This is a genomic window from Clostridium sp. AF23-6LB, assembly GCF_003461085.1.
Lineage (GTDB): Bacteria > Bacillota > Clostridia > Lachnospirales > Lachnospiraceae > Coprococcus > Coprococcus ammoniilyticus.
In genome coordinates, this window is sequence record NZ_QTWK01000004.1 from 179,310 (window position 1) to 236,980 (window position 57,671).

Genomic DNA, 57,671 nt, shown 5'->3' on the forward strand with positions numbered 1-57,671 from the left:
ATTATCTAATTATACAAAAAACTCTACAGCACTCGGTCACGGGGATGGTGCTTGTTATAAAATAACATTGCGAGATTTCGTTGTGAACTGCACATTGCCAGTAAATACGAGTGCTTGTCTGAGCCAAAGGCGAGTTAGCACAGGAGTATTTACGAATAGGGCAATGTCCAGAGAACAGAAATCGCAGCACGTTATTTATAACAAGCGCCATCCCCGTGACCGAATGCTGTAGAGTTTCAGAATTCTTTTCTATGAATCACACATCCGGTATCCGACCCCTAATTCATTCGTTATGTAATTCTCCTTACCGGGAACTGCACCGAACTTCTTTCGGATATTCGCCATATTTACCTGCAGCTTCTTCCGGCTTCCCGAATCATTATATCCCCAGATCTCGTTGATGATAAAACTGTAGGTCAGCATCTTACCTGCATGCTCGGATAACAACGCTACAATATTATATTCTGTCTGTGTCAGCTTCACTTCATTTCCGGCGATCGTAACCAGTCTTGCATCATAATTGATAACCAGCTCTCCAACCTCGAATCTTCCTCCCGGCCGCAATCCATCCTCTGCCCGATGCGTAGCGATACGGAGTGCTGAACGTACCCTTGCTACCAGTTCATTTGAACTGAATGGCTTGGTTACATAATCATTTGCGCCCTCATTGAGTGCCTCTACTTTATCCCTCTCATCAGAACGTGCCGATAAAACGATGATCGGTGTAAATGATGATTGCCGCACTTCCCTTAAAAATGTCATTCCATCCCGATCCGGCAATCCCAGATCCAGAATGACCAGATCAGGACGATGGGATGCAAACATCATCTGTCCCCCACGACAGGAATATGCGGAAACAGCCTGATATCCATTTGCTTCCATCAGCGCACTGATCAGATTATTAATATGTTCTTCGTCTTCAATTATCAATATCTTATATCTGTTATTAATCATTCTCTGTTTCCTCCATATCCAGTGTAAACCGCACAACAGCACCGCCATCCTGCAGATTCTCCGCAGAGATCTCACCACCATGTGCTTTTACGATCGTGGTACATACCGCCAACCCGATCCCTGCATTTTTCTTACTGCTGTCAAGTCCTGATTCACCATAAACCAGTTTCCCTGCAAATATATCCTTTACCTTATCAACCGGAATACCACATCCGTTGTCCCGGATCTCAAATACTGCAAAATGCCCACTCGTATATACACGAAGCCCAAGCTTATTCATGCCCTCTGCATGCTGAACTGCATTTTCTAACAGATTCAGGATCAACTGCTCGACTAAGATCGCATCCATCGGAATCATGATCAGTTCATCCGGAATGTCAATCTCAACATTCTGACCTTCATACCGTTTATTGAACTTAACCAGGACAGAATCTAACAGCTCATCCAGCGCAATCGGAATCTTAATGATCTTAACATTTTTTCCATCCAGTCTGGTAATCGATAACATGTTCTCAACCATTCGCGACAGCCATTGTGCATCCTGTTTGATTCCACGAAGCATACTTTTCTTCTGCTCCTCCGTAAATTCATTCTTGTCATCCAACATTGCAGAGCTTGCACCATAAATCGTTGTAAGCGGCGTCCGAAAATCATGGGATACGGATCGGAGCAGATTTGCCCGCATCTTCTCCTGCTCACTCTCTGCCTTTAACTGTTCCTGACTCTTCAACTTATTCGTAAATCCGCAGGTAATAACTGCAATAGCTATCATGATAACGGCAGAGATCATATTTTCCGGGATCGTAAAATTAATCTTAAAATACGGAAATGTAAATGCATAATTTACCGCCAGAATGCTGATGACAGATGCGACCGCACCATATAAGAAACCATCTGTGATAACGGATACCAGAAATACATCCAACAGAAAAATAGAGGGTATCAAAGTCTGATTTCCCCACTCCTTCTGCATAAACAGGGACAACAAAAATCCACATACCAATATCGCTGCTGTAATTAAAAAATTCTTTGTAAAATTCAGGAATCTGTTCATCATTTTCTCCGCTGTATCTTTTTGTAATCTGTTATAACAATCGTATCCATTTCAATCAATTCTGACAATCATTATTATATATTCATATTCTAAACTGTCACAACGTATATTGTAGCACGTTTTATGGTTAAGACATGGTAAAAGGCTAAAAAAAGAAGACCTGATACCTGCGTTTCTCGGTACAACTATCAGATCTTCCTTCATCCGTTCCAATGTATGCTTTTCATATTTTGCAACCATAATCTACTGCACTCATTCTGAGTTTCCACAATCTTGCAGCAAGGAGAGCTGATTGGGCTGAAAAATATATATCCTCTCTGACATAAATGCATATATTATGAACTTTCCCACTCAATAATATATCGGTTTTCGATATATCTATGAAGTTATTATATCAAAACATTTATCAGATACAATAAACCTGTCGTAATCTGCAATGTTTCCGTCGTAATCGACATATTTCTACAAATTCCGGATACGGTTCTCTGCTTATGCAGTCAGATACAGATGAGATTCTTTCCTGTTATTCCACTGGAATCCCTCATGCCGCTCCATAATAAACTGAATGATCTGCTTATTATTCCGTATCTCCTTTCTGTTGTCTGAATTCATCTCAATGCCCTTCATACGAAGTCCGATACCCTTAAGCACAACCTGAATATTTCCATCTGAGGATTCCGATGGTGCGATCTGAATCCGGAGTGTCCGGGGCAGTGACTCTGATACGGAATCCTGCTTATTCTCTCCCTGATCTTCATTCAACAAAATAACATTATGTACCATCCGCTCGATCAGATATCCCATGTCCAATTCTACATTTGTATCAGTCTGAATTTCTTCTGCTGCAACTTCCGGATGAATACCTACACCCTCACAGGCAGATGTAACATTATTTAATACCAGATTCAGGATTGAAAGATTTGTGTATTTTATGTACTCTTTCTGTTTTCCCGGTTTCAGATCTTCCTGTAACTGTCTGATCTGCTCCTGTTCCTTCCGGACATCTCCTGCCAGATCAAGTATATGCACATAATTATACAGATCATGCTTGATATCCCGCAGCCTGTTGTAATCCGCCAGAAGCTTCTCATAATCCTCTTTCTGCTGCTTCATCTTTGCTTCCAGAAAACGTATCATTTTTCTTTGATAGCTATTATATACGATCGTATACAGATGATAAGTAGCTATAAAAGCAGATGCCCAGATTCCCAGTGCTATAAACTGTGACATCAGATTAACCTCTTTTACCATAGTCACAAAATACACAACCAACATCATATATCCGGTTCCAACAGCCAGAATCCACACCATGCTTCTGACAAATGATTGTCTCCGGAACTTCCTGTATGGCATATATTTCCGCATAAACCAGACTTCAATGATCGTTCCTATGCCCTCACGCAAGGCTTCTACTCCAAGCCAGACAAGCAATGCTTTTGCACTGTATAATACCGGTGTATCATTATATGCATATCCAAACAGTTCCTCGATCACTGCTGACATCGTCACCGTAACAAGATCAAATGTCATAATACCCACCATAAATGATACCAAATTTATAACCATGCACTCTTTACGGTATAATACAACGCCTACAAGCATCATCACAAATCCCAAAATATAAATGATGGCACGAAGCCATGCAGGTGCATCTAGCTGTATACTTGTATTTATTAAAACGCGGAGGAAAAACATATTTAAAATATTCAAGCCCAGATAGATCCGGTCTCTTCTTCCACGATCCATTCCCATATAAGCACCCAGATAAATATTAAATTGTAATGCCGTGATCAGGGCTGCTCCGAGCACCTGCAGGAATGTCCATATGTTCATTTCTATCTTCTCTCTTTCTTTATACCGTCATCAATATGCGTATATATATTTTGACATTTTTCTTGTTTTATGGCAACCTTTTTATTATAATATTACCAGTTAAGCAAAATGTTTTCTACATTGAAATTACCAATTACAGGGGGGATACCATATATGAAACTCAAACTTCTAATATGTGATGATTCAGATCTACAATTAAAAGAAACAACCAGTTTTGCACATTCCTGTTTGGATGCTTCTGAATCCTTCACTTTCAGAATCGACTCCTACGAGCCAGAGAAATTAAAAAAATTGCTTGAGACCGATACGATTAATTATGATATTGCAATCTTAGATATCGAAATGGGGGACTTCAACGGTATCGATTTTGCTTCCGAGCTTAATCAATGCTGCCCACAGTGTGCAGTTATCTTCCTCACCAGCCATACCGACTATATATCTGAATCTTACGAAGTCCGTCACATATATTATGTTACAAAGGATTCCATACAACAATATCTGCCTAAGGCACTGGATAAAGCGATTCAGCTTGTAATTGAACGAAAAGCACGCTTTCTGGACGTTATCTCCAACCGAAAACGGTACACCCTTTCATGCGGAACGATCACTCATATTGAACGGCTCAGCCGCGAGATTATTATTTATACTGACGATGGGGAAGCCTATAAAGTGTACGAATCCCTTCAGGCTGTAAGCGAACGACTGCCGTCCTATTTCTCGCAATGCCATAGTTCTTTCATGGTCAATCTTGGATATGTAAAAAATTTATCCTCACAGGAAACCGAGCTGACCGGCGGCATCAAATTGCCTGTTGGCAGACGCTATGCCAAACCATTCAAAGCCGACTACCTCAAATATATCTCCGAACACGCTATGTTGTAAATTACAAACACACAAACCATGGCTGTTCTGTATGCCTTTTACAACATGATCGCTACTTCAAAGGCATCACCCTTGTCCGTGAACTCGACCGTTCCATCGTACCTGGCAACAATCTGCCTGATAATACGAACACCTCTGCCGTGGTTTTCTGCATCTGACTTCGTTGTATGGAACTGATTCTCCATAACGGCGATCTCCGTTCTTTTGGAATTTTTAACAGTGATAAAGAAGTTACTCCCACGATTCAATATCGATACATGTATGAATCTTTTATTTTCCCCATTTGCATCCTGCACCGGCACACACTCGGCTGCTTCGATCGCATTGTCTAACAGATTGGCAAACAGACGAATCTTATCGACATCCTCCATACGAATCTCCGGTAACCCGGTTGGAATATTATAAGTAAATGCAATCTGCTTCTTTCTTGCAAGATCCCGCTTATCTGAGACCGCACAGTCAAGGATTGTGTCATTTGTCACAATCATCTGCCTGATCTCCTCAATTTCCTTCTTCTTTTTTTCTATGTACTCTTCGGTGTCTTTCTGCTCCCGGATCATTTCATTGATCTCGTTTGAAATCTCATATATCTTTTTGCTGGTGTCTTCTATACTCTTCATATGCGTATATGAAGATTGGATACTTTCTACAAACTGTTGTCTTTTTTTCTTCAGATTTCTTGCTGAAATGATATTGTAGATCAGTGATCCTATAAGCACAATAACTACTGCTACTATGATCATCCAGTTTTTCTCGTTCATCTGTGGCATATTTATCCTCTGGTCAAACATATTTTTTCATATATTCTGTTATCTGAATTCTCCAAAAAGCACTATAAATTTTAGTATATCTATTATTTCTTTCCTGTCAATAATATTTTTATCTCTAGTTTTCTGTTTCAGATAACACCCAGACTGTGTTTTTCTCTTTCTATAAAAATTGTATAAACAGGTTGACTCTTTTTATTTTAAAGTTATAATAGTTCTAAAAAGAACTTAATTAGGAAATGAGGAATATCTATGATCCTACAATCACCATCCAATATTTTTGATATGACAAAAAGCCTGATGAAGCTTCAGGAAAAATATCTTGAAAGCATCCGGACAGACTATAAGCTTTCACGGATTGAAGTTATCATCATTACTTTTTTACACAATAATCCGGCACATGATACTGCCAGAGATATCGTAGCGTTTCGTATGCTGCAGCGTGGAAATGTATCCACAGCCATTGATTCTCTCGCCGACAAAGGCTATCTGACCAGACATCCGGATACAAATGATAAACGGATCATTCATCTGAAGCTCTCTGATAGATCAATTCCCGTTGTACATGCGATCGAGAAAAAGCAGGATGAACTGATCTCCTGCATCTTTGAAGGTTTTTCAGATGATGAAAAGAAGAATTTTGCATCCTATAACAAGCGTTTGTATGACAATGTGTTATCGCATTTAAAATAACATGATCACACCCTGTCACCTGAATACTTCGCAGTTCGGACAATACTATATTCAGGCAAGCTTATATCACAATTAACTTTTATACAATATAAAACATCAATCAAAGGAACGAGGAATATACATGAAGAAACAAAGACAAGCCTACAGCATGACTGATTCTCCAAACAACACATCAAAAGCTTCACCACCAACCGGCGGAGAATCCATATCGAAAAACGGAAGAAGCAACCAACCGAACCGGATTGCCCACAACGCAGGCTCATCCGACCGGGAATTTCTGGCAAAAGAACCGATCGGTAAATTATTGGCAAAGCTCGCACTTCCTACAGTCGCCGCACAGATGATCAATATGCTGTATAACATCGTTGATCGTATTTACATTGGTCATATTCCACAAAACGGTTCACTGGCACTTACCGGTGTCGGTGTCTGTATGCCCCTTATCATGATCATCTCCGCTTTCGCGGCTCTGGTCGGAAATGGCGGTGCTCCACGGGCTACCATCTATATGGGCAAAAATAAAAAAGACGATGCCGAGAAAATCCTCGGTAACTGTTTTACCATGCAGATCATCTTATCCGTTATACTGACTGCTGTTCTTCTGATCTGGAATCGCGATCTGCTTCTGGCATTCGGTGCAAGTAAGAATACCATTAACTATGCAACCTCATATATGAATATCTACGCAATCGGCACAATCTTTGTACAGCTCACTCTGGGTATGAATGCATTTATCACTGCACAGGGCTTCGCCAAAGAAGGTATGTTGTCCGTACTGATCGGTGCGATCGCGAATATCATCTTAGACCCGATCTTTATCTTTGCGCTTCATATGAGGGTAAAAGGTGCGGCTCTTGCAACGATCATTTCTCAGGGCTGTTCCTGCATCTGGGTCTTAAGCTTCCTCTTCGGCAAACGGACAACACTCCGTATCCGTGTGAAAAACCTCGGTTTGCAGGCCTCCTATATCCTGCCATGTCTGGCACTCGGTTCTGCTGTCTTTATCATGCAGGGAAGTGAAAGTATCATATCTGTGTGCTTCAACTCCTCCCTTCTGAAATATGGCGGAGATATGGCAGTCGGTGCTATGACGATCCTTACCAGCGTCATGCAGTTCGCCATGCTCCCACTTCAGGGACTTGGGCAGGGTGCTCAGCCGATCATCAGTTATAACTATGGTGCAAAAAATGCATCCCGAGTAAAGGATGCATTCAAACTTCTGCTAAAGGTCAGCCTGACATATTCTGTTTTATTATGGCTTTGCATTATGTGTTTCCCTCAGGTTTTTGCATCCATCTTTACCCCGGATACAGCCTTGATCGCATTTACCAAGGATGCACTTAGATACTACCTTGCGGTTATGTTCTTATTTGGAATCCAGATCTCCTGTCAGATGACATTCAATGCTCTCGGCAACGCTCCGGCATCCATCATCGTTGCGATCATGCGTAAATTCGTCCTGTTGATCCCATTGATCTTCATTATGCCGCATATCTACACCGCAGATAAGACAATGGCTGTCTACATGGCAGAACCGATCGCAGACCTGATCGCCGTAACCTTCACCGCCATCCTGTTCTTCTTCCAGTTCAGAAAGGCACTACGGGAGATTGAATAAATTAATTAATAATCCCATCCGGTCGTTTATATTTTTCATCGAGCTTTTTCATGCTTTAATTCAGGCAACACCGTGGCACACATTGTAAAGAAGCTGGCACATCCGCCGATCAGATTCGAGATTGGCTCTGCCCAGAATACACCATCCACTCCAAGATTTCCGATTTTCGGAAGCAGAATGGTAAGCGGCACTACGATAAACGCCTTCCGAAGCAGAGAAAAGAAGGTAGCCTTTTTCGCCTTTCCAAGCGCAAGGAACACACTCTGTCCGGTAAACTGCAATGCCATAAAACAAAATCCGAAGAAATATATATGTAATGCCGGAACCCCTTTTGCGATCAGTTCCGGTGAATGATTAAATATACGGATAAACGGCTCCGGGAACAATCTGAGAATGCCCCATGCCGCAAAAGTATAGGTTACGCATAATATAGTCAGGAAACGGATGGCTTTCCGTACCTTCTCATATGCCCCTTCTCCATAATTAAAGCTCATGACCGGAGATGCACCATTTGTAATACCCATAACCGGAAGTGTACAGATATCGCGCACGGAATTCAACACGGTCATAACGCCCACATAGATATCCCCACCATAGACCTGAAGTGTCGCATTACATACAACCTGTACCAGACTGTTTGTAAATGCCATGATAAAGCTGGATACTCCCAGACCGATGATCCGCAAAACCCGTTTCCACTGCAGCCACATACAGCTCCATTTCAAATGAAGCACTGCCCGTTTTCCGGTCAGGAATACAAGTACCCATACTGTCGAGCAAAACTGAGAAATGATCGTCGCAATAGCCGCTCCTCTTACTCCCAGATTTAAAACAAAGATAAATATAGGATCCAGTATTATATTTAAAACTGCTCCGATCAGAACCGATATCATCCCTGTATTTCCAAAGCCCTGACTGTTGATAAACGGATTCATTCCTACCGATACCATGACAAATACCGTTCCCAGCAGATAGATCTGAATATAGGAGCCTGCATATGGGAATGTATCATCACTTGCACCAAACAGATAAAGAATCGGCTTATAAAAGATCAGCCCGATAATCGTCAATACAATTCCTGTTCCGATCAATAACGTAAAAGCATTTCCCATCAGATGCTCTGCTTCTTCATCATTACCCTTACCGCGTTCCATGGAACAAAGCGGTGCACCTCCATTTCCATACAGATAGGTAAAGGCGGTGATCAGTGAAATGATCGGAAAGCACAGACCTACCCCTGTCAGTGCAGTTGTACCGACTTCCGGGATCCGTCCGATGTAGATCCTGTCAACCACGTTATATAAAAGATTAAGTAGCTGTGCCAGAATCATTGGTACAGCTACTTCTATAATATTTCTATATACATTTCCACTTGAGAAATCTGTCTGATGTGCCTGCAATACCGTCTTCCTCTTTCAAAATAACATACAATATGATCCGTTCTGTTCCGTCAATACTTTCAAAAGCATTCTCTGTCAGAAAATACTTTTCAGAACTGTCTTTTATATTATATTCTTTTTTGAAGTGAAGTCAAATAACACTTATCCTCTATGCGTGATAAAGGTTGACCGCCTTTTCGATCAGTGCCAGTTCCTCTGCTTCCATCTCGGTTGTTCTCTGCTTCTCAGCAGCCTTCAGATTACTGAGTATCTGTTCCGGCTTCGATGCACCGATCAAAACGGTTGTAACCTCCGGTTTGTTCAGCAGCCATGCAATCGCAAGCTCTGACAAGCTCATATTATAGCCTGCTGCAATATCATTTAACTCTGTCAGAAGCGGACGCATCGATACGACCTGATCCTCATGAAGGAACCGTCCGTCTCTTGCCACCCGACTGTCCTTTGGAATATTCTGCAGATATTTATCGGTTAACATACCCTGTGCCAGTGGAGAAAAGCAGATCAGTCCTCTTCCGGATGCATATGTCTGCTTCAGTAGTCCGTTCTTCTCAACTGTCCGATCCAGAATATTGTAACGATTCTGATTGATGATAAACGGACAATGCAGTTCGTCCAGAATCCGCTCTGCTTTCGCCATCGTCGGACCGTCATAATTCGACAGACCTACGTATAAAGCCTTACCGCTTCTTACGATCTGTGCAAGTGCTTCCATCGTTTCTTCTAATGGTGTGTTCGGATCCATGCGATGATGATAGAAGATATCTACATATGGAAGTCCCATTCTCTTTAAGCTCTGATCCAGACTCGCGATCAGGTATTTGCGGCTGCCCCAGTTGCCATAAGGACCTTCCCACATATCAAATCCTGCTTTTGTACTGATCACCATCTCGTCTCTGTAAGCACTCATTTCTTCCCGGAGGATTCTGCCGAAGTTTTCCTCTGCGCTTCCATATACCGGACCGTAATTATTTGCCAGATCAAAATGTGTGATTCCGTGATCAAATGCGGTAAAGCACATCTGTTTCATATTCTCATAATTATCTACACTACCGAAATTATGCCAGAGACCAAGTGCGATCGGAGGAAGCATCAGACCACTTTTACCGCAATGGCGGTAAAAATCCGTTCCTTCTGTCTCTGTATATCTGGTCTTTGAAGCTGTATATTCAGCCATATAAACTAACCCCTTTCTATCTTAAACAAACAGGCAATTGTATCTTCTCTATGCCCTGTATTCCGGCACGTTTACAATTGCCTGTCTGTTACTTATTTACTGAATATTTTCATTATGCACCATAGCCATCCGGATTCATGCTCTGCCATCTCCATGAATCTGCGCACATCTCGTCAATTCCGTATTCTGCTTCCCAGCCAAGTTCTTTCTTAGCAAGAGTTGCATCAGAATAACAGGTTGCGATATCACCTGCACGACGAGGCTTGATCTCATAAGGAATCTTCTTGCCGCATGCCTTCTCAAATGCCTTAACAACATCTAAAACGCTGTATCCTTTTCCTGTACCCAGATTGTAAATCTTTACACCCGGATTCTCTTTGATCTTATTGATCGCTTTTACATGACCCTTGGCAAGATCTACAACATGAATATAATCTCTGACACCTGTTCCGTCCGGTGTATCATAGTCATCACCGAATACACCAAGACAAGGAAGCTTTCCTACCGCTACCTGTGCTACATAAGGAAGCAGGTTGTTTGGAATACCCTTTGGATCTTCTCCGATCAGTCCGCTCTTATGTGCTCCGATTGGATTGAAGTAACGAAGCAGGATTACATTCCATTCCGGATCTGCTGTGTGGATATCTGTCAGGATCTGCTCAAGCATATGCTTGGTCCAGCCGTAAGGATTTGTGCAGACACCCTTTGGACATTCCTCTGTGATCGGAATAAATGCAGGATTGCCATATACGGTTGCAGATGATGAAAAGATAATGTTCTTGCATCCATTCTCGCGCATTGCCTTGCAAAGTGTTAATGTACCCGCAATGTTATTCTCATAATATTCGAGTGGCTTACGAACAGACTCACCAACTGCCTTTAAGCCTGCAAAATGAATTACTGTATCCGGCTTTTCTTTTGCAAAGATTTCATTCATTGCATCCAGATCACGGATATCCTTCTCATAAAATGTTACGTCTTTTCCTGTTATCTCTTTTATTCTTCCAATTACTTTCGGACTCGCATTATACAGATTGTCAACAACTACTACATCATATCCTGCTTCTAATAATTCAACGCAGGTATGACTTCCAATATAACCAGCACCACCTGTTACTAAGATCTTCATATCATAATCCTCCTGTAAAATAAATTCTTAACCTTCGGTTATCACAACATTTATCGGTACCGGATTCTCTGTTACGATAACCACTATCATCATTATACACGAGAATAAAAACTAATCAATAGTTTTTGCTAAATTTTTACTAAAAGTTAGTAAATTTTATTCTTTTTGTTTACTGCATGAATTCTACCGCATGCTTCCGCTTCCATATCGGCATCAGATTCCGCTGGCAGGTCGGATTCTTCCGCTGTTCAATCCCGATCGTATGAAAGAAGGTCTTCCAGAGTTCGGTATATTCATCCTTCAATAATTCCGTCTGTCGGAGCGTCTTCATTTCCTCATCGGACAACTCCCGCAAATACATCTTCTGAGCCTTTTCCTTCATATATCGGTTCTGTTCTGAAATCTCTCTTTCTCTATCTGCCTGCTGCCCTGAGTAATGTTTTCCCGGATGGATCACCGCATACTTCCGGTTATCATCAAGGATCATAAAATATTCATCCGGCATCCGGTCTGCAAAATGCTCTGCCACCTGATAGATCACATCATGCTTCGGTTCCAGATGACAGACATACACCTTATTATCGATCGAATTGAATCTGGCAAATTCCCGAAAATGATGAATTTCATTTCCAACTGCCCGCCGAATCTCCAGCATCCGGCTAACCGGAGGCTCTGCAAGCATCCCGATCACCCTTGGTCCTGCCTGAAATCCGATCCGCAAAAACCGGTAGATATCGTCCAGTACATCATCTTCCATCAGACAGGCATAATACACATCGATATATGCCTGCATCCCGATCTTATTTCGAACGGAACGCAGAACCTTTTCCGTCTTTTCTGCATCGGCATCCACATGGACATACTCGTCAAATAAAGTTGCCTGCACGATCGGCTCCGTCCGTAACTGCACCTTATCATGTCCGACCCGGAGTGCATAAACCCATGCATCATAGATGCAGGTCATCATATCTTCTAATTGATGTTTACAGGTAAATATCCTCATATTTACATTCTCCCATCTATATCCTCATCTATCTATAAAATCTATCCTGACAATATTTCTTCATACAATCGTCTATTCTTAAATAGGATTTTACATTTATCCACAAATCAATTCGGAACTCCAAATACTCCCTGAGCATCAAAAAAGGATAACTGCTTATATTCTTCTTCCTTATGCTCTACCTGCCAGTTTTCTTTTGCATACTCGCCTATCAGTTGTCTGGTAATATACTGCTCTTCGATCGGTATCTTATACATCATCCGTCCTCCACAGGTAATAAAATAATGCGCCCGTTTCAACACCACGCCCATCTTCTTCAGATGGTCAAATTCCAGATGTCCGTACCGTCTCGCCTTTACGATCCTGCCTGCTGATTTCGGTCCTATCCCCGGCACCCGGAGCAGCGTATCATAAGAAGCTGTCTGCACTTCGATCGGGAACTGTTCCAGATGCCGGATCGCCCAGTCGCATTTCGGATCCATCCGGACATTAAAATTCGGTCGCTCCTCCGACAACAATTCATCTGCCTGAAATCCGTAAAACCGCAGCAGCCAGTCTGCCTGATACAGTCGGTGTTCTCTCAGAAGCGGAACCGGAGTCGCAAGAGACGGAAGTGCCGAGTCCTCATTTACCGGAATATAGGCGGAATAAAAGACACGTTTCAGATCATAGTTCTGGTATAACTTCTGTGTCGTCTGAACCAACGTATAGTCGCTCTCATCGGATGCCCCAATGATCATCTGTGTACTCTGACCTGCCGGTGCAAATGCCCGTGGCTTCCATGTATCCTGAGTTGCCGGAGCAAAGGAAGCAGCTTTCTTCCAAAGAGAGCCGCCTCCATTACTCTGTGCTCCGGTCAGCCGTAACTGTTCTTTCCCGAATATACTTCCCGGCAGGTAACGATTCCCCAGACTGCGTTCCATTCTTGCATCTTTCCCTATCAGGGTTCTTGTCTCTGCGATCGTATCACGCACCTTCCCCATCGGAGTCATGATCGTCTGGAAACTCTTATTCGGAGCAAGCTTCTTTAGGCTCTCCGCAGTCGGCAGCTCCAGATTCACACTGATGCGGTCGGCCAGAAATCCGGCAGCCGCAAGTAGTTCATCCGGCGCACCCGGAATCGTCTTTACATGAATATATCCGTTGAACCTGTATTTTGTACGAAGGAGCTGTAAGGTTATACAGATCTGCTCCATCGTGTATGCCGGATCACGGATCACACCGGAGCTTAAGAACAGCCCTTCTATATAATTCCTTTTATAAAATTCGATCGTCAGTTCACAGATCTCCTCCGGCGTAAAAGTGGCACGCTTGACATCATTCGATACTCGGTTCACGCAATACTTGCAGTCATAAATACAATGATTCGTCATCAGAATCTTGAGCAGAGAGATACAGCGCCCGTCTGATGCAAAGCTGTGACAGATTCCGCAGGATCGTGCATTTCCGAGCATTTCTTCCTTTCCTTTTCGATCCACACCGCTGGATGTACATGCCACATCATACTTCGCCGCATCCGCCAGTATATGTAATTTTTCCTGTATAGTTTTATTTGCTTGTATTTCGAACATATGTTTATTATAAGAACTTACGTTCGATTTTTCAAGTGGAAATTTTTGTTTTTTACATACGAAAAAGGCTTCCTGAAAGGATCCATGTAGCTAAATCAAACCTGTTCACTCAAATATTTATATCAAAATGAACAAGAGTATCATCTATTATTCCGCAAGACGCTTCCGCTCTACCTTCGACGTAATGGTACATAAGGCTGCAAAATACGCAGCCTAAGTACCAACGCGAATAAACTGAGACCTTAACGAGGGGACCGAGTTTAGTTCGAAGTTACACAGAGGGGGCAGGCTTGCTTCATAATAATAATACTCTCGTCCATTTTGCTCAAAACAATACTTTGCAAACAGGTTTGATATATCTGCAATATTAACAGGAAGCCTTTTTCTGTCTTTGTAATAAACTACATGCATATTTCCACATTTAAAAATCAAACTGGTAATCGTTTCATATTGCGAAAATGTTACAGAATTATTACAATTCCATTGTACTCGATCGATACATTTATAAATTACAACAGGAGGATCTTATTATGTGTATGAATTGTAACTGTTCAGATCTTTGGAATATGATCTGCAAATATCTGGGTTTAGGCTGTTAAATTAAAAAAAGGCTTCCCACTAATGTATGGGCTTATATCTTTATGGAACAGACCTTTTTTCACGTCGGTCCTTAGTGAACTGCGATAAGCAGTGAACTTAGTACCGTTACGTGAAAAATAGAACGCAAGTGTTCTGTGAAATAAAGGATATAGCCCATGCATCAGTGGGAAGCCTTTTTATTATTAAATATTTTAATTATTTCTTCTTATTCTTCAAGTCTGTCACCAGAATCATTGCTGCGCCGACTACCATAACAATCGCACCGATCAGCAGGAAGATGGTTCCATAGCCAAGGCTATAGACTATATCGCCATTGGTATTATTCTTGATCTGAACCATTGTATTGACCAGATCGATCATGATCACAGCCAGAGTCAGGATCGCTGTAAGTAACGTCCATTTTCTTGCATTTTTAAATACCATTATAATACTTGTGATCAATGCAAAAAATATAACAAGGATTCCATCTCCACTCAGGAAATTGACGGATTCTGTTGTTCCATCCACAGTCGCCTGAACGAACGGCTGGAAGTTTGCCCATATCAGAAGCACCGCCATAAGTCCGATCAGAACTCTTCCGATCGCAACAGGTTTCGGTGTCTCCATCTTCTCATTTGCTACATTTGAAAACCGTTTGGAGATTCCTCCATAGGTCTTACTGTAATCCATAATGGATAAATCTTTCTCTCTGTGCTCTCCACTGCCGGAGGTTGTCTGCACAGAATCTTTCTCATTCTGTTCTGCCATAAAAAACTCCTTTAATTACTCCTCTGGGACAAGGCTACGATCGGGAAACGATTTACAACCTTTGTCATTGCTTCCTACTGCTCCCGGAAAATGATATTTCCTGTCGCTGCATCCATCTCGTCTACAATTGCAAGGGATTCCAGATGATATCCCAGATTCCGGATGATCTGTCCGCCGGTCTGGAAGCCTTTTTCGATTACGATACCGATTCCCGCAACATTTGCACCGGCTGATGTCACGATAGAGATCAGTCCCTGAAGGGCACAGCCATTTGCAAGGAAGTCATCAATGATCAGAACATTGTCGTCCGGATTCAAGAACTTCTTTGACACGATAACCTGATTCTTACATTTATGGGTAAAGGATTCTACCTCTGCCACATACACTTCGCCTTCTATATTGATGCTTTTTGATTTCTTCGCAAAGATAACAGGCACATCAAACTGTCGCGCTGCCACACATGCGATCCCGATTCCGGATGCCTCGATCGTGAGAATCTTATTGATCGGCGTTCCTTCAAAACGCTTCTTAAATTCTTCACCGATCTGGTCAAATAACCGGATGTCCATCTGGTGATTCAAAAAGCTGTCAACCTTTAATACATTTCCTTCTTTTACAATTCCGTCTTTTACAATTCTTTCTTCTAAGAAATTCAACTGTAGTTCCTCCTTGAGATTGCTTTCGTCCTTAACAAACAATTAGTACAATCATACATCATTTCTCGACGAGATTCTACTGGAAATGTATTTTTTATGATTCGAATTATTCACGCCTACCAGTCTGATCCCATTTTGCTGAGTGCTGATGCAATACTATCAATTCCAAGCACGATCAGATACAGTCCGATCAGATAACCGAATGCGACAACTGCCATAATCGGTTCTATCAGAAGCATAACTCCGATCACGATACCGATGATATTCAACAACAGGGATACAAGTCCGAAGCTGTTACCTGCAAAATACCGTACTGTGCTGATATGGGACAGTCTGGATATACTGTGCATAATGATCCAGAGTGCAAAGAGCCAGATTACTAACCGTTGTGTGGCTCCCGGACAGAGGATCAGCATCATACCAAGCAGGGTACTTAAGATGCCAGAGGTCAGGGATACTGTCGGTACAACTCCCATATGCCGCTCCATCTTTACATAGAATATAATATCTGCTATACCGCTGACTGCTGCCACGATTCCGTAACAGATGACAATACTGTTCAACATACTTTCAGGACGGATCATCGTAAAGATACCAAGTATAGTGAGTATGATTCCCAGTATCAGCTCCATCCAGCCAAATTCTGTTCGTTTCCTCATAATTCTCACCTCTTATCCTGTAAAATGCTCATAAATTCGTCTCCTGTAATCGTCTCTTTCTCATATAAAAAGGCTGCCAGTTCATCCAGCTTTTCCCGGTTCTCCTCTAAAATCTTACGCGCTTTTTCATGCTGAACCTTCACCAGTTCTACAACCTTGCGGTCAATCTCCCGCTGGGTTTCCGGTGAACAGGTAAGGGATGTATCCCCACCAAGATACTGATTATTTCTCGTCTCCATCGCAACCATATCAAAGTCATTATTCATGCCATACTGGGTGATCATCGCCCGTGCGATCTTCGTTGCCTGCTCGATATCATTCGATGCTCCGGTCGTAACCTCACCGAATATCACTTCCTCTGCTGCACGTCCACCGGTAAAGGTTGCAATCTTATTTTCCAGTTCTTCTTTTGTCAGCAGATATTTGTCTCCCTGTTCCACCTGCATGGTGTAGCCGAGCGCACCTGAGGTTCTCGGAATGATCGTGATCTTCTGTACCGGTGCCGAGTGCGACTGCATGGCCGCTACGAGCGCATGGCCGATCTCATGATAGGCAACCACATGCTTTTCTTTATCTGATAAAACAGCATTCTTCTTCTGATATCCTGCGATAACTACTTCTACGCTTTCTTCAAGATCTGCTTCTGTAACGATCGTTCTGCCTGCCCGTACTGTCCGAAGAGCTGCTTCATTTACGATATTTGCCAGCTCTGCACCGGAAGCTCCTGCTGCCATTCTTGCAATCGTATGGAAATCCACATCATCCGAAACCTTAATCTTTCTGGCATGTACCTGAAGGATTGCTTCCCTTCCTTTCAGATCCGGAAGTTCAACCGGAACTCTACGGTCGAATCGACCCGGACGGGTAAGTGCAGGATCAAGCGATTCCGGTCGGTTTGTTGCCGCCAGGATGATAACGCCGTTGTTTCCTTCAAAACCATCCATCTCAGTCAGGAGCTGGTTCAAGGTCTGTTCTCTTTCATCATTTCCTCCGATCTGTCCGTCACGCTTCTTACCGATCGCATCAATCTCATCGATAAATACGATACATGGTGCTTTTTCCTTTGCCTGCTTGAACAGATCTCTGACCTTGGAGGCACCCATACCTACAAACATTTCTACGAATTCCGAACCGGACATCGAGAAGAACGGTACATTGGACTCTCCCGCAACTGCTTTTGCAAGCATTGTTTTACCGGTTCCCGGAGGACCTACTAACAGGACACCTTTTGGCATCAAAGCACCGACATCCGTATATTTCGCAGGGTTGTGCAAATAATCAACGATTTCTGCCAGATTCTCTTTTGCTTCATCCTCTCCTGCGACATCCGAGAAACGGATACCGTTTGTTGACTGCACATATACCTTGGCATTGCTCTTGCCCATTCCAAAGGACATCGCATTCTTACCGCCCGCCTGTTCGATCAGCTTCTTACTGAAATACTGACCCAGTCCGATGAATATAATGATCGGAAGAAGGAATGTCAACAGGAAATGCCAGACCGGTGATACCGTCTCATCGACATTCTTTGAAAATACCGCTCCGGCATCGTATAACCGTTCCGTCAGTCCCGGATCATCCATAGCTCCGGTCTTATAGTATGTGTTCTTATCCTTGTCTGTGAAGATGATCTCAGAATCAGCCACCTCTACTTCACCATATTTTTCTCATTGATCATCTTCATAAATGTTCCGTAATCTACTTCCTTGACCTGTGTCTTCATCAGAAGCGGATAAATGAACATATTAAAAACCAGAAGAATAACCAGCACGATCCCATAATAGAAGATCAATGGCTTCTTGGGTGATTTTACTTCTTTCATATGTCTCCTCTCTTTCCGGCAGGTACCTGTAATTTCTACACATGTGTACTGCCTTTTCCTGTATTATTTCCAAGTTTCGCAAATTATCATAGCAATCATCGCTAACCTGTGTTGACACAGCTTTTGGTATTGCTTATGCAGGAAAAGCTATTAGCACTCGCTATATAAGAGTGCTAAGTTTCTTTTAGAACAATATAGCCAGAAAAAAAGGAAATGTCAATCTCTTTTATAAAGATTTCACACTTCCTTTACAGCTTTTTATTTTATATTATTTTGATACATCAATTATAAATTCCGGCGTTCCCATTGCTCCTGCACCCAGCTCATATTTATTAAAAAATACCACAACCTGATCCTTGTCATTGATATAAAACTGTGTATCTTCATTGATCAGATCTTCCAGATCTAAATCTTCCCATAGATAGAATTTCTTTTCGTCGTCCCAGGTATTGATCTGCTTCTGAACCTCATCGGCTATGATCTTCTTATAATTGCTGCCAAACCATTCTTTTAATGTAATATCCTTTCCTGTATCCAGATCGATGTTATAATAGAACATCTGGTAATAACCGGTTGCCCGGGTCTCATTTTCACTGATCACAAAGGATACATAATGTTCATCCAGACATTTGACCTCATAGTCAATAACGATATCATATGGGATAAAGTTCTTCGGATCTCCCCCGGTTAATATATAAGCGTTATACTCTTCTTCCGCACGCTTCTTACTTGCTTCCACTTCCTGGTTGATCATCTTTGCTATCTCACGATTCACACGCTTTTCCAGTTCGGAATTTCCGGTATTATTCAACTGCGGAACTTTCACATTTACATATTTGGCTTCATCCGCATATTCATATTCCCGGAAGGTAAATACCTGACACACAGGACCGATAAACGGCGTATCTGCTGCTGCCTTTGCAAACGTCGGAGATACATTCAGCAGAACCACAAATATCAAAAACATTGCAGCTACGGCCTCTCCTGCATAACGCAGTATATGTTTCTTCTGTCTCGTATATATATTAACAGGCTTCTGATCCGACATCCCTGTGCTCTCTGTCGTCAGTCCTTCTTCTATCGCATCCTGAACTATGGAATTCAATTGTTCCGGAATTTTTATATTTTCATATTCCTCTTTATTAAACTTCATCATAAACCTCCAAATCCAGCTTTAAGAGTTTCAAAGCCTTATACAACCTTGATTTTACTGTGTTGATATTATCTCCTGTAACCTCTGCGATCTTGTCAAATTGCATATCTTCAAAAAAACGCAAAAGAACGACTGTTTTCAATTTTGCCGGAAGCCGATCCATAGAATGATACAGATCGACATATTCCTCCTGCTTTCCCGTCCTGTCTGTACTGTCTTCAAGTGAATCATCCTCCTGCAGATAGACAACCTTTTTTTGCCTTCGCAAAGCCATCAGACATTCATTGATCAGTATACGATACGCCCATGTTTCAAAGTATTCCGGACTTTTTACCTGGCTCCGGTTCTGCAGTATCTTAACGACCGCATCATGAACCGCATCTAAAGCATCCTGTTCATTCTTCATATAGCCAAATGCCATCCGATAAAACTTCTCCTGATTATCCTCAATAAATCGTATCACCACAGTTGACCGGATTCCCGTATCTTGTGATTCCTGCTTTTTATAACCGGCACGTTCATTCTGATATTTCGTTTTTCTTAAAATACTACGCTCATTCACGTTCTGTTCCCTCTGTTAATATTTTTATTTATCCAGTGTATGTTCCTCCAGATATGTAAGCCATTTTTCACAATATTTCTTATTCAGATGAATTCCATCTGTGGCCGCATCATCCGGCAGAACTCCATCTGTTGATACCGCTTCCTGCACATTCACAAATGTAGCACCTTCATCCGCTGCAAGCTGCTCTAATCGTTTATTATATTCCGCGATCTTATCATTTCTGACATATCCACCGGAATCCGATACCGCTTTACTTACCGGAAGTACCGACTGAATAAATATCTTTGCAGATGGATTTTGTGCCTTAATATCATCAATGATCTGCTTGTAATCTGAGATAAATATATCATTACTGATCCAGCCTGTCTCATTGATTCCAAACATTAAATATACACGATTATATCTTGTTCTGGCAAGTGCCTCCATCACTGACCGGTCTTCATCGTCCTGATGGATTACTTTTGCGGTATATGCGCTTGCAACAGTTAATCCCTTGTGTACATATGCGGTTGTCTGTATACCGGTTTGTAACACGAAGCCTTCCGTTCTGGAATCTCCGACAAATACCGCATCCGAAAAATCATTTGATTTGTCATCGCTCTTTAAATCCATGTTTTTTACTGATCCTGTTGTAGTATCATCGCCCCTGCCTGTCAGCAATGTCTCTTTCACATTACCGGTTCCGGAACTCTCTGTCGTACTTACCTCTGTTGTCACAGGCTCCTGCGTTGATCCTTCTACAATCGGTCTGTCTTTCGCCATATGTATGAACCGAATACTGATGCAGAACGCAAACAGAAGCATTGCTGCTGCCGTTCCACGCATAAATATCTGCTGTCTTCTTCTCCTTCTCTTTCTCTTTTGCTGCATTAAGAACATCTTTCTTCTTTTTTGTAATCTGACTCTATTCCTATTCTGACGCATTATCCGTTCCTCCTTATCTATCTCAAAAGTATTTCTTACTTTGTTTTCTATTATTTAGATGTTTAAGGATGAGAAAAAGTTGATACAAATTTATATTTTTTGAAAAAATTTTGATTTGACGAAATTTTAATCTGAAGTTCCTTGCTTTATACAATAAGACTTTCCATAAAGCAAAAAAACATCCAATCGGTTAACGACATATTCATATCTGTTATCCGATTAGATGTTTTTTGTTTATCTGATATTTTTATTATGCTTCTTCCCTTGCTTCCGGATCAAAATGCTCCCTGACCAGCTTCACAACTACACCGGAAAGTAAGAATACTGCGATCAGGTTTGGTATCGCCATCAGACCATTGAAGGTCTCTGCAATACTCCAGAGTAATCCAAGATCTAAGGTTGCACCAACGATAGCAACCAGTGAATAAACAAACATAAACGGCTTATTTACCTTTGTTCCGAATAAAAACTCAATACACCTCGCACCATATAATCCCCAACCAATAATAGTTGAAAATGCGAAACAGCACATCGCTACAGCTGTAAAAAGTGATACCCAGTTGCCATATGTAGCAGTAAACCCACTGATCGTAAGCTCAGCGCCCGCTGCCTGTCCATATGTGATCGGCACTTCGCTGCAAAGTATAACCAGTGCAGTCAGGGTACAGATAACTATAGTATCTACGAATACTTCAAAGATTCCAAAGAATCCCTGTTTTACCGGCTTTCTTGTATCTGCACATGCATGTGCGATTGAACCTGTACCAAGCCCGGCCTCATTTGAAAAGATACCTCTTGATACACCCTTCTTCATGCTCATGAAAAAGCTTCCAACAACACCACCGGTTACTGACGCCGGTGAAAATGCGCCTTCCACAATCTCTTTAAATACTGCCGGCACATGATTGATATTTAAAATTACGACTCCAAGTGCAAGCACCACATAGAACAGCGCCATAAATGGTACCAGCTTCTCTGTTACCTGCCCGATTCTCTTAATCCCGCCAAGTAGGATCAATGCAAGCAGGACTGCAAGCACAATACCGATGACCAGATTTATGTTTGATACGGAATCCTTTGAAATAATTCCATAATTAAATAATGCAGAGTCGATCGCTGTCGTGATCGTGTTTACCTGTGTGGCATTTCCTGTACCGAACACTGTGATCACACCAAATGCCGCAAACAGATATGCAAGCCAGTGCCAGTGCTTCTTCAGACCATTCTTGATGTAATACATCGGTCCGCCGACAAATTCGCCCTTATCATTCTTCTCCCGGAAATGAACGGCGAGTGTTACTTCTGAAAACTTTGTACACATACCAAGAAGTGCGGATATCCACATCCAGAAGACGGCGCCCGGTCCACCGATAGCGATTGCTCCTGCAACACCTGCTATATTTCCTGTACCGACCGTAGCCGCAAGCGCGGTACACACCGCCTGAAACGGTGTCATGGCTCCATCGGCAGCCTGTTTCTTTCGAAACATTCGCCCGATCGTAACTTTCATCGCATATGGAAATTTCCGGATCTGCAGAAACCGGGTTCGGAAGCTTAACACCAGACCGACACCAATAATACAGATCATGGCAGGGACACCCCATATAAAGTTATTGACTACGTTGTTGATTGATTCAATTGTTTCTAACATATTTTACTACTAATTTCCTTTACTATAATCTGGCAAGTTTTTCGAATTCAGGTCGTACGCTCTTAAATATGTCCATACGTTTCGGTGAAAATATTCGAAACCTAAACCTCTTCACGTCCGGTTTTTGCACGAATAAGCATTAGAATTACAAATAACAGCACGATACAAACCGGAAGCGCAAGCCATGAAAGTGCGGCAAGCTTCGCAGCCTGAAGAATTCCGATCAGCAGATATCCAACCATACATACTGCAGCTACAACAATTGCATATGGAAGCTGTGTAGATACATGGTTTACATGCTCACAATGTCCTCCGGCAGATGCCATGATCGTTGTATCTGAGATTGGGGAGCAGTGGTCACCACATACCGCACCTGCAAGACAGGATGCGATAGAGATTACCATCATCTGTCCGGATGGGAATACGCCGATCACGATCGGGATCAGAATACTGAAGGTTCCCCATGACGTTCCGGTGGCAAATGCAAGTAAGGCTGCAACAATGAATATGATCATCGGCAGGAAGCCCTGCATGGAACCGGCAGAACTGGATACCAGATCAGCTACATATACCTTTGCGCCAAGGAGATTCGTCATACCGGAAAGTGTCCACGCCATTGTAAGGATCAGGATCGGTGCGATCATTGATTTGAAACCTTCCGGTATACATTCCGTAAATTCCCGGAAGGATAAGGTATCACGCAGCATGAAATAAATAAACGTAAATACCAGTGTAACAGCACCACCAAGCACCAGACCAACCGATGCGGATGAATTTGCGAATGCATCTACAAATGATGTTCCGCTGAAGAAACCGCCTGTATATACCATTGCAATGATACAGCTTATGATCAGCACAACAACCGGCAGGATCAGATCCAGCACATGTGCATTTTCTTTTAAAATTTCTTCTTCATTATCTTCATATGGTCTTCCCGGAGTTGTGAACAGATCCCCTGCTATCGCATTCATTTCATGTCTCTTCATCGGACCGAAATCAACACGAAGAATGGTTACTCCAAGTACCATGACTAACGTAAGAAGCGCATACAGATTATATGGAATTGTCTGGATAAATACTGCAAATCCGTTAATTCCAGCATCTTCCGGTACGGATGATGTAACAGCTGCAGCCCATGAACTGATCGGTGCTATGATACACACCGGTGCTGCTGTAGCATCAATAATATAAGATAATTTGGCTCTTGATACTTTATGACGATCTGTTACGGGACGAAGGACACTTCCTACAGTCAGACAATTAAAATAATCGTCTACAAAGATCAGGATTCCAAGAACCATAACGGATAATTGTGCACCAATCCTTGTCTTAATGTGTTTTGATGCCCATTTTCCAAATGCCGCAGAGCCTCCTGCTTTATTTAACAGGGATACCAGAATACCAAGCATAACAAGAAATACCAGAATACCCGTATTTCCTGAATCTGAAAGCTTCGCGATCATACCGCCATTTTCATTAAACAGCATGGTATTGATACCTAACTCCAGATTGAAATTCGAATATAATAATCCACCTGTGATAATACCTGCAAGCAATGAGGTATAAACTTCCTTTGTGATCAGTGCCAGACCGATCGCAATAACCGGTGGAAGCAGAGATAATATCGTTGCATATGTCTTACATTGATAATTCTCCGGATCTGCGATCTCCCCCGGTGTTTTACCGGTTACCACCATGAGTACGATTATGATCGCAATGAATATAAGCATCGCTATCTGTTTTCTTTTGATCTTCAATTTCTCTCCTCCAAAATTTTCTTTTGTTTTTTATGCCCTATGATAAGCATTCTGCTACATTCGTTTCCATAAAGGCACACTACTTTTCCAGTATAAAGTGCTATCCCTGAGAAATCAAGTTTTACCTGACATTTTAAAAGGGTATTTTCGGAATTTGTTCCAAAAATACCCTGGATTCTTATTTTATATCAGTATTGTACCTCTTATAAATCAATTACTTTTAGAAATCAACCTCTGAATCATAATAACAGCACTTTAAGAGTTTCTCCATCTCTTCCTGACTTGGCTGTCTTGGATTTGATCCTGTACATGCATCCAATATTGCATTTGCTGCGATCTCAGGCAACCGCTCTAAGAATACATTCTCAGGTACAAAGCCCTGCTCTGCCGGATAGCTGTCAGCACCATAATGTTTGATACAGTGTGGGATATTCAGATCATCGTTCATCTTACGCAGATAGTTGATCAGAAGTGTTACCTTCTCATCTAATGTATCACCGCCAAGTCCCATAAAGTCTGCGATCACTCCATATCTTTCTTTTGCAGTTTCATCCTTTGCATTAAATGCGATGACCTTCGGCAGATACATTGCATTTGCCGCACCGTGAATGATGTGTGCGCCATAATCCGCAAATGCTGCACCTGTTTTATGTGCCATAGAATGAACAATACCCAGAAGCGCATTTGAGAATGCCATACCTGCAAGGCACTGAGCGTTGTGCATTGCGTCACGTTTTTCCATGTCTCCGTTATAAGAACCAACCAGATCATTCTGGATCATCTTAATAGCATGTAATGCAAGCGGATCTGTGAAATCACAGTTTGCGGTTGATACATATGCCTCGATCGCATGTGTCATTGCATCCATACCGGTATGAGCAACTAACTTCTGCGGCATTGTCTCTGCCAGCTCAGGATCAACGATTGCTACATCCGGTGTGATCTCAAAATCAGCGATCGGGTATTTGATGCCCTTCTGATAATCCGTGATAATTGAAAAGGCCGTTACTTCAGTTGCAGTTCCTGAAGTAGATGAAATTGCACAGAAATGAGCTTTTTTACGAAGGGAAGGAATACCAAATACCTTACACATATCTTCAAATGTAATGTCCGGATATTCATATTTGATCCACATTGCCTTTGCCGCATCAATCGGAGAACCTCCGCCGATCGCTACGATCCAGTCCGGTTCAAACTCCAACATGGCAGCGGCACCCTTCATAACTGTTTCAACAGACGGATCCGGTTCAATGCCTTCAAATAACTGAACTTCCATTCCTGCCTCTTTCAGATTCTTTTCTACTTTATCCAGAAATCCAAAGCGTTTCATCGAGCCACCGCCAACACAGATCATCGCCCTTTTTCCTTTAAAAGTTTTTAATGCATCTAATGCATCCTTTCCATGATAAATATCTCTAGGTAACGTAAATCTTGCCATCTTTCCATCCTCCTATTACTCTATCTTATTGGTACGACTAAGGAGCCGCAAACGGCTCTTGCCTATAAAAAACAAAAAGTAGTGTACTACTACACTACTTTCTGATTATATCACAATTCTTTTCATTTCTCATTATATTTTTGTGAAATTTAAACAACTGTTTTTGTGAAAAATTAATTTTTCTAAACTTTTTATACAAAAAATGGCATTTTTCTAATGTTGAGCTACTTTCCTGCAAGAATCAGCTGAAGCAGGCTCTTATCCAACATTAATGCACGGTTCCAGGGATTCAGAATAATGCCCTCTATATCGTCCGTCATTAAAGCTGCTTCAAAGAGATGGCTGATATCTGCCATAAAGGTTGACATTACGGCTTCACCGCCCTTTATCTCCTCATCAAAGCTGGTAAATGCCATCCACCAGTACCGCTCATCCTCGGTCTGGATCGCCTGGATCTGCAAACTGCTCTCCGCACCCGCCGGTGGTATAACAGCAACAATGAACTGTCCATTTGCTCTCGCACGTCGTCTTATCACTGTAAGTGTATGTGCAAGCATTTCTTCTGTCGGTTCCTGCTGTAAAACAAGGATTGCTTCTTCGATTGTCTCATTTCCCTGTAAACCTTCATCTACAGGTATCTGATCTTCATATTTTTTCGTATCCATATACCGTCTGATCTCCCAAATATCTTCTCATATTTTATCTTGAAAATCTTCTTTATAACAGTCCCTGAATCAGAATGATCAGGATCAGAACAGGAAGTACAAACTGGAAATATGGTTTTAATTTTACGGACATTTTCACTCCGGAACCGGTATTTACTTCCTCAATATAATTATCAAAGCCCCAACCCCATTTCGTAACACAGAACAACAGATAGATCAGTGAACCGAGTGGGAGCAGAAGATTACTTACCAGGAAGTCCTCACTGTCTAATACATCCCTGCCACCGATCAGGTGCAAATCACTCCACACGTTGTATCCCAGAACACAAGGAAGACTTGCGATCAGTATGATGATACAGTTGATGAAAGCCGTTTTATTTCTGCTCCATCCAAACATATCCATCGCAAATGACATGATATTTTCAAATACGGCGATAACCGTAGAAAAGCTTGCAAATGTCATAAACAGAAAGAACAATGAACCCCAGATCCTGCCGCCTGCCATATTTACAAATACATTCGGCAGCGTTACAAATATCAGCTTTGGTCCTGCAGTGACCTCTACTCCATAGCTGAAGCATGCCGGAAAAATGATCAATCCTGACATAACAGCAACAAATGTATCCAGGGCACAGATTCGCACACCTTCGCCTGCCAGCGCATGATCCTTGCTCATATAACTTCCGAAGATCTCCATCGCAGCTACACCAAGACTCAGAGTGAAGAAGGCCTGATTCATAGCCGCGGAGATCACATTTCCGATACCGACTTTCTCAACCGTTGACAGATTTGGAATCAGGTAGAACCGTAAACCTTCACCGGCTCCTGATAAAGTAATGCTGTGAACTGCCAGTACCACGATCAGCACCAACAGTGCTGTCATCATAATCTTACTGATTCGTTCCAGACCATTCTGAAGCCCACGGCTGCATACGATAAATCCGACAATAACCGTCAGGATCATCCAGAAGCCCATCTGCTTCGGATCGGCAAGCAGATCCGAGAATACAGATCCGGTCGCATCCGCATCCATACCGGCCTTGAATTCGCCTGTGACAAATTTATAAAAATAAGATACCATCCAGCCGGATACGGTTGTGTAATACATCATCAGAACATAACAGCCAAGGATCGCAAACCATCCATGAATGTGCCATTTACTCTTTGGTTTTTCAAGCTCCTTATAGGCCAGAACTGCACTCTTTCTGCTGCCTCGTCCGACCGCAAGCTCCATCGTCAGAACCGGAAGCCCCATCGCCACAAGGAACAGCAGATAGAACAATACAAATATTCCTCCACCATTTTCTCCTACCACATATGGGAATCTCCATACATTTCCAATTCCAATCGCACATCCCGCACTTACTAATAAAAAGCCTAAACGGGATTTAAATGATTCTCGTTTCATATTTTCTACTTTTTCTCCTGTATTTCTTGCTTCTCTATGCCGATGCCTTAAGCATCCGATCTCGCATAAGAATTCTTCATCTGATTACTCAGTTCATATAAGACTTTGGAAAGCGTATTACCGGTCTCTTTCCGGAGGATATCTGCCATTTCCTGATTGGCCTGCTCTCGAAGCGCACTTCGTTTACCGACATCCGGTTCTTTTTCTATCTGCTCATCGTATCGGTTGATCACCTCATGCCCTTTCGCAAGCATGGTTTCCTGATACCGTTCGATATGAAACAGCGACTTGCTGTAAGATGCATCTGCCATCGCTGCGATCATCCGGCTGTTCCAGTAGAAATTATCGGTAGATACATCAGCGGTCGTGTTCGCCAGATATTCCGGTGTTGTGTCCACATTTGCATAAAATGGCACCATGACATTAAACGCATTTGAAGCAAATGCCACCCACTCGATCACACGGCTGTCCTCTGCTCCATATGGTCGCATCTGGATCGCAGACATGAAATCAGTCCGGTTAACGCCGATGGAACGATATGCACCTGCCATCTTCTTATCTCCATATGGAAGATATGGGTCATATGGTGTTCCCTGATAATGCGAGGACAACACATATTTGACATCCTCCATCGTCACCTTATACTCCGGAATCAGACTCCATGGAATGTCGTCCGATACCGGTGTGTAATCTGCATTTTCACCATCCCAGCGGTACGTCTTCGGATTCAGGTACCGCTCCATAAACCATGCTCTTGGCGTATTGTAGACATGATCCGAATCATCATGGCTGCCAAATATCTCTCTTGGATTAATGAATCTACCAAACGGCAGATCCGCATCTTCGTCCTTACGTTCTGTGCTTCTTCTAATAGTCAGATCCAGATGATTCTTCTCGATAAATTCCGCCAGATCTTTTGAGCACATATGTGCGTTCTGATCCGTTAATGCATCCTTCATATCAAATACATCCGTGCCGAACTGATTCGGCATCACAACATAGACATCATCCGGCACTTTCTTCGCGATCCAGTGATGTCCTCCGATCGTCTCCATCCACCAGATCTCATCCTGATCCTGGAATGCGATTCCATTCATCTCGTAGGTTCCGTACGTTTCAAGCAGATTTCCAAGACGTTCTACACCTGCTCTCGCACTTCTTATATATGGGAGTACCAGACAGACAATATCTTCTTCTCCGATTCCGCCCGATATTTCTTCGTTTCCGTTCTCTGCCGGCTGATACTCGACCAGAGGATCTGCACCGAGCACTCTCGGATTCGATGTAATGGTTTCGGTCGCTGTCATTGCAACATGGGCTGCATTTACACCGCTTGCCGCCCAGATGCCCTCACCATCGACTGCATTTGGCATCGAGGTATAGCGCATCGCTTCTTCCGGAAGCGGAATTTCCAGATGCGCCAGAACCGAATGGTAGATCTTTGGCTGTTCTTCCGGTTCTACGACTACAAATTTCTTCGGCATATAATGACCGGATCCTGAATCATCGTTTCTGGCAATGATCGTTGATCCATCATAGGATGCCTTCTTTCCAACTAATATCGTTGTACATGCCATCAGGCTTCACTCCTTTTTCAATCACAACTACTGTCTAAGTTTATTTTAACAGCTGCTCCTTTAACACCTTGATCACACCCTGATTGCGCATCGTATCTGCTACATGGGCTGCTACCTGCTTTACCTCATCTCTGGCACTTCCGATCGCATAGCTTTCCTTTGCACAGGCAAGCATACCAAGGTCATTGATATTATCACCAAATACCATAACTTCATCCGGTTTGATCTCATATTTATCAAGCAGAAACTGTAATGCACTTCCCTTGTTGATCGATGGTTCCGAACAGTCTACCCAGTAAACTCCGGCAGGTGCCAGTAGAATGGTATCCTTCCATTTGTCATAAAACCAGTCTTTTACGATCCGCTCTGCATCCTCCGGGTGAAATATCGAGATCTTCACGATATCATCATTAATATCGGTAAGATCCGGCACTGCCTTGATCTCATAGCGATATGCTTCCCGCATCCAGTTATACAGTCGTCCATCCTCGCTTCCAACATAGGCATAATCCCTTCCACAGAGCAACAGCTCTACATCCGGCAGCTTCTCTGCATCCTCCACGATCGCACGGATCAGGTCTTTCTCCATCGGACGTTTGAGCCATGTTTCGCCCTTGCTTCCTCTGACAAATCCGCCATTATCCGGGATATATAAGATCTGATCTGCAACCGGTGCAAATAACTTCTTAAGGCTCGCATACTGCCTGCCGCTTGCTGCTACAAAAGTTATATTCTTTTCTTTTAATGCCTTTATTACATCATAGATCTCAGGATTGATCTCAAATGTTCCGTCAGGAACAAGAGTTCCATCCACGTCACTTGCTACTAATTTTATCATTTTTACTTACGCTCCATTTTCATTTAACTAAAAACAGCCGTCCGGCAACATTCCTACAGGAAATCTCCTACAGGAACAAATGTCTCACGCCCTCCGCGTCAAAGGTCACCTGTGGTACATGATCTACCTCGATCTGGTAGAGTGCATTTGCTGCCAGATGCTCGGCTGCCTGCTCCAGATCACGGATACCGGAGGTATTCTTGAATTCTTCTATGACCGCATCCAGCCCATCCTCTGTAATGATACATTCATTCTCTTTCAGACCGATCCGCTTCAATACCTTTGGCAATGCAAATTTACTGAAAATGATCTTCTTTTCTTCAAAGGTATAATCCGGTATGTCGATAACCGCAAAACGTGACATCAATGGCGCACTGATATCTTCTTTATTATTTGCCGTTGCGATCGGATATACGCCAACGGTCGGGATCATACACTCCATATAGTTATCTGTAAATCCAAGATTATCAAGCAAAGTCAGAAGTACATCCGCAGGATTTCCATTTCCCTTTCCTGATGCAGCCTTATCAAGCTCATTGATAATAAATACCAGATTGGATTCTCCTGCGATCGAGAATGCTTCCATGATGATACCCGGCTTTGCATTTGCATAGATTCTGGAGCTTCCTGTAAGCTGCTCCGGATCATTGATCGAACTCATATCAAGGGTTGTCCATGGCAGTTTCAGAATACGGGCAACCGCATACGCGATCTGTGATTTTCCGGTACCGGCAGGTCCGACCAACAGAAGTCCATAAGCAGGAAGGGTATGAGTTCGGTTGATCTGGATAACCGTCTCCATGATCCTCTGCTTTACACGTTCCATTCCATATAATTCTTCATCCAGAATCCGTCTTGCTTCAACCGGATCGATCGCTTCAAAATAATTGCTCTTCCACTGAATATTCATCATGATCGAGAGTGCTCTCTGTGCATGACGACGCTCCTCCGGTGACACCTCATTTGATCTGGCAACAGCAAGATTTCTTCTCGCCCAGAGACGGATATTATCCGGCATCGTTCTGCCCGCACATGTCATAAAATCAGAAATGCTCTGAAGACTGGTCAGCTTCATATCGTCGCCTTCCTCGTCTGCATCGTCATCCTCCTCGACTTCCTCTGATGCTGTACTTGCAAGCAGTCGTTCGATCATAAACTGTAAAAATCCATCTGCCGCAGATAACTTGGTTCCGCCACCAAATGCTGTCTCTCGGATTCTGTATACTGCATATCCGTCTTCCAGATTTTTACCGGACAGACGTACACTGATATGATTTTCTCCCAGCCATTTGATCAGACTGACAAATCTGGAATCAATCTTTAAAATATCTGCTGAAAATGTCTCCCCATTTTCCTTGAATTCAAAAGCAGTACGCTTTGCCGGATTTGTAAAAACGCCCAGCGCATGATGGATCCACTGTCTCTCACTGTTATCTAACACCAGAATCGGTTCCTCCGGTGTCTTTTCCTTTGCATTTGACTGAAATGCCGTATAGGTACAAACCGTATCCTCATTCTTTACCGGTTTATCACTGAAATCAAAAACTGGCATATATAATTTCTCCTTTTATCATTTTTTCTATTCTTCTACACCCGCAAGTGCTGTAATCTTTGCTTTCGCCTATTAGTATGCATTTATTCTTATAAATGGCACCATTACAGGTCAATATCAAGTTCTACCGGACAATGATCGGAACCCAACACCTCTGTATGGATCTTTGCATCCACAAGTCTGGATTCCAGAACCTTTGAGGTCAAAAAATAGTCGATCCGCCATCCGGCATTCTTCTCTCTTGCCTTAAAACGGTAAGACCACCAGGAATAAATGCCTTCTGCGTCCGGATTAAAAAAACGAAACGTATCAACAAATCCACTGTCAAGCAGGGTACTGAATTTTTCTCTTTCCTCATCTGTAAATCCGGCGTTCTTACGATTGGTCTTTGGATTTTTCAGATCGATCTCTGTATGTGCCACATTCATATCCCCACATACTACCACCGGCTTTGTCTGTTCCAACTGCTTCAGATACTCTCTGAAATCATCCTCCCACTTCATACGATAGTCCAGTCTGGCAAGCTCATTCTGTGAATTTGGCGTATATACAGTAACCATATAAAAATTATCATATTCGAGTGTGATGACTCGTCCCTCATGGTCGTGTTCTTCTATACCGATTCCATATGCCACTGACAACGGCTCTTTCTTTGCGAAAATAGCAGTTCCGGAATATCCCTTTTTCTCTGCATAATTCCAATATTGATAATAACCCGGAAGCTCCAGTTGAAGCTGTCCTTCCTGCATTTTTGATTCCTGAATACAAAAAATATCTGCATCTGCCTCTTTAAAGAAATCCATAAAATTCTTTCCAACACATGCGCGAATTCCGTTCACATTCCACGATATCATCTTCATTGTAGTGCTTCCTCCTGTCTGATCTATATACATAAAAAGGCCATCCGCTACCTCCTGAAAGCTCCGCTCTGCCTACGCAATAGAAAAAAGAGTCATGGGTAATACGGCAAATGCCGCACTTATTTCTAAACGAATGGTCATATTTATTATACTACATATGGTTTATCCGTCAAATAGATTCATTGCATTGTCGGTATTTCAGATTACTATATCTATAACCGGTATCAGAATTTATCTGTTCATCGGAATCTCAATATCGAACTTTTCTATATCGATTATTGCATTTCCATCACAGAAAAACGAAATGCCATCTGCTGTCTGCGGCGTATAAATTGCTGTACTCATTGACAACGCTCCGTCATTCACAAACAGTTCTACCGAATTGCGGTCAAGAATAAACCGTAATGTTATCCGTTCTGCTTCCGATTCTACCTCTGCCCGCCTGATGCAGACTACATCCCGGTTCATTCCGGCAAAGGTCCGGTCAACTTCGATCTCCCATTTTCTTCTGTTATATGTAATTCTGGTATAATGCTCTGCATCTTTTGCTACATCAATATAAAACTCCTGAAATTCACCGGATTTTATTGTTACTGTCATATCCAGCGTTCTTCCCTTTATCCCATCAAAGTTCTGCCCGCCTTCTACCTTTTCATTCGAATAGGAAACCGGCCGAACCCGATATTGCTCCAGTTCTTTCACAGGTTTCTGGATGATCCTGCCATCTGACAGATATAATTCTCTTGGGATTGTCATCATGCCCTGCCACTCCTGTCCATCCGGGATAAATGAATTATGCCATGACTGCATCCATGCGATCAGGATTCTTCTTCCATCCGGAAGTTCTGTCGTCTGTGATGCATAAAAATCCAGACCTTTATCAAGTGTATGTGGCTGCCCCATTTGAAACTGCTTTTTTGCATGATCATATGTTCCAACAACATAGATCGCATTATTACCATTATGCAGTTCATTTCCCTGCGCCTGTACATCAGGTGGTGAAAACAACAGCACATCTTTTCCGTCCAACCTGAAATAATCCGGACATTCCCATACGCTTCCTAACCGTTCCATGTGCTCTGCAAATACGCCTTCATATTTCCAACAACCTGCTACTTTCTCAAAAGCTTCTGTCTCCTGTTCGGTAAGCTCTGTTTTTTCCAGATATTGATGTATTTCAGAATTTGAAAATAACGCGATCATTCCTTTATTCTGAGCATCCCGGCTGCAGGTCAGCATATAGTAAATACCATCTTCTTCCCATACCTTCGGATCTCTGAAATCAATATGGCTGAATCCCTCCGGCATCACCGCTCCTGTGAGAACAGGATTGTTCTTCAGCTTCTTATAACCTACACCATCTCCAACTGCCATACACTGATTCTGAAGATTGCAGCCACCATTCTTATCTTTACTGACTCCTGTATAAAACAACACATGTCCAAGATTTGTCATAACTGCCGAACCGGAAAAGCATCCTTCCTCATCGTATTCCATATCCGGTGCAAGTGCCGTCGGATACTGCTTCCAACTTATCATATCTTCACTTACCTGATGCCCCCAATGCATCGGTCCCCATACATTGCTATATGGATGATATTGATAAAACAAATGGATTTGTCCCTTATATACGGAAAATCCATTGGGATCATTCATCCAGCCGATCGGTGGTGTCACATGAAATAACGGTCTTTTATCAGCATCAACTTCATATTCTTTTTCATATTTTCTGGCTGCTTCTAATGTATGCATATTCTTTCTCCTTATCCAAGCTCCAAGGCTGTCTTTGCAATTGCCTCCGGGATACCCTTTTCCAGTTTACACGTCATCTCGTGCCACTGTTCGCCGCCCCACGAAGAAACCGACATGCCGTTATCCTCATATCCCATCTTCCGGTACATGGCAACCTTGGATTCCAGACAGGTAAGGATCAGTCGCTTTCGTCCATTCTGTCTTTCCCTGTTCTTATAACATTCCATCATCTCGGAAGCCAGCCCAATCCTGCGATATTCCGGCAAAACATCAACACCAAGGATCATTACATTTTCTCCGGCAGGATCATACAGATCTGCATTCTGAAAAAATTCATCACGCAAAACCGTTTCATTTGTAGACAAACCATTAATAAATCCGGCAATCTTACCTGTTGCTTTATTTACCGCAACCAGAAACATTTCCGGCACTTTCTCCACACGCAAATGCATCATCTCCGGAGTGCAGGCCTCATTCGGAGGAAAACAGATCCGTTCGATCTCTGCTGTTTGCTCTGCTTCATTCTTTTTAATATTTCGGAACTCAAATCTTACTAAATTTTCCTGTGTCACTGTTAAACTCCTTTTTGCTATTTGTTATGAACTCTGTATTATAGATAATATAGGAACTATTTTTTCAGGAGGTACTATTATGGGTATTAAAGACATTGATATAAACAAAGACGGGGTTACACTCGGCGATCATATTGAAAATATGAAAGAAAATCAATATATCTTTGGAATCTCCGCATCCTGCGGGATTCCATATTTTTTCCGGAAGACTTTCAGATCTTCTTTTCCACGGATCAACATGATATCTTCAAATATTCCGTTATGAATATCCTGAAAACCAGCGACCTGTTCACCGGTGCAGATGCTGCATTTGATGACCGGTCGTTTACTCTGACTGTCATATGATGCCTGCTCTTTCTTTTTTCGAAATAATCCCATATTAAACTTCCTTTACATTTCAATTTTTAATTCGCCAGTTGATATTCTTTTAACTGCTTCCGTCTCGCTCTATAGTCCGGGCAATACCGCGCTACCTCTGACCAGAATTCTTTGGAATGATTCATATGTCGTCTATGTGCCAGCTCATGCACTACCACATAGTCAAGTAATTCATCCGGCAGATAATATAACTGATAATTAAAATTCACATTTCCGGCACTGCTGCAGCTTCCCCATCTGGTCTTCTGGTTGCGGATCGTGATGCGCCCAACTGTCACCTGCATAACCGCACAATAATACTTTACCCGATCTGCTATCTTATCCTTGATCTTCTGAATCTCTGCATCTGATAACGCATCCACAGATGGAACCTTAATTTTCGTTCGTGCATCCGCACGCTTTTTTACCTGATCCACCTTCTTTAAGATCCAATCCTGTTGTTTCTCTATAAATGCTTTTAATTCCCGGTCAGATAATCTCGCCGGAATCCTTGCAAGTACCGTTCCATCCGGTCGCACCTCCAGGCCGAGACTTTTTCTCCCGGATCTTATAACCTGTACCCGGATATTTTCATTTGTCACTTTGTCATTCAGTATTATCTCTGTCAGCATATTTATAGCCGTCTATATTCCCATCCGATTATAGACAGTCTTCACCTCATGATTATAAATTTATTTCTTTATTACAGTGTCAACACACTGTACTCTTCCAGATTCCACACCTTTGTCACGATATCTGAATAGAACACCGGCTCATGGCAGACTAACAAAACCGAACCGTGATAGTCTTTCAATGCTCGCTTCAATTCGTCCTTTGCATCCACATCCAGATGGTTTGTCGGCTCATCGAGGATCAACAGATTCGTCTCCTGATTGATCAGTTTACACAGGCGTACCTTTGCCTGCTCTCCACCGCTTAATACCTTTACCTTACTCTCGATATGCTTGGTTGTCAGTCCACATTTGGCAAGTGCCGATCGCACCTCATACTGTGAAAATCCCGGAAATTCCTGCCAGATTTCTTCCAGACAGGTATTTTCTGTTCCGGCCATTTCCTGTTCAAAATAACCTTTATACAGATAATCACCCAGATGTACCGTACCGGATATCGGCTTGATGATTCCAAGCAAACTCTTAAGCAGCGTACTCTTTCCTATACCATTTGTACCAACGATCGCGATCTTTTCTCCACGCTCCATTCGCAGGTTGATCGGTTTGGAAAGTGGTGCCCGTTTGTCATACCCGATCACCAGATCCTCGGTTTCAAATAACATCTTGCCCGGTGTTCTCGCCTCTTTGAAATAAAATTCCGGCTTCGGGCGCTCCCTCGCAAGTTCTATCACATCCATCTTGTCCAGCTTCTTCTGTCTGGACATCGCCATATTTCTTGTGGCAACACGCGCTTTATTTCTGGCAACGAAATCCTTCAGCTCGCTGATCTCCTGCTGCTGTTTCCGGTAAGCAGCCTCCTGCTGTGCCTTTCTCGCCTCGTATACTTCCAAGAATTTGTCATAGTTGCCGACATAGCGGTTCAACTCCTGATTCTCCATATGATAGATGATATTTACGACATCATTTAAAAATGGAATATCATGACTGATCAGGATGAATGCGTTCTCATACTCCTGCAGATACCGTTTCAGCCATTCGATATGTTCTGCATCCAGATAGTTTGTCGGCTCATCAAGCAACAGAATCTCCGGCTTCTCAAGTAACAGCTTTGCAAGCAAAACCTTGGTACGCTGACCACCGCTCAGATCTGTTACGTCATGATCCAGTCCAAGTTCCAGAAGCCCCAGCGCTCTCGCTACCTGTTCCGTCTTGGCATCGATCATATAGAAATCATGATTTGTCAGAAGATCCTGCAGCGTGCCGACTTCCTCCATCATTTCCATGATCTCATCATCCGTTGCATCCGCCATGCTGTCATAAATCTGGTTGATCTTCTCCTCCATCTCAAACAGATAGGAAAATGCTGACTTCAGCACAGATTCGATCGTCATTCCCTTTTCCAGCACCGCATGCTGATCCAGATAGCCAACACGCACATGCTTGTTCCATTCCACCTTACCTTCATCCGGCGCAAGTGTTCCTGTCACAATATTCATAAAGGTACTTTTACCTTCACCATTTGCTCCAACCAGTCCGATATGTTCACCGGCAAGCAGCCGGAAAGATACATTATTGAAAATGGCTCTGTCTCCAAAACCATGTGTCAAATTTTCTACATTTAAAATCATTCGTCTTACCCTTTTCCGTTTATTTCGTGATAAGGTTACTATACCTTATGGATGGGATTCAGACAAGATAACTTTTTCCCATTCCTTCGATTTTCTTTTTCCCCCGCCTATGCTAGAATGTGATTGCAGATGGTATTCGTGTGTGCACTTATCTACTTCTATATTTGTGTATCCTTAACATTCCCAATCAGGGGACGCTTCCGCTCGTTTCGGTCTGCAGCGGTACTAAGATGCCACTTATGTGCCATCAAGTACCGGCGACCTCAAATGCCCCTGTATTGGCAAGTTAAGATACACAAATAACATATAGGTTACGAATGCATACACGAATATCATCTGCAAATACAGCAAGAGGTGATTTTTATGATTCAGATAGATTTGATCACCGGATTCTTAGGTTCCGGTAAAACTACTTTTATAAGGAAATATGCCAAATACTTGATCGATCAGGGCTTAAATATCGGCATTCTTGAAAACGATTTTGGTGCAGTGAATGTCGATGCCATGCTGTTACAGGATATCCTTGGTGATAACTGTACACTGGAAATGGTTGCCGGCGGTTGTGATGCTGACTGTCACCGCAGACGATTCAAAACCAAGCTGATCGCAATGGGAATGTGTGGTTATGACCGCGTTCTGGTAGAGCCATCCGGCATCTTCGATATGGATGAATTCTTCGATGTCCTGCACGAAGATCCGCTTGACCGTTGGTACACGATTGGAAATGTTATCACGATCATTGATGCCACACTGGAGCAGAATCTCTCCGAAGCTTCCCGTTATCTTCTGGCTTCTCAGGTGGCACAGGCCGGCACTGTTTTATACAGCCACTCACAAGAAGTCACACCGGAACAGTTAGCCTCTACCAAAGATTATGTAAAACAGTCATTTGACATTCTGCACTCTAAGTCCACACAAAAGCAGGTTGTTCTGGAAAAAGGCTGGAAAGATCTGACCGATGAGGACTATAAAGCAATCCTCTCATCCGGCTATCAGGATGCCAATTATACGAAACTCTGGTTTGATGACAAACAGACCTACGACAGTCTGTACTTCATGAATATGGATTTTACAGAGGATTTCTTAAAAGAAAGCTGCCAGAAAATCCTGCACGATCCAGCCTGTGGTAAGGTCTTCCGAATTAAAGGGTTTCAAAAACTCGCTGATGAAAACTGGATATCCATCAACGTCACCCACCAGAAGACCGAGATCAAACCGATCCCAAATGGACAGGCGATCCTGATCATCATAGGCGAAGGACTAAATCAGGAAGCTGTGGAAGGATATTGGGGAAAATCGAAGCCTTGAGTAAATTTTCTCTATATTTTCTCCCCTCTCTGTGGTATTCTCTTATAGGGCACTTCATTTTCTTAAGTGTCCACCGTATATTGATTAATTTACGAAGGAGAATTTCAAAAAATGAAACGCATTGGCTTCGACAATGACAAGTACCTGTCCATGCAGTCCGCACACATCAGGGAACGTATCGAACAATTTGGAGATAAACTATATCTGGAATTTGGCGGCAAATTATTTGACGACTATCATGCCTCCCGCGTACTTCCGGGATTTGCACCGGACAGCAAATTACAGATGCTCTTACAGCTTGCAGATCAGGCAGAAATGATCATCTCGATCAACGCCGCCGATATCGAGCGCAATAAGATCCGTCACGATCTGGGAATCACATACGATCAGGATGTTATCCGTCTGATCGATGTATATAAAAAGAAAGGGCTGTATGTCAGCAGCGTGGTTATCACACGATATGCCGGACAGCCATCTGCCGATATTTTCCAGAAGAAACTGGAAGCGATCGGCATCAAGGTCTACCATCACTATTCCATCGAGGGTTATCCGAATAACATTGACTATATCGTAAGTGATGAAGGCTATGGAAAAAATGATTATGTAGAGACAACCCGTCCGCTTGTCATTGTTACCGCACCGGGTCCGGGAAGCGGCAAGATGGCGACCTGTCTGTCACAGCTGTACCATGAGAACAAGCGTGGCATCAAGGCCGGCTATGCCAAATTTGAGACTTTTCCGATCTGGAATATCCCACTTAAGCATCCGGTCAATCTGGCTTATGAAGCCGCTACCGCAGACTTAAATGATGTCAACATGATCGATCCTTTCCATCTGGAAGCTTATGGTGAAACAACCGTCAACTACAACCGTGATATCGAGATCTATCCGGTTCTGGCTTCCATGTTCGAAGGAATCTATGGTTACTGTCCATACAAATCCCCGACCGATATGGGTGTAAATATGGCGGGAAACTGCATCATTGACGACGAAGCCTGCAGAGAAGCATCCAAGCAGGAAATTATCAGACGATATTACCAGTCTCTGAACCGTTTCGTCAAAGACGAAGCGACCAAAGACGAAGTATACAAACAGGAACTTATCATGAAGCAGGCAAAGATCACTGTCAATGATCGTGCTGTTGTTCCGGTTGCAAATAACCTTGCACAGGAAAATGGTTCCGCCGCCGCAGCCTTAGAACTGCCGGACGGAACGATCGTTACCGGTTCTACTTCCGATCTGCTCGGTCCTGCATCTGCCGTATTGTTAAATGCAATTAAGGTACTTGGAAACATTAATAAAAATACACATCTGATCTCACGTACCTTTATAGAACCGATTCAGCACTTAAAGACCGGATACCTTGGCAGCAAGAATCCGCGTCTTCATACCGACGAAGTTCTGATCGCATTATCCATGTGTGCTGTATCCGATTCAAATGCAAAGCATGCATTAGAACAGCTTCCAAAGCTGTCCGGCTGCCAGCTCCATGTATCATCGATCCTGTCCGCAGTCGACATGACAACCTTTAAGAAGCTCGGCATCGAACTTACAAACGAAGCCGTATACGAAGGTGCTGCTACACAGGAGAATGCATAAAGAATCATTAAAAAGCCAGATAAACACAATAATTAATGTTTATCTGGCTTTTTTATCCTATAACGCTCTTTTTATAACCGCATATTTAACAATATCCTGCATGTCCTGATAACTATCCAACACCATATCACGGACACCCCTACTTCTTCAGAAAATGCTCCCGGTTCGGGAATTCCTGTCGAAAGGCTTCAAGTGCTGCCTGTTGGAATACCGCAAACTCCTTATCCATATGAAGCATATGCGGTGTGGCAAATGCGATCGTGCTGACCTGATCTGCGATCTTCTTTGCTACACTTTCATCGGATAACTGCCCCATGCCAAATACAACAGAAGTAAATCCACGTCCGTTCTTGCTGACACCGATCAGCTTCAGGAAAGCATTTTTAATCTCATAAAATATCATTTCCTGCTTCTCGATATCCAGATTGTCATAGTTTCCGAGGAATAAACCTGTCAGGACTTCCGCAGCCTGCTTTCTTTTCTGTGCGCCAAGGCTCATGCCGCCACCTTCTGCGATATATTTCATCTGCATCAGATAGCCCACAAATGCATCATTCTTTGGTTTTCGTTTGCCATACCGGGCAATCCAGAGCTTCTCTCGAAATGCGTCCAATTCGTCCTTTGGATCTCCTGTATGTTCTTTTAGAAATGCCTGTCGTTTCTCAGCATCAATTTCATTATAAAAAGATTCAATCCATATATCCTGCATACCTGCAAACCTCCTGCTGCATAGCTATTTTTGCAAAAATTCATCCACATTATTAACATCGACCTTACGATACTGTGCCATATAATACCGTTCATCCTCAAGTCCTAATACTCTCACATCATTTCCACGGAACAAGGCTACTGCAATCAGTGCAATCTTTCTTGCCTGTGCTTCTCTGTCATTATAGACAGTTCCTTGCATAGTGCCCAGCCGAACAGCTTCCAGCGCATCATCTAATCCATCGATACCAAAGATGACCGGATAATCACTCTGCATATATCCGGCATTCTTATAAGCCTCGACTGCACCGAGTGCCATCTCATCATTATTGGAAATAAGCATTTCTATCTGATCCCCATATTGACTGATCAACCGGCTCATTCGGTTCTCTGCCTGTGCGCGGTTCCAGTCTGCAAACTGATAGGTCAGTTTCTCAAGCTTCACACCATTTTCAAGAATGGTCTTTACCGAACAGTCTGTCCGGCTGATCGCATCCTGATGTCCGGCTTCACCCTCTAAGAGTACATACTGGATCTTACCATCCTGATTGCGATCCACCTCCGGATGATTCTTTATATATTCCGCAGCAATCTCCCCCTGCATCTCGCCGGACTGTGCTGCATCACATCCGACATAATACAGCTTATCCCATTGCAGCAGATCCTCTCTTACCGGCTCTCTGTTAAAGAAAATCACCGGAATATTATTCTGTCTTGCGAGTCTTATAATATTTGACGGAGCAGTTCGATCGACCAGATTTACACAAAGCACATCGCATCCGGCATCGATCATTTCCTCCACCACTTCATCCTGCTCCTGCTGACTGTTATCTCCGCTTCTGACTGATACGATAACCTTCATATCACTTGCTTCTAATGCTTTCAGATCCTCCTTCAATATATCTGTCATTGCGTTGATAAACGGATCATCCGGCGTATACGTAACAACGCCGACCCGCAGAGTTCTGTCTTTCTGATTTTTCCTGCTGTCGCAGGATACCAGAGACACCATAACTGCCAATATGCATATACAGGCTATTATTTTTCTTATTTTCTTTCTATTCATACGAATATAAAAACCTTTCTGTCTCTTCCGAAAACAGGTCATCCTTATAGATTACCCGTATCGCTTCTTCATGACTTTTTAATGTATATAATGGTCGTCCAAGTTTCTTTGCGATCTCATTTACACTCTCATAACCGATGCTGTACCCATCCGGCACAACAAGGCATTTAATCTTGTTGTAATCAAGCAGGGCTATGGATTTCATGCTTGTACCTACCCCATATATTTCTGCCCCTTTATAATACCCATTTTCAGCATTTTCTCCGAGTGTATCGAGAGCTTCTGTATCCATAGCTGCTATATAATCAACCGCTTCCAGGGAATCCACCGCCTTACAGGTATCTTTACCGCTATTCTGATTATACGTCCAGGCAAACTCACAGTTATATCCTGCAAGTGCATCGGTAAGTCCCTTTACACGGCTGACACTTGCCTCAGTCTCTGCCCGTCCAACAATCACTCCGATCTTCTTGCCTCCCGACTTATCTGTATCATTTTTTATGATCTGCCTGCCGAGAGTATAGCCGATCTGATAGTTATCCGGCTTTATCGTTACAAATCCGGTCGATTCTGTGTCATCTGCCATATATGCATCCTCCGTTATCAGAACAAAGGTCTCTTTCTCCGCCTGCAAAGACGTAAGCATATCTTTTGTATCTGTTCCGGGAGCCGGACAGATGATAAATGCATCCACATCATTTTCAAGCTGTTCATCGATCAGCTCTTTTTCATCATCTACACTTACGATCTCATCTGTATTACAGATGATCAAATGAATATTATTTACCTGCGCAGACTGCTTCAGTCCATTAACCAGACCTTCCCATCTGGTATTACCGGAATCCGGAAGAATAACTGCCACACGTTTCTGTGGATTATCTTCCCGAAAGATCCGGTTGATAAATATACCGGCAATGGCAACCAGGATCAGCTCTGCTATGAGGAAAGTAATTCTATTTCTCTTCATCTGTCACTCTCCCCTTTCCATAATTTTGTGTTTCAAGCTGTTCCCGATTCTCCTCTGTATATGGAATAGCCGGTATGTGGATCACAATCCTTGTACCCTCGTCCGGCTCACTGTAAACCTCCAGACCATATTCATTTCCAAACATCAACTGAATTCTGGAATGAACATTGATCAGACCGACACCTGAACCATGTTTTGGTACTTTGTTATTATCTTTTAATATATTCTCTACAATGTCCTCATTCATTCCCATACCATTATCTTCTACGGAAATATATATATCGTCGTCCTTTTTCTCTCCCCGGATCGTGATTTTGCCGCCGTCATCCTCATCCATATTCCCTACACCATAATAAATGGCATTTTCAAGAATCGGCTGAACGATCAGCTTTACTGTACAGTACTCATTAATCTCTTCATCAATATCAAATTCGATCTGAAAACGCTCCTTATATCGAACTTTTTGAATATTCATATAACTTCTGCTATGTTGGATCTCATCCGATATTCTGATCACCGTTCTGCCCTTTGACAGACTGATACGGAGCAGCTTTGCAAGCTCGGAGATCATAAACACCGCATCCAGATTCTTCTTTGCTTCTACCATCCATGTGATGGATTCCAGAGTATTGTAAAGGAAATGCGGATTGATCTGGCTCTGCAACGCATCCATTTCACTCTTTCTTCGCTCCGTCTGTTCCCGTATGATCTCCTGCATCAAAGCTTCGATCTGTTCATAGGATTTCTGAACGGAATATCCCAGATGGCGGATTTCAGATGATCCACCGATGTAGATATCTGTCGGACCACCTGCCTCATATGCTTTTACTGATTCATTTAACTTCAGAATCGGCCTGGATATCTTCTTCGAAATAATACGGTTCACTCCTAAAAGCATCATCATAAGAATGATAACCGTTGTAATGATATAATACCGGAATCGGTTGATGCTCGCGATCTGTACACTTTCCGGTACTACACCGACCACCTTCCATCCGGTATAAGCAACACTGTTTACGATCACATTGCTTGTCCTGCCATTGACCGTAAGTTCATATGTTCCATCCTCATAGGTTGCTGCATCCCTGTATTCTTCTTTGAAATATCCTCTGTCCATATCGGTTCCGCGAGGATGATAGATCATCTGACCATCACGGCTGCACAGGTAATAATAGATTCCATTTGACGCATCGTTGATCCGTGCCAATGTATTCTCTATCACCGAATATTTCATATCGACCAGAAGGACACCACTTCCCGGCTGCTCACCATCGTTGATATCAACCGAACGGCTGAGAGATACAACCCAGTAATATCGATATGTGCCATCGACAAACAGATTCTGGATATGCGGTATAGAGAAATGAATATTCTCGATATCTGCCTCTGCATCCTGATACCAGTCCTGCTCCGACGGTTCCACAGCATCCTTCTGTACCGCGACCGGTTCTGCCGTAAGAAGATTTCCTTTATCATCATATAACGCCATACTCTGGATTTTATCGGCATTAATCTCATATAACAGACTGAACTGCCGGTTAAAATCCCGACTGGAAATATCATATTCCTGAATAATATTATAATTCACCGCATTCGTAATCTGACGCACATTTAACAGATCCGCATCCAGCTTTTCAACAGTATTTTCCACCATATTTTCCGTATTCGTGACCGCAGTCTGCTTAATTGCCATCTTAAAACGATTATACAACAGCAGACCCATGATAACGGTTGTGATAATCGTCAGGGCAGTAAGCACCGTCATAATGATCGACTGAATATCAAAACCTATAAATCTGCCGTGATAAAACCACCCCCGAAGACGTCCGATAATAGAACTTTCATTTTTCTTCTTTTTATTCTTTCTTATATCCTTCAACACGCTTCCCCTTATTTACCCTTTATTTTTTCAGATGCTCCGTTCTGTATTTGGATGGCGAAACCCCAAAACGCTTCTTAAATACATAACTGAAATAATTTGCATCAAGATAACCGACCCGCTCTGCAATCTGATAACTTTTCTCATTCGTTTCGAGAATCAGTTCTGCCGCATGATCCATCCGGTAATCGGTCAGATATGTTACAAATGCTTTTCCTGTCTCTTTTTTAAATACACTGGAAAAATAAGAATTCGATACTCCAAGTGCCGAGCACACGGTATCCAGGGAAAGATTCGGCTCCATATACCTGTCATGCACCAGATTCTGCGCATCTGTAACCATACGTCTCGATGTACTGTTTCTGGCATTTTTCAGCTCCTCACTGATGGCTTTTGCCGAATCGATCATCCACGCAGTTAATGTGCTTTCATCCATCTCCGGTACACGTTCGTATGGATTTCCGACATTACCGCAAAACTCATTAAAATCTATAAAATTATTAGCACAGAATCGATAAAATGCTCCCACCATCTCCATGATCGCAAGGTTATACTGGTTCACGGTCTGCGCATTATTATGAAGCTTCTCCACTTCCTTCCGCACCGACTGTTCAAGTGTCTCCGGTACTCCCAGATGAATAGCCTTGAACAGATCATGCATCTTTGTATCCTCCGGCTGGATCAGGATCTCCTGCTCCTTCGGTGCGATCTCACCAATATTGATCGCACGGCTCGTTCCATATAATACACGATAAGAAACTGCTTCTCTTGCTCCATCATAAGAAGAATTAACGCTGATCAGATTGTCACAGACTCTTCCGATTCCCGCAGTCACAACAGCTCCCATAACACGATATGCCCATTTGCAGAATCGGTCACAGGCATCTGTAAATGCAACTACCATTTCTTCCGTTTCCAGTTCTATGATCATAAGTGCATTTCCCAGATATGTGAACATATGATTCTTCCATTCCGGTGCTAAACGATCCTTGATCTCATGCTCGACTGACATGGCAAGCAGCAATGGATTCATACCATCCGGAACATGATGCTCCGAGGTATGAAAGATCGCACAGCAATAATACGGTCCTTTTATATCGATCTGATACGCATTCAAAAATTTCTCGCAATATTCTTCATTTACACGACCCTCGATCAACGAAACAAACAGATTCGTCTGAAGCACCGGAAGGGAATCCTTTAGATAATTCTCAAGCTTTGTTACATTCAGACGTTCTTCTCTCTCCTTATCCAGCGTCTTTTTCAATCGTTTCATACATTCCGTAAGCTCCAGCGCATTGATCGGTTTCAGCATGTATTCCTCTACTTCCAGATGAACCGCTTCCTTCGCATATTCAAACTCATCAAATCCTGTAAAAATGATGATATGGATATTCTGATATTCTTTATTCAATCTTCTGGCAAGCTCCAGTCCATCCATATATGGCATCTTGATATCCGTTATCACGACATCCGGCTGCTGCTTCTCCACAAGCTCCAGTGCTTTCACACCATTTGTCGCACTTCCAACGACTTCAAATCCTAATATATCCCAATGAATTCTCTGTTCGATCGCATCGATTACTTCCACCTCGTCATCGACGAGTACCACTTTATAATTATCCATATCTCATTCCTCTTTTATTCTTTCTATCTGTTCCTTATTATAACAAATCTACGTTCAGAATGAACCCCAAAATCCCGTTTTACCGTATATATCCCAAATAAAATAGCAGCGTACTCCTGATATTTTAAAAGCCGCCCCGTTCAGTCTGGAGCCTGCATCTGTCAGCCTGACAGAAAGCATATCAAAGACGAACGGAGCGGCTTTTGATTTATATCGTTTTTTTTGTGAGCGATTATTACATTTCCTTACTTCTTCTGTACATACTTGAGACAGTCAAGAGTTACAGCCGCAAGGATGATGATACCTTCGAAAATGAACTGAAGGTTTGTATCAATACCAAGGATTGTCAGTGAGTATGTTAATGATGTGAAGATAAGTACACCAGTTACAACACCGGAGATCTTACCGATACCACCTGTAAATGATACACCACCAACTACACAGGCTGCAATGGCATCCATATCCCAGCCCTGTCCATAAGCAGCACTACCGGAACCTACCATTCTGTTACATTCAAGCCATGAACCGAATCCGTAAAGGATACCTGCAAGGATGAATGCGCCAAGTGTTACTTTGAATACTGAGATACCTGAAACTGCTGCTGCTTCCGGGTTTCCACCTACAGCGTACAGATTCTTACCAAATGTTGTCTTGTTCCAGATGAACCATACAACAATGATTGCTACAATTGCCCAAAGAATAATAGATGGGAAGCTGCCAAATGTAGGGATGAACATGCTAGGGATGGAAGAATCAATCGCACCGAATGATACACCCTTTGTTGCGTATGTTACTAAACCAAAGATAATCAGCATGTTCGCCATGGTCGAGATGAAAGGATGCATCTTGTACTTCGCCATGAAGAAACCTGCGATACTTGCAAATACTGTTGTAAGAATTATACAGGCTACCAGGGCAAGAATTGCTCTAGGAGCGGCCGGAATATTTGAGAAATCAAAGATATGTCCGAATACGCCACCTGTGTTAGGGCCGTTATGCATGATGATAGTTGCTGTAACCATACCCATACCTACCATACGTCCGATGGAAAGGTCAGTACCTGTAAGTAAGATCAGACCGGCAACACCGAGTGCAAGGAACATTCGAGGAGATGCCTGCTGTAAGATATTCAGGATATTGGTAACGGTTAATAACTGTGTATTCTTAACGATTGGTGTGATAATACAAAGTGCAATGAAGATCAGGATGATTACGATATACAGACCGTTCTTATAAAGGAACTGGGATGTATTAAATGTGTATTTGTAATTCTCGATCTTCTGAGCCTGCTTCTGACCAAATGTGTATTTGGACATCCGTAAGAGATCGATCAGATGGAACTTATGTGCAAATGCATCATGCTTTCTGTCCTTAATCTCCTGTAATCTGGATTCGTGAGACATCTGTGCATCAAATAATCTGTTCTTATATACATATTTCTCATCTTTGATCTCGTCTGCAGCGGACAGTTTGGCAAGTGTCTGTTCGTGCTCTGTCTTGATCGTTGCACGAACCTTCTCATACGCTTCGTTTTCTGCTGCTTTTTCTGCCTCGCAGCTTGCAACTACTTTATCATAGTATTTGCTGTTATAATTCTCGGAAAGGTACTTTTCTGCTTCTGCGATCAACTTGGATACCTTATCCTTGTTTGCTGCTTCTACACTCTTCGCCTTTTCCAGTCCGGCTTTTGCTGCTGCAACTGCTTTTGTTCTCTCATCCTTTGATAAGTTCTTGTCTTCCTTCGCAATTGCGATCTGGTTCTTATAGCTCTGAACCTTGTCAGATCCGTCTACACGGAGTGCATCGATCTGTGACTGTATTTTTCCTACATATTCATCAATCGGCTTTAAAAGCGCTGCTTCAGCATCAGCCGAAAGGATCTTACTTTTATCTGCCATAACCAAAACTCCTCTCTATTACAAATATTTCGCACTAAGTCTTAATAATTCTTCCTGGTTGGTCTCTTTTGTATTTACAATTCCTGCAAGATGACCGTTCGACATAACACCGATACGGTTTGTGATACCAAGGATCTCAGGCATCTCTGAGGATACAACGATGATCGTTTTACCCTGCTTTGCCATGTTGATGATCAGTTCATAGATCTCGTACTTGGCTCCTACATCAATACCTCTTGTAGGATCATCCATCATAAATACGTTAGGCGAACGCTCCAGCCATTTACCGAAGATAACCTTCTGCTGGTTACCACCGGAGAGGTTTGCGATCATATCATCCGGTCCCATACATTTTGTATGCATGACCTTGATCTCCTCTGCGGTTGCACGAACCATATCGTCATGGCTAAGTGCGATTCCGCTCTTATAATGGTTCATATTTGCAATTGTTGTATTAAATGTGATATCTGCTTTCAGGAAAAGTCCGTTTGCTTTTCTTTCCTCTGTGATCAGGGCAAAACCATGATCCATGGCATCCTTTGGTGATGAGAAGTTCATCATCTTGCCATTATAAAGTACATTTCCTGCTGCTCTTGTACGCATACCAAATATGGTTTCAAGGAGCTCTGTACGACCTGCACCTACCAGACCATACAGTCCGAAAATCTCACCTTTCTTAACATCAAATGTAATGTTCTGAAGCTTTGGTGCATACTTTGTTGACAGGTTCTGTACGGAGAGCACTGTCTCACCAGGCTCATTGTCTACAGGTGGGAATCTATTGTCAAGGGAACGACCAACCATTGCGGAGATCAGTTCGTTCATGTTTGTGTCCTTACTGTCTTTTGTCATTACCAGACTACCATCTCGAAGAACGGATATCTGGTCACAGATCTCGAAGATCTCATCCATTTTATGTGATATATAAATCAGGGAAATACCCTGTTCTTTTAACTGTCTCATCATCTTGAACAGCTTTGCAACCTCAGGTGCTGTCAGTGAAGATGTCGGCTCATCAAGTACAATTACTTTTGAGTTGTAAGAAATAGCCTTTGCGATCTCACACATCTGACGCTGCGATACTGACATTTTCTTCATCGGCTGTGTCAGATTTACGGTAATACCGAGCTTTCTGAACAGATCCGAAGCTTCTTTTTTCATTCTGCCCTCATCGATCACACCGAGGGAATTCTTTGGGTAACGTCCCAGGAACAGGTTGTCCACAACGCTTCTTTCAAGACACTGGTTAAGCTCCTGATGAACCATTGCAACTCCGTTTTCAAGGGCATCCTTTGGACCTGAGAAGTTTACTTCTTTACCATCTAATATTATAGTTCCTTCGTCCTTCTGATAGGTTCCGAAGAGACATTTCATCATTGTCGATTTTCCGGCACCGTTCTCACCCATAAGACCCATGATCGAACCCGGTTTCACATTCAGATTGATGTGATCCAGAACCTTGTTTCTACCGAATGATTTGCTCATGCCCTGAATCGATAAGATGTATTTATTCTTATCTTCTGCCATATCTCTACTTCCCTTTCTTAGTAAAAGAAGGGTATCAAATCTTGTATCTGACACCCCTCTGAGTTAAATCATTATTGCCTGCCGATCCGTTATCTTATTTGTTAAGAAGTGTTGTGTATGATGCTGCATTATCTGTCTTAACCATGTTGATCGCAAATGCGTCATATTCGCCCGGGTTACCAAGACGGTTTGTAATGTTAGACTCTGTCTGACCATCACCACCGATGTAATCTACTTTCAGGTTGAGCAGATCATCGTAGTTCTCAAGAAGTGGCTGGTATGTTGAGCTTAAGAAGTTATCTGAAGCGTTGTAAATATCAAGCCATACTTTCTTTGTTGGGCTCTTGCTTGAATCAAGCTGTTTTGAAACCTTGTCATAAACCTTTGTTGAATCTGTGAAATCCTGATAGTTTTCAGCAGTTACTGCTACGTTTAATGCGTAGTATGATCTTTCTTCCTCGCTATATCTGTAATCTTCACCTTCTGTTAAGCAGTTGCCGGCTTCATCTGCTGTACCGATACCTGTATCAACGTCTACACCATCAAGTGCGTTACGAAGAACTCTGAGTGTTAAGTAAGCCTGAACATCTGCATGCTGTGAAATTGTTCCGCCGTAACCTTCTGCAATAGCTGCTACTGCATCGCTGTTAGCATCGTATCCAAATGTAGGAACCTTGTTATCCTTTGCCCATGCATTGAACATTGACATTCCCATACCATCGTTATTTGAAACAACTACATCAATCTGATCACCGAATGAAGCTGTCCATGTTCCAATAGCGTTTCCTGCTGTTGCTGCATCCCATGTAGCACCTGCTGAGTTCTTCATTTCCTGTGAAGCAAGCTCACGGATTGTATATGTCTTACCACCTACATCAAGCTTTGCATCCTGAACAACTTTTGCTGATCCGTCTACGTTTGTACCTGCAGGTGTTGAATCAACTGCACCATTTGCATCAACTCCTGTGCCAAGTGCTGAACGAACACCACGAGTACGAGCGATTGAGTCATTGTGTCCGATATCACCGATTGCTAAAACGTATCCGATAACACCATCACCGTTACGGTCGATTGTTGCTGCATTTGCTTTGATATAATCAAGTACCATCTGACCCTGAAGCTCAGCACCCTGGTTAGCATCGAAGCCTACATAATAAGTATCTTTGTTGAAGCTTAATGCTTCCTTATCAAGTTCTCCTGTTGAGCTGTTGGATGGCTGACGGTTGAACCAGCAAAGTGGCTTATCCTTATTTGCAACTCCGCTTGAGCTGCTTCCGCCTGATCCGCCTGATCCGCCTGATCCACATCCTACCATTGATAATGCAAGTGTTGCTGCTGCAACGACAGCTATAATTTTTTTCTTTCTCATATTTCATTCCTCCTGTTTGTACATTTTGTTTATTTTTCGCTCTGTCTCATTGACTAAATTCATTATAATGTGACAAGCAGAAAGAAAGAATAGAATATTTTTGGATTTATTAGCAATTTTTTTGGATTTATTAATATTTTTATGTTTATTTTGACGAACAGGTTTGTCTGTTCTAATAATAATTCATATATTAGTTTACTTTTCTTTGTAATATAACTGACAATGGCAGTATCCCTCAAACTCCGGATCATTGATCTGATCCCGGAATTCCTTACAGATACATTTATTCTCCGGTATTTTTTCAAGCCTGCACGGACAATATCCATTCTTCCTTTTTAGTCCTTCTTTTACAGCTGCAACTATTTCTGTATTATCATTTAATCGTACTTTTCCCATAATTAAGCCTCCATTGATCCGGGTTCTCTTGATATTTTCAGTCTATCATGAAGCAGCTCCACATTCTACAACAGATTTTAATTTTTTGCATCCGCTACATGAAATGTCACTATATGCGCATGAAATATCCGTCGATTTGATCAGAACTATGCTATAATGAACTCAGGTCAATGAGTACGCCTGTACAAATGACGATCAACGACCGGCTTATCATATATTTGTTAAGCCATGATAAGGAGTAGATTTTTTGATACATATAGCGATTTGTGACGACAGCAAACAGGAACGGCAGATACTGGCAGCGCTTTTCAAACGATATCAGGAGCTTCATGCCACACCGCTTCAGATTCATATATTTCAAAATGGCTTCTCATTACTGGATGCCATCGATCAAGGAAAACGATTTGATATTACGATCCTGGACATTTTAATGCCAGGAGAAAACGGAATTGAGATTGCGAGAAATATCAGAGCTTCCGGAACAGATACCGAGATCATATTCCTGACAAGTTCTCCGGAATATGCGGTAGACAGCTACGAAGTAAAAGCCCAGAACTATCTGTTAAAACCGATAACCGAAGAAAAATTTTTTGCCTCCATAGATTCCATTCTTGCCGAACTGGATGAGAAAGATACCGCAAGCTTCATCATTTATACGACAGAGAAGCAGTACAGCCGGATCCGGGTATCCTCTCTGGTCTATGGTGAGGTCACACACAGAACCATCACCTTACATCTGGCAGATCAGACCATGATCTCTGCCGTAATGACCTTTACGGAATTTCAGGATATTCTGAAAGCCTATCCGGACTTTATATATCCACACCGTTCTTATGCGGTAAATATGAATTACATTCAATATGTTACGAAAAGCGATATCATCCTGACAGACGGCCAGAAGATTCCGCTTTCCAGAAATAACTACATGAAGATTTCGGAACAGTTTTTAAATTTTGCCTATACGAACTCTTTTGGAAAATAATAAGGAGACAATGATATGAGCTTCCTCTGCGACAGTATTTATTTTATTACCGTATTCCTCTTTGGTTCAGCAGCAAGCGTATGTTTTACCGGTGTTCCTTTTAACCGGAAAAATATACTCTCTCTGTCTGTTTTCTGTGCCCTCGACGGAATACTTCAGATCATTTCTTTCGCAGTCTTCGGACAGGAGATCTCCAGAGGGCTGTATCCGGTCGTTGTACATCTTCCGTTGGTGCTTTTTCTCTGGCTGATATACAAATGCTCATGGATCACTTCAATCGTCAGTGTCTTAACTGCCTATATGTGCTGCCAGATTCCTCTCTGGTGCGGACTGGCCGTTCGCTTATTTTCTGACAATAAGATCATCTATACGATCGTTTATGTCGGATGTGCCTTTGTAACCTTTTATTTCCTATACCACTATGAAGCAAATCTGACGCAGCATTTTATGCCAAAAGCAAATAAATCCGTCTATATTCTTGGCATTCTTCCGCTCTGCTACTATCTTTTCGATTATGCCTCTACGATTTATACCGATATGCTTTATACCAGCAACGAATTTGTAGTTCAGTTCATGCCGTCCATCTGCTGCATTTTCTATTTTGTTTTTATCTTTTATTATTATTATAAACTGGAAGAACAGGAACAGGCAGAACGCCTGGCAGAATCTCTTCATATGCAGCTTACACATGCTGCCATTGATCTGAATCATATGCGCACCATGCAGACACAGGCAGCCTCCTACCGCCATGATATGCGCCATCATTTTACTTATTTGCAGGCACTTGCAGGAACCGGGAATCTGGATAAGATTCAGGACTATATACAAACCGCCCAATCCGACTTAGATGCAATCACTCCAAAACGCTTCTGTTCAAACGAGCTGATCAACCTGCTTCTGTCCGCCTATGATACCAAAGCGGAATCAGAGGGCATCTCCCTGCTGGTTCAGGCTTCTATCCCTGCGGAACTTCCTCTGTCCGACACAAAGCTATGTGCGATTCTGTCAAATGCTCTGGAAAATGCGCTCCATGCATCGATCGAAACAGAGGAAAAATTCATACAGGTTCAGCTCGCCGAACGGAATCAGACGCTTCTGATCCAGATCAGCAATCCGTTTATCGGAACGGTTGCTTTTCAAAATGGGCTGCCTTTCTCCACGCAGACAGGACATGGTTTCGGAACTAAGAATATTGCTGCGATCGCCGACTCCTATCATGGTCAGTTCCAGTTCTTTGCAAAAGACGAGATCTTCACCGTCAGAGTATTACTGCCGCTGGTGGAAACCTGATACTTCTTACTCTGTCCGTCCGAAAAGCTCATATATGACCACATCACGCTATGATCAGCAACCAGCCATCATTCTCAGCTTCATTTTTCCATTTTACAAACAAATATACAATATAGAAATAGCCATGCAACTATTTTCTTTGTTCATCATTTTCCTTCGAACTGCCTTCATTTGCCTTTGCCATCCGTATGAGTTTTTCAAAGGATTGAGCAAAACGTAAATCATCATCTTCTGTACGTTTTCTCGGTCCTTTCATATGATGCTTATGAGAACTTCGCCTTGCTTTCTTGTTAAGATGCCGTTCCATCAGCATCTGGTCAATATTTTCATTTGTATACCACTTACCGGATTGATGAATGGCATATGCCCCTTTACCAAGTGCCATAGCAGCAACGCCATAATCCTGTGACACTACGATATCCCCTTTATGGCATATGCTGATCAGCTTATAATCTACTGCATCCGCACCGGCACCAACCACTATAACTTCACTGTAATCAGAATACAGCACATGGTTCGTGTCACACAAAAGTGTAGTTGGTATATTATATTTTTCTGCGATCGTCTCAACAATGTCCACTACCGGACACGCATCTGCATCAACAAATATCTGCATTATTATTTCTCCATCTAAATCATTCTTATCAGCCTTCACCCACTTAAGAAAAGCCTTATTCGCAATGACTTTGAAAAAATGTATGAGAGGGTATGTTCTCTGCCGGCAGCTTAGTTGGCAGAACTTCTCATTTTATTTTGTGCTAAATCTTGACACAGGACCAATGATTATTTTTTTGTTCACCAACCACATATTATAGGAAATGGAATTATGAGTCAATGCACTTTTGAATGATTATACTGTCCAAATGTTAGATTGTACAAAAAAGAAGACCGGAAACTCTCCGGTCTTCAGGGTTAAGGGAAAATTTTATGTGAAAAATTGTAGTACACTTACTTTACTGCGAGTCTCTCAAATGTCTCGCTCTCTTCAGGAATCGATCTGAGTCCTCCGCGCTTCTCGACACACAGGCTCGCCACCGCATTTCCATATCTCGCAAATTCTTCAAGCTCGTCTATACTGAATTCCTCCAGGCTCTTGTCCGCCCTTATAAGCTGCGATACAAATGCCCCCCAGAACGAATCTCCAGCTCCGGTTGTGTCGACCACATGGCTGACAAATCCAGGAACTTTTCTGCTGCCATCCCTGCTGCATATCAGCACACCCTCACTTCCCAGGGTGACCGCAACAAGTCTGACGCCTGTTCCAAGGAGATACTCCGCAGCCTCCTTCGGATCTTCAAATGGTGTGAGGAGTGCCGTCTCCTCATCCGAAAGCTTCATTATATCTACAAACGGGAGAATACTCTTCATTCTCTCCATCGCATTTTCTCTGTTGTCCCACAGCGGCTCTCTGTAATTTGGATCATAGGATATCACCGCTCCGTATTTTCTCGCCTCTCTCACCGCCTGGAATGTGGTGGTTCTGGCCGGTTCATCCGTGAGAGACAGCGAACCTATATGGAACACCTTTGTGTCTCTTAGCAGGTCGGCATCCACTTCCTTGTAACAGAGCATTGTGTCCGCTCCCGGCTTTCTGGCAAATGAGAATTCACGCTCTCCGTTCTCATCCAGAGTGACAAATGCCAAAGTGGTAAATACCGTGTCATCGACAACTATACCTCTGGTATCTATCCCTGCCTGCTTTGCCGTCTCAATAAGGAAATTGCCATGCATGTCATCCCCGACCTTTCCTATAAACGCGGTCTTAAGTCCGGCCTTGCTGACTGCCGTGAGCATATTTACCGGAGCGCCTCCGGGATTCTGCTCGAAGAGCTTCATCCCGGAATCAGTGCTTCCGGCAGGGGTAAAGTCTATCAGGAATTCACCAAGAGCCACAACATCATATTTCTTTTCCATGTTGGATCCTCCTTGTGAATTTTACTTTCCTGTGATCTCTATGTCATAGAATTCTACTCTTGCATCCTGTGCCAGAAGTCCTGTCTCAAACTCAGGCTTTGCATATATCCTGTATGTAAATGCCACCTGTTCTCCGACAAATACCTCCACCATATCATGGTCAACGATGATCTTCACATCTATCTCGCTGCCCTCTGTTATGTCAAATGTCTTCTCGCACACTCTGACTCCATCAGGGCCCGGCTCCGTTGCAGGAGGCACAGCCTGACAAGACTGAACCCAGAACGGGTCAACTCCCATAGGAAGATTTACCAATGACACTCTCTGCATGGCCACATCGAACTCAAGGAGAAGGCATCCGCTTGCTTCCTTGTCTGACTTGAGCAGTATACCGAAATGGTCATACACCTCTCTAGGCATGATCTTGCACTTCAGCATGTAGCTCTCCTCGTTGTGTCCAAGGAATCCGTATGTACATGTGCTTACTGAATCCATCTCAACCAGTCTGTCTCCGTGAAGCTCTGCATTTCCAAGTACAGGGATGTAATCCCATGCCACAGGCTTCTCAAATACATGCTCATATTCCTTTGGAAGCTTTACGTCAAGTCCTCCATCCGCTGTGGCAACTACCTCGTGCGGCACGCAGAAGGTTCCGCCCCAGTACCATTCACCTCTGTCGCTTCTGTCTGCTCTGTCGTGAGCCCAACCGAAGTAGAAGCGTCTGCCGTCATCATCCTGCATGGACTTGGCTGCGTAGAATCTTCTTCCGCCTATGCCATCCTTCTTTGGCTTTCTCCATGGGCCAAATGGCGACTTTGCAACTCTGTATATTGTATTTACATATTCTGAGAATCTTGAGTATGAGAGATACCAATTGTCTCCCATCTTGTACATCTCAGGGCACTCAGGACAGTTGGTGTGTCCCGGTGAATATACCGGTCCGTAATATTCCCAGTTGACCAGATCCTTTGATCTGTAGAGAACTATACATCCTCTTCTGGTTATCGGCATATCCAACCTTCTCGCTGATATGAGGATCCAGTAACATTTGTCCTCCTCATTGTAGAATACATATGGATCTCTCCAGTCAAGCTTCTCGTAAAGCTCTATCATAGGTGTGATGACCGGATTGGCTGCATCCTTCACCCACGTGATTCCATCGTCACTTGTAGCGTGGCATATGGTCTGCTGATACTCTGCGGTGAGGCAGTAGCCTGTATAGAATGCATGGTATTTGCCCTCGCCGTATA

48 protein-coding genes and 1 pseudogene (1 of these 49 only partly in view) are annotated in these 57,671 nt (G+C 42.7%); 7 read left to right on the plus strand and 42 right to left on the minus strand.

All coding sequences use genetic code 11. The features are described 5' to 3' along the window. Positions 1-249: 249 nt before the first annotated feature. From DWY07_RS10305 to DWY07_RS10315, 3 genes are all read right to left on the minus strand, one after another. The gene (locus DWY07_RS10305) at positions 250-954 is read right to left on the minus strand and encodes a response regulator transcription factor (RefSeq protein ID WP_008402338.1); all 705 of its coding nucleotides are present in this window, start codon (positions 952-954) and stop codon (positions 250-252) included. Next, positions 947-2,011 (minus strand): DUF4118 domain-containing protein, encoded by a 1,065-nt coding sequence (locus DWY07_RS10310; RefSeq protein WP_117785262.1) that lies wholly within the window; start codon positions 2,009-2,011, stop codon positions 947-949. Before DWY07_RS10310 ends, DWY07_RS10305 begins: the two co-directional genes overlap by 8 nt. Positions 2,012-2,497: 486 nt before the next feature. Further along, on the minus strand, positions 2,498-3,841 hold the full coding sequence (locus DWY07_RS10315; RefSeq protein ID WP_117822999.1) for a hypothetical protein: 1,344 nt from the start codon (positions 3,839-3,841) through the stop codon (positions 2,498-2,500). A 153-nt stretch (positions 3,842-3,994) separates the two neighbouring features. Between DWY07_RS10315 and DWY07_RS10320 the strand changes: the two genes are divergently transcribed. Next, positions 3,995-4,723: a response regulator transcription factor gene (locus DWY07_RS10320; RefSeq protein WP_181983912.1), complete on the plus strand. Its 729-nt coding sequence runs from the start codon at positions 3,995-3,997 to the stop codon at positions 4,721-4,723. 38 nt (positions 4,724-4,761) lie between these two features. On the opposite strand, the gene DWY07_RS10325 is transcribed toward DWY07_RS10320, so the two are convergent. Then, entirely contained in the window at positions 4,762-5,493 is a 732-nt protein-coding gene (locus DWY07_RS10325) for an ATP-binding protein (RefSeq protein WP_181983913.1), read from the minus strand. Between the two features lie 249 nt (positions 5,494-5,742). Here DWY07_RS10325 and DWY07_RS10330 point away from each other — a divergent pair, with 249 nt between their 5' ends. Together DWY07_RS10330 and DWY07_RS10335 are read left to right on the plus strand one after the other, a co-directional pair. Then, entirely contained in the window at positions 5,743-6,183 is a 441-nt protein-coding gene (locus tag DWY07_RS10330) for a MarR family transcriptional regulator (RefSeq protein WP_117823005.1), read from the plus strand. 121 nt (positions 6,184-6,304) lie between these two features. Then, positions 6,305-7,801, plus strand: a complete 1,497-nt coding sequence (locus DWY07_RS10335) for an MATE family efflux transporter (protein WP_242997338.1) — start codon at positions 6,305-6,307, stop codon at positions 7,799-7,801. A gap of 35 nt (positions 7,802-7,836) precedes the next feature. On the opposite strand, the gene DWY07_RS10340 is transcribed toward DWY07_RS10335, so the two are convergent. From DWY07_RS10340 to DWY07_RS10465, 26 genes and pseudogenes are all read right to left on the minus strand, one after another. Then, positions 7,837-9,201, minus strand: coding sequence for an MATE family efflux transporter (locus DWY07_RS10340; RefSeq protein ID WP_044945890.1), 1,365 nt, complete (start codon positions 9,199-9,201; stop codon positions 7,837-7,839). 148 nt (positions 9,202-9,349) lie between these two features. After that, positions 9,350-10,375 (minus strand): aldo/keto reductase, encoded by a 1,026-nt coding sequence (locus DWY07_RS10345; RefSeq protein ID WP_008402330.1) that lies wholly within the window; start codon positions 10,373-10,375, stop codon positions 9,350-9,352. A gap of 112 nt (positions 10,376-10,487) precedes the next feature. Then, positions 10,488-11,504 (minus strand): UDP-glucose 4-epimerase GalE, encoded by a 1,017-nt coding sequence (gene galE, locus DWY07_RS10350; RefSeq protein WP_008402329.1) that lies wholly within the window; start codon positions 11,502-11,504, stop codon positions 10,488-10,490. 169 nt (positions 11,505-11,673) lie between these two features. Next, complete coding sequence (locus DWY07_RS10355; protein WP_008402328.1) at positions 11,674-12,507, minus strand: TIGR03915 family putative DNA repair protein; 834 nt, start codon at positions 12,505-12,507, stop codon at positions 11,674-11,676. A 107-nt stretch (positions 12,508-12,614) separates the two neighbouring features. Beyond that, on the minus strand, positions 12,615-14,078 hold the full coding sequence (locus tag DWY07_RS10360) for a putative DNA modification/repair radical SAM protein (protein ID WP_117823007.1): 1,464 nt from the start codon (positions 14,076-14,078) through the stop codon (positions 12,615-12,617). Between the two features lie 795 nt (positions 14,079-14,873). After that, positions 14,874-15,425, minus strand: a complete 552-nt coding sequence (locus tag DWY07_RS10365) for a hypothetical protein (protein ID WP_008402324.1) — start codon at positions 15,423-15,425, stop codon at positions 14,874-14,876. Positions 15,426-15,499: 74 nt separating this feature from the next. After that, entirely contained in the window at positions 15,500-16,081 is a 582-nt protein-coding gene (locus DWY07_RS10370) for a xanthine phosphoribosyltransferase (protein WP_044945885.1), read from the minus strand. 116 nt (positions 16,082-16,197) lie between these two features. Beyond that, entirely contained in the window at positions 16,198-16,740 is a 543-nt protein-coding gene (locus DWY07_RS10375) for a DUF308 domain-containing protein (RefSeq protein WP_117823009.1), read from the minus strand. Positions 16,741-16,745: 5 nt separating this feature from the next. Further along, a pseudogene (gene ftsH / locus DWY07_RS10380) lies at positions 16,746-18,562 on the minus strand (ATP-dependent zinc metalloprotease FtsH). Between the two features lie 268 nt (positions 18,563-18,830). Then, on the minus strand, positions 18,831-19,715 hold the full coding sequence (locus tag DWY07_RS10385; protein ID WP_181983914.1) for a DUF3298 and DUF4163 domain-containing protein: 885 nt from the start codon (positions 19,713-19,715) through the stop codon (positions 18,831-18,833). Next, positions 19,705-20,277, minus strand: a complete 573-nt coding sequence (locus tag DWY07_RS10390) for a sigma-70 family RNA polymerase sigma factor (RefSeq protein WP_117823013.1) — start codon at positions 20,275-20,277, stop codon at positions 19,705-19,707. Before DWY07_RS10390 ends, DWY07_RS10385 begins: the two co-directional genes overlap by 11 nt. 24 nt (positions 20,278-20,301) lie before the next feature. Further along, the gene (locus DWY07_RS10395; RefSeq protein ID WP_117823015.1) at positions 20,302-21,204 is read right to left on the minus strand and encodes a GDSL-type esterase/lipase family protein; all 903 of its coding nucleotides are present in this window, start codon (positions 21,202-21,204) and stop codon (positions 20,302-20,304) included. Between the two features lie 250 nt (positions 21,205-21,454). Continuing rightward, complete coding sequence (locus DWY07_RS10400) at positions 21,455-22,855, minus strand: sodium:alanine symporter family protein (protein ID WP_021944522.1); 1,401 nt, start codon at positions 22,853-22,855, stop codon at positions 21,455-21,457. Positions 22,856-22,956: 101 nt separating this feature from the next. Further along, positions 22,957-24,612 carry a Na+/H+ antiporter NhaC family protein gene (locus DWY07_RS10405; RefSeq protein WP_021944523.1) on the minus strand — a complete coding sequence of 552 codons (1,656 nt, stop codon included), beginning with the start codon at positions 24,610-24,612 and terminating at the stop codon, positions 22,957-22,959. A gap of 220 nt (positions 24,613-24,832) precedes the next feature. Further along, positions 24,833-26,050, minus strand: coding sequence for an iron-containing alcohol dehydrogenase (locus DWY07_RS10410; RefSeq protein ID WP_021944524.1), 1,218 nt, complete (start codon positions 26,048-26,050; stop codon positions 24,833-24,835). Positions 26,051-26,274: 224 nt separating this feature from the next. Further along, positions 26,275-26,715, minus strand: a complete 441-nt coding sequence (locus DWY07_RS10415) for an SseB family protein (RefSeq protein WP_117823017.1) — start codon at positions 26,713-26,715, stop codon at positions 26,275-26,277. A 52-nt stretch (positions 26,716-26,767) separates the two neighbouring features. Further along, positions 26,768-28,123: a sodium-dependent transporter gene (locus DWY07_RS10420; protein WP_117823019.1), complete on the minus strand. Its 1,356-nt coding sequence runs from the start codon at positions 28,121-28,123 to the stop codon at positions 26,768-26,770. A 47-nt stretch (positions 28,124-28,170) separates the two neighbouring features. Continuing rightward, a complete protein-coding gene (locus tag DWY07_RS10425; protein ID WP_117808597.1) occupies positions 28,171-29,700 on the minus strand; it encodes a C69 family dipeptidase in 1,530 nt (509 codons plus the stop codon). A 40-nt stretch (positions 29,701-29,740) separates the two neighbouring features. After that, positions 29,741-30,538: an HAD family hydrolase gene (locus tag DWY07_RS10430; RefSeq protein ID WP_117808598.1), complete on the minus strand. Its 798-nt coding sequence runs from the start codon at positions 30,536-30,538 to the stop codon at positions 29,741-29,743. Between the two features lie 67 nt (positions 30,539-30,605). After that, the gene (locus DWY07_RS10435; protein WP_117823021.1) at positions 30,606-32,090 is read right to left on the minus strand and encodes an AAA family ATPase; all 1,485 of its coding nucleotides are present in this window, start codon (positions 32,088-32,090) and stop codon (positions 30,606-30,608) included. A 104-nt stretch (positions 32,091-32,194) separates the two neighbouring features. Continuing rightward, positions 32,195-32,950, minus strand: a complete 756-nt coding sequence (locus DWY07_RS10440; protein WP_044945919.1) for an exodeoxyribonuclease III — start codon at positions 32,948-32,950, stop codon at positions 32,195-32,197. Between the two features lie 231 nt (positions 32,951-33,181). Further along, entirely contained in the window at positions 33,182-34,702 is a 1,521-nt protein-coding gene (locus DWY07_RS10445; RefSeq protein ID WP_117823023.1) for a glycoside hydrolase family 32 protein, read from the minus strand. A gap of 11 nt (positions 34,703-34,713) precedes the next feature. Further along, the gene (locus DWY07_RS10450; RefSeq protein WP_117823025.1) at positions 34,714-35,274 is read right to left on the minus strand and encodes a GNAT family N-acetyltransferase; all 561 of its coding nucleotides are present in this window, start codon (positions 35,272-35,274) and stop codon (positions 34,714-34,716) included. A gap of 153 nt (positions 35,275-35,427) precedes the next feature. After that, positions 35,428-35,652 (minus strand): aspartate dehydrogenase, encoded by a 225-nt coding sequence (locus DWY07_RS10455; protein ID WP_117823027.1) that lies wholly within the window; start codon positions 35,650-35,652, stop codon positions 35,428-35,430. Positions 35,653-35,678: 26 nt separating this feature from the next. Then, positions 35,679-36,263 carry a M48 family metallopeptidase gene (locus tag DWY07_RS10460; protein ID WP_179969997.1) on the minus strand — a complete coding sequence of 195 codons (585 nt, stop codon included), beginning with the start codon at positions 36,261-36,263 and terminating at the stop codon, positions 35,679-35,681. A 71-nt stretch (positions 36,264-36,334) separates the two neighbouring features. Beyond that, positions 36,335-37,891, minus strand: a complete 1,557-nt coding sequence (locus tag DWY07_RS10465) for an ABC-F family ATP-binding cassette domain-containing protein (RefSeq protein ID WP_117823031.1) — start codon at positions 37,889-37,891, stop codon at positions 36,335-36,337. A gap of 363 nt (positions 37,892-38,254) precedes the next feature. Between DWY07_RS10465 and DWY07_RS10470 the strand changes: the two genes are divergently transcribed. Both DWY07_RS10470 and DWY07_RS10475 read left to right on the plus strand, forming a co-directional pair. Then, the gene (locus tag DWY07_RS10470) at positions 38,255-39,199 is read left to right on the plus strand and encodes a GTP-binding protein (protein ID WP_117823033.1); all 945 of its coding nucleotides are present in this window, start codon (positions 38,255-38,257) and stop codon (positions 39,197-39,199) included. Between the two features lie 111 nt (positions 39,200-39,310). Continuing rightward, the gene (locus DWY07_RS10475) at positions 39,311-40,798 is read left to right on the plus strand and encodes a DUF1846 domain-containing protein (RefSeq protein WP_117823035.1); all 1,488 of its coding nucleotides are present in this window, start codon (positions 39,311-39,313) and stop codon (positions 40,796-40,798) included. Between the two features lie 139 nt (positions 40,799-40,937). On the opposite strand, the gene DWY07_RS10480 is transcribed toward DWY07_RS10475, so the two are convergent. The 9 genes from DWY07_RS10480 to DWY07_RS10520 form a co-directional block, all read right to left on the minus strand. After that, positions 40,938-41,507 carry a DUF6553 family protein gene (locus DWY07_RS10480; RefSeq protein WP_117808607.1) on the minus strand — a complete coding sequence of 190 codons (570 nt, stop codon included), beginning with the start codon at positions 41,505-41,507 and terminating at the stop codon, positions 40,938-40,940. Positions 41,508-41,531: 24 nt separating this feature from the next. Further along, positions 41,532-42,572: a galactose ABC transporter substrate-binding protein gene (locus tag DWY07_RS10485; RefSeq protein ID WP_117823037.1), complete on the minus strand. Its 1,041-nt coding sequence runs from the start codon at positions 42,570-42,572 to the stop codon at positions 41,532-41,534. Then, positions 42,565-43,539, minus strand: a complete 975-nt coding sequence (locus DWY07_RS10490; RefSeq protein ID WP_117823039.1) for a substrate-binding domain-containing protein — start codon at positions 43,537-43,539, stop codon at positions 42,565-42,567. Before DWY07_RS10490 ends, DWY07_RS10485 begins: the two co-directional genes overlap by 8 nt. Beyond that, positions 43,526-45,421 carry a sensor histidine kinase gene (locus tag DWY07_RS10495; protein WP_181983915.1) on the minus strand — a complete coding sequence of 632 codons (1,896 nt, stop codon included), beginning with the start codon at positions 45,419-45,421 and terminating at the stop codon, positions 43,526-43,528. Before DWY07_RS10495 ends, DWY07_RS10490 begins: the two co-directional genes overlap by 14 nt. Positions 45,422-45,440: 19 nt before the next feature. Beyond that, on the minus strand, positions 45,441-47,045 hold the full coding sequence (locus tag DWY07_RS10500; RefSeq protein ID WP_117823041.1) for a response regulator: 1,605 nt from the start codon (positions 47,043-47,045) through the stop codon (positions 45,441-45,443). Between the two features lie 245 nt (positions 47,046-47,290). Then, entirely contained in the window at positions 47,291-48,943 is a 1,653-nt protein-coding gene (locus tag DWY07_RS10505; RefSeq protein ID WP_117808611.1) for a galactoside ABC transporter permease, read from the minus strand. 18 nt (positions 48,944-48,961) lie between these two features. Continuing rightward, positions 48,962-50,470, minus strand: coding sequence for a sugar ABC transporter ATP-binding protein (locus DWY07_RS10510; protein ID WP_008402285.1), 1,509 nt, complete (start codon positions 50,468-50,470; stop codon positions 48,962-48,964). 94 nt (positions 50,471-50,564) lie between these two features. Then, entirely contained in the window at positions 50,565-51,839 is a 1,275-nt protein-coding gene (locus DWY07_RS10515) for a substrate-binding domain-containing protein (RefSeq protein WP_117808612.1), read from the minus strand. A 195-nt stretch (positions 51,840-52,034) separates the two neighbouring features. Beyond that, positions 52,035-52,235, minus strand: coding sequence for a ferredoxin thioredoxin reductase catalytic beta chain (locus DWY07_RS10520; protein ID WP_117823043.1), 201 nt, complete (start codon positions 52,233-52,235; stop codon positions 52,035-52,037). 247 nt (positions 52,236-52,482) lie between these two features. On the opposite strand from DWY07_RS10520, the gene DWY07_RS10525 reads away from it, so the two are divergent. Then, positions 52,483-53,217, plus strand: a complete 735-nt coding sequence (locus tag DWY07_RS10525) for a LytTR family DNA-binding domain-containing protein (protein WP_117823045.1) — start codon at positions 52,483-52,485, stop codon at positions 53,215-53,217. Between the two features lie 15 nt (positions 53,218-53,232). Then, positions 53,233-54,507, plus strand: a complete 1,275-nt coding sequence (locus tag DWY07_RS13450) for an ATP-binding protein (RefSeq protein WP_242997339.1) — start codon at positions 53,233-53,235, stop codon at positions 54,505-54,507. A gap of 130 nt (positions 54,508-54,637) precedes the next feature. Here the strand turns inward: DWY07_RS13450 and DWY07_RS10535 are convergent, their stop codons facing one another. The 3 genes from DWY07_RS10535 to DWY07_RS10545 form a co-directional block, all read right to left on the minus strand. Beyond that, on the minus strand, positions 54,638-55,123 hold the full coding sequence (locus DWY07_RS10535) for a YaiI/YqxD family protein (protein ID WP_117808614.1): 486 nt from the start codon (positions 55,121-55,123) through the stop codon (positions 54,638-54,640). A gap of 332 nt (positions 55,124-55,455) precedes the next feature. Continuing rightward, positions 55,456-56,421 (minus strand): carbohydrate kinase, encoded by a 966-nt coding sequence (locus DWY07_RS10540; RefSeq protein WP_117808615.1) that lies wholly within the window; start codon positions 56,419-56,421, stop codon positions 55,456-55,458. Between the two features lie 21 nt (positions 56,422-56,442). Continuing rightward, positions 56,443-57,671 carry the 3' portion of a glycoside hydrolase family 32 protein gene (locus DWY07_RS10545; RefSeq protein WP_117823047.1) on the minus strand. The gene runs 250 nt beyond the window's last position, so only the last 1,229 of its 1,479 coding nucleotides appear in the window; its start codon lies off the right edge, out of view; the stop codon is at positions 56,443-56,445.

Coding starts and splice junctions, on each gene's coding strand:
- DWY07_RS10430 (WP_117808598.1), bottom strand. CDS start 30,538: ATGATAAAATTAGTAGCAAGTGACGTGGATGGAACTCTTGTTCCTGAC.
- DWY07_RS10335 (WP_242997338.1), top strand. CDS start 6,305: ATGAAGAAACAAAGACAAGCCTACAGCATGACTGATTCTCCAAACAAC.
- DWY07_RS10540 (WP_117808615.1), bottom strand. CDS start 56,421: ATGGAAAAGAAATATGATGTTGTGGCTCTTGGTGAATTCCTGATAGAC.
- DWY07_RS10535 (WP_117808614.1), bottom strand. CDS start 55,123: ATGCAGATATTTGTTGATGCAGATGCGTGTCCGGTAGTGGACATTGTT.
- DWY07_RS10375 (WP_117823009.1), bottom strand. CDS start 16,740: ATGAGGAAACGAACAGAATTTGGCTGGATGGAGCTGATACTGGGAATC.
- DWY07_RS10480 (WP_117808607.1), bottom strand. CDS start 41,507: ATGCAGGATATATGGATTGAATCTTTTTATAATGAAATTGATGCTGAG.
- DWY07_RS10500 (WP_117823041.1), bottom strand. CDS start 47,045: ATGGATAATTATAAAGTGGTACTCGTCGATGACGAGGTGGAAGTAATC.
- DWY07_RS10400 (WP_021944522.1), bottom strand. CDS start 22,855: ATGTTAGAAACAATTGAATCAATCAACAACGTAGTCAATAACTTTATA.
- DWY07_RS10365 (WP_008402324.1), bottom strand. CDS start 15,425: ATGGCAGAACAGAATGAGAAAGATTCTGTGCAGACAACCTCCGGCAGT.
- DWY07_RS10460 (WP_179969997.1), bottom strand. CDS start 36,263: ATGCTGACAGAGATAATACTGAATGACAAAGTGACAAATGAAAATATC.
- DWY07_RS10410 (WP_021944524.1), bottom strand. CDS start 26,050: ATGGCAAGATTTACGTTACCTAGAGATATTTATCATGGAAAGGATGCA.
- DWY07_RS10325 (WP_181983913.1), bottom strand. CDS start 5,493: ATGCCACAGATGAACGAGAAAAACTGGATGATCATAGTAGCAGTAGTT.
- DWY07_RS10320 (WP_181983912.1), top strand. CDS start 3,995: ATGAAACTCAAACTTCTAATATGTGATGATTCAGATCTACAATTAAAA.
- DWY07_RS10510 (WP_008402285.1), bottom strand. CDS start 50,470: ATGGCAGAAGATAAGAATAAATACATCTTATCGATTCAGGGCATGAGC.
- DWY07_RS10475 (WP_117823035.1), top strand. CDS start 39,311: ATGAAACGCATTGGCTTCGACAATGACAAGTACCTGTCCATGCAGTCC.
- DWY07_RS10415 (WP_117823017.1), bottom strand. CDS start 26,715: ATGGATACGAAAAAATATGAAGATCAGATACCTGTAGATGAAGGTTTA.
- galE (WP_008402329.1), bottom strand. CDS start 11,504: ATGAAGATCTTAGTAACAGGTGGTGCTGGTTATATTGGAAGTCATACC.
- DWY07_RS13450 (WP_242997339.1), top strand. CDS start 53,233: ATGAGCTTCCTCTGCGACAGTATTTATTTTATTACCGTATTCCTCTTT.
- DWY07_RS10425 (WP_117808597.1), bottom strand. CDS start 29,700: ATGGCATGTACAACGATATTAGTTGGAAAGAAGGCATCCTATGATGGA.
- DWY07_RS10455 (WP_117823027.1), bottom strand. CDS start 35,652: ATGGGATTATTTCGAAAAAAGAAAGAGCAGGCATCATATGACAGTCAG.
- DWY07_RS10355 (WP_008402328.1), bottom strand. CDS start 12,507: ATGAGGATATTTACCTGTAAACATCAATTAGAAGATATGATGACCTGC.
- DWY07_RS10395 (WP_117823015.1), bottom strand. CDS start 21,204: ATGCGTCAGAATAGGAATAGAGTCAGATTACAAAAAAGAAGAAAGATG.
- DWY07_RS10470 (WP_117823033.1), top strand. CDS start 38,255: ATGATTCAGATAGATTTGATCACCGGATTCTTAGGTTCCGGTAAAACT.
- DWY07_RS10490 (WP_117823039.1), bottom strand. CDS start 43,539: ATGAAGAGAAATAGAATTACTTTCCTCATAGCAGAGCTGATCCTGGTT.
- DWY07_RS10465 (WP_117823031.1), bottom strand. CDS start 37,891: ATGATTTTAAATGTAGAAAATTTGACACATGGTTTTGGAGACAGAGCC.
- DWY07_RS10385 (WP_181983914.1), bottom strand. CDS start 19,715: ATGAAGTTTAATAAAGAGGAATATGAAAATATAAAAATTCCGGAACAA.
- DWY07_RS10485 (WP_117823037.1), bottom strand. CDS start 42,572: ATGAATAGAAAGAAAATAAGAAAAATAATAGCCTGTATATGCATATTG.
- DWY07_RS10315 (WP_117822999.1), bottom strand. CDS start 3,841: ATGAACATATGGACATTCCTGCAGGTGCTCGGAGCAGCCCTGATCACG.
- DWY07_RS10310 (WP_117785262.1), bottom strand. CDS start 2,011: ATGATGAACAGATTCCTGAATTTTACAAAGAATTTTTTAATTACAGCA.
- DWY07_RS10505 (WP_117808611.1), bottom strand. CDS start 48,943: ATGGCAGATAAAAGTAAGATCCTTTCGGCTGATGCTGAAGCAGCGCTT.
- DWY07_RS10445 (WP_117823023.1), bottom strand. CDS start 34,702: ATGCATACATTAGAAGCAGCCAGAAAATATGAAAAAGAATATGAAGTT.
- DWY07_RS10345 (WP_008402330.1), bottom strand. CDS start 10,375: ATGGCTGAATATACAGCTTCAAAGACCAGATATACAGAGACAGAAGGA.
- DWY07_RS10420 (WP_117823019.1), bottom strand. CDS start 28,123: ATGAAACGAGAATCATTTAAATCCCGTTTAGGCTTTTTATTAGTAAGT.
- DWY07_RS10305 (WP_008402338.1), bottom strand. CDS start 954: ATGATTAATAACAGATATAAGATATTGATAATTGAAGACGAAGAACAT.
- DWY07_RS10360 (WP_117823007.1), bottom strand. CDS start 14,078: ATGTTCGAAATACAAGCAAATAAAACTATACAGGAAAAATTACATATA.
- DWY07_RS10435 (WP_117823021.1), bottom strand. CDS start 32,090: ATGCCAGTTTTTGATTTCAGTGATAAACCGGTAAAGAATGAGGATACG.
- DWY07_RS10515 (WP_117808612.1), bottom strand. CDS start 51,839: ATGAGAAAGAAAAAAATTATAGCTGTCGTTGCAGCAGCAACACTTGCA.
- DWY07_RS10330 (WP_117823005.1), top strand. CDS start 5,743: ATGATCCTACAATCACCATCCAATATTTTTGATATGACAAAAAGCCTG.
- DWY07_RS10440 (WP_044945919.1), bottom strand. CDS start 32,950: ATGAAGATGATATCGTGGAATGTGAACGGAATTCGCGCATGTGTTGGA.
- DWY07_RS10520 (WP_117823043.1), bottom strand. CDS start 52,235: ATGGGAAAAGTACGATTAAATGATAATACAGAAATAGTTGCAGCTGTA.